This is a genomic window from Lentibacter sp. (assembly GCF_965657785.1).
Classification (GTDB): domain Bacteria; phylum Pseudomonadota; class Alphaproteobacteria; order Rhodobacterales; family Rhodobacteraceae; genus Lentibacter.
Genome location: NZ_CBFHPP010000004.1, coordinates 98,849 through 154,770, shown reverse-complemented (window position 1 = coordinate 154,770; position 55,922 = coordinate 98,849). Strand labels below are relative to the sequence as shown.

Below are 55,922 nucleotides of genomic sequence, written 5' to 3'. Positions count from 1 at the left end.
TTCTCAGGCCGCGTCCGCCCCTCCTTCGGCTGGGGCACCCTCATGACAAACGACTTCCGCGGCCTCACGAGCGGCGACGCCCTCGCGCCCTTCTCCATGGTCTGCAAAGCCGTCTCCGCCAACGGCTCCCCCACAGTCAAACTCTCCGACAACCCCCGCAAAGCCATGGGCCCAGCGGAAGAAATCGAACGCTATAAACGGGTGTTCGGAGTCGGGGATCAGGATGAAATGGAGGTTGTGGTTTAGTTTTCGTTGTTCAGTATCTGTAACAACGACGAATAGGCATACAGTCCAGGTGCTCTTCCTGAGGGCGCAATTATTGTCTGAATCAATCCTTCTTTAACAAGCTTTGGCGTGAAATTACGGAGAGTAGACTTGGGCCCCTCAGCAACTTCGACGAAGTGGTTGTTCCAAAAAACTGGATAGTTAAAAACGTAGTCAACAGCTGAGTGAAAATATTGAGACTTTAAGACCTCTCTAAATCTCTCACGTGTTTTCTCATAATGAACTTGTATTTGACCGACCGTATCTATGTTATTCGCAGCTTGGACCGACAGGCCTGTCAAAAAGAACGCACACCAGCTTGACCAATCGTTAGAAGCCGATATCTCTCTTAACCTTGCGATGTATTCATCCTTGTTCCGCTCGAAAAAGTCACTCACAAAAAAATGAGGCGCGCTCAACACCTTACATTCCCAAAGCAATAGCGGAATCAGCATTCGACCAACTCGTCCATTCCCATCTTCAAAAGGATGGAGAGCCTCAAATTCCGCATGCGCAATAGCCGTCCGGATCAAAGTATGCTGAGGGTCGTGTCTAACGAAGTTTATAAGCTCACTCATTCCATCGGGAAGATCGTTAGGTGATATCGGAATGAAATCTACTCGCCGCTGAGCTTTGTCTCCAACGTAATTTTGCTCCTCTTTGTATTGTCCCGGCCGCTGCTTTGCTCCGCGTCCAGCACTAAGAAGAGTATGGTGAGCGTTTTTGATTAAGACTTCCGATATCGGATGCCCATTGCGCATTTCTGTTTCGGCTTGCCTTAACGCACGAGCATACAATGCAACTTCCATTGTTTCGTTGCGCACAGCGCCTTCTTGTCTCTTTGCATTTTCGCTTGCTTCCAGTCTCAAAACTTCTTCCAGAGTTGAGATTGTGCCTTCCATTCTAGAAGAAACAACAGCATCGCGCTGTCGAAGCGGAGCCAAAAGCAGCTCAGAATTTTGGAGGTACTTAAGCTTTTCGTCGTAGCGCGTCAGTTGCTGCAATGCCTCCGTAAGAGGTTCAAACACAGCATTGACGTCGATTGGAAGGGGTGGGAAGCCCCCATAGTGGTATCGAACTGCCTTGGAGCAGTCATATGTTGTGTTGTTGATAACAAGTGTCTGAGCTGTAGCCATAACAAAGTTTGTATCACATTGCCTGCCAAGAACAAGGCTTGTTGCGAGAAAACTGGCGAAACAGAGAAACAAGGGGTTTTGCTGCACCCGACTTAGCGACTAAAGAGTTTGTTGCGAGCTTAATGAAGCCCCAAAGCCACAAAGCTCACTCCTCCCCACTCACCTTCCCGCGCATCGCCTTCACATCGCCGCGCACTTTCTTCGCTTTGAGCCGCCGTTTCTGGCTGCCGTAGGTCGGCTTGGTCGCGATCCGTCGTTTGGGTTTCACCAGAGCCGCCCGCACAAGTTCAATCAGCCGCTCCCGCGCGATTTCCCTATTCCGCGCCTGCGAGCGGGTGTCTTCGACCTGAAGCACAATCGCGCCTTCCTTGGTCCAGCGGCGGCCCGCGAGTTTCCTCAGCCGTGTCTTCACGGGCGCGGGCAGGTTCGGCGAGCGCTCCGCCTCAAAGCGCAGCTCAACAGCGGTGGAAACTTTATTTACATTTTGTCCGCCGGGGCCGCTTGAGCGCACAAAAACCTCGGAAATTTCCCAATCCGCGATCTCTATCTCATCTGAAATGGTTAACGGCATTTTTCTCTTCAGGCGGTGCACGGGGGGTGCACGGGTTGTGCACGCTTTTCACCCCCCTGTTTTTCAAAATTGAGTCGAAAGGTAAAAGGGCCGCTCGATCCTGTCGAACGGCCCCCGAGATTTTAGGAGGTGGGCTGGTTAGGGCGCACCAATCCGTGGTTTGTCGAACCTAGGGGCTGCCCTAAATCCGCGCCTCCCGAACTGTCCCAAGACCATTCTCCGGTTTCCCATTAGACACTAGAGCACCTCCTTTCAGTTGTTTTAAGATGCGCTCAGAGTGGCACAGGGAGCGCATATGTCAAACAAAATGTTGTGTATTTTTTGTGACGCGCCCCACGATGATGCGGAACGGGATCAAGGCCAGCAAGGCGAGCGAAAGCTTGACGCCCCAGTCCGCCACAGCAAGCGAAACCCAGAGCGGCACAGCCGGCCCGACGCCCAGAAGCGGCAGAACCTCGCCCGCCCAAGACACATCATTTGACGGTTCGATAAATGTGAGTGCGCCCGAGAAAGCGATTGTAAAGAAAATTGCGCTGTCCAGACTTGCGCCCAAAAGCGTCGAAACAAGCGGCGCGCGCCACCATTTCCCGCTTCTTAACGCATCGAACGCCGCCACATCCAGAAGCTGCGCCAGCAAGAAGGCCGCGCCCGATCCGATGGCGATCCGAAGCGTCACAAGCGGGCCGTATTCGCCCATGATCTGGGTGCCGACCAAAGAGCAGAAAACACCAAAAACAAACCCGATAACAACAACTTGCCGCGCCGCCTTGGGGCCATAAACGCGGTTCATAATATCAGTCACAAGAAAGGCCAGCGGGTAGGTAAACGCCCCCCACGTGAGCCATTGACCAAAGAGAAATTGGACCAGAATATTGGAGGCAACCACAATGGCCGCCATGGCGATAACGCCAGGAAGATACGTGCGTGTCATGTGCATTTCCGTTTTCACAAGGTTGCGGAGACTTGGCCTGACCCATTCAGACGCGCCCTCCTAACGCCCTAAACCCCTTATTTCAAGGGCTTATTTAAGCGATAGCGGACAGGTTCGCTGGCCATCAACCTCACGACAATGGCCGCAAGCCCTTCAGAAGCGTTGGCGTGGCGGCCCAGCGGCGCTCCGTTAACGTCTTGTAAAGTGACCGGGGTTATCTTGCCTTAAGACAGCACATAGAGGTGCCCCCTATCTGTCAAAACGTGTCGTAGTCCACCGGAGACATCATAGCCCGAAAGCCCGCCAACCGCGGCAATCATCGCGCCTAGCGCGACTGCAAAACACCGACGCATTGATTGGGCAAATCAGCCAGAGTGTATTCGCGCCGCGGCTTGGCGTTCGGGTCGGGGGGCGGCGGATTGAGAATATTATCAACCCATGTCTGCGCATCTGCGCAGCCGTCTCCAGCCGGTGGGCCCGCTTGGTTGACACAGCCGCGCATTCCCTTCGGGCAGTTCAGGCGCACATGGAAATGATAGTGATGCCCCCACCACGGGCGCACTTTGCGCAGCCAGCTTTTGTCGCCTTTTTCCGCATTGCACATTTGCACTTTTGCGCCCGGAAACACAAAAATACGCGAGACGCGCGGATCTTTTGCCGCCGCCTTCATAATCTCCATATGTTGCTGTGTGTAATTGTCATTGGTGTAGGCTCCATTTGCGCGGCGCAGCGAAATCGAGGAAATATTCTCCCGTTCACTTGCGCTCAGGTTGAGCCGTTTTGGCGCAAGCATCCAGATATCCGCGTCTAACCCGTTCTGGTGGCTTCGGTGCCCAGAGAGCATCGGCCCTCCGCGCGGCTGGCTCAGATCGCCCACATAGAGGCCCTTCCAACCCGGCTGGGTCGCGGCAAAGCCCGAAAGTTTCTGAACAAAATCAATCAGTTCAGGATGCCCCCAGTTGCGATTGCGCGACAGGCGCATCGCCTGCCATGTCGGCCCTGTCTCGGCGAGTTCCACACCCCCCGCAAGACAGCCCTTGGCATATCCTCCATAGGCCGCTGAGGATTGCTGTGAGCCGTCTTGCGCCACGCCAAAAAGCTGCTTGGCAAGTTTTCCGCTCATGCTCGCAGGGATCACAGAGGCGCTTTTTGTGCTGATTGTTTCAGACTTGCCCCCGCCACAGCCCGCCAACAGAGCCACCAAACACACAACAAATAACTGTTTCACTTTTAGCTCCTGTCTCCTTCGGGCTTAACCCATCGTAACAAAACCAGCCCAATTAGAAAGAGCACAATCACAGGCGAAACCCCGAGGCGCGCGCTTCCGCTCACTGCGGTCGCCAGCCCGATCAGTGTCGGCGCAAGAAAGGCCGTCGCGCGCCCCGTGAGGCCATAGAGCCCAAAACTCTCGGTCGGCGCTTCAGGCTTGGAATGACGCACCATGAGCGTGCGCGAAGCGGCCTGCAATGTGCCGCCAAGCCCGCCAATAAACACACCACAGATCAGAAACACAATGTCAGGCAGGCTGGAGCCGTCTACCAGCGGCATACCAAAAATCATTTCGCGCGACATCGAAACAACCGTGATACAAACGCCGATCAAAAGCCAGATCGCTATGATAATCACAGGCTTAGGCCCAAAGCGGCTGTCAAACTTGCCGCCAAGCCAGCTGAACAGCGCCGCCGAAATCGCACCAATCACACCAAACACCCCGATCTGGGTGATCTGCCAGTTCAGGACCAGCGCCGCATAGACGCCTCCAAAACTATAAAGGCCGTTCAGCGCGTCCCGATAAAACATCGACGCACCAAGATAGGCCGTCAGTGATTTATTGTGCCGCAGCCCCCGTATCGAGCGCATCAGCGAAGCAAGGGCCGCAGACACACTCGCCCGCGCCCTGCCCACAACAGGTTCGTCCCGCACCCAAAGGAAATAAGGGATCATGAAAACAGCAAACCAAACCGCCGTAAACGGCCCGACAAATCGGGTTCCCTCACGTGCCGAAGCATCAAAGCCAAAAGCCGGATCAAGCCCGATCAAGGTTTTGCCGTCGCCCTGCTCGACAAACAACAAGAGCATAATCGCCAGAGAAATAACGCCACCAAGGTATCCAAAAGCAAAACCAGAGCCGGAGATTTTGCCCGTGCCCTCCTCCGCGCTCAAGGAGGGAAGCTGCGAATTGATAAAGATCAGCGCCCATTCAGCTCCGACAAAGCCGATCCCGAAAAAGACCAGTCCAAGCCAGAGGTTTGACCCGTCGGGCAGCATATACCAAAGCCCCAAGGCCCCCGTGACATAGAGCATGGAGAAAGCAAAAATCCACGGGATACGCCGCCCTGTGCTGTCCGCCAAAGCGCCCAGAAAGGGCGCGCCCAGCCCGATAAACAGCCCGACAAACCCAAGGCCAAAAGACCAAAGGCTCTGCGCTTGCGCGTCGGCCGCCTGCTCGCTCAAACCCGTTCCAAGGAAGTGTTGCGCCGCAACCGTGGCAAAATACGGCCCAAAGATAAATGTCACCAGAAGCGTATGATAAGGTTGGCTGGCCCAGTCAAAAAAGTACCAGCCCCAGATCCGCTTTCGCGTCGAAATCGACTTTGCCATTGCTCTGAAGCCCCCGCCATTCTTTGCCTGATAAGACATGGATTGCGCCCATGGCGCAAGGTTCGCGTTCACGGTGCCACCTGTCACTTGTGCTTTGCATCACAAAAACCTAGGTATAGCCTGCATATCCAGAAAGGCGCGGCACATGGCTCCATTTATTCAAACATTCGGCCTGATCCTTGATGTGGCCTTCACGCTACTGCTTGTCCACGTGATCATGAGCTGGCTCATCAATTTTCAAGTGCTCAATCTCGGGCAGCCGCTGGTGGCCCAAATCTGGCAGGGCCTGAACCGCTTGTTTGAGCCTGTATTCCGCCCTGTTCGCAATATTTTGCCCAACACACATCCGCTTGATCTGGCGCCCCTCGCTGTCTTCATTATCATCATCGCCTTACGCGACTATTTCCTGCCCTCACTCTACTGAGCTTGCCTTGCCAGCCCCGCGCCGCTGTGGGACACAGGGGCAAAGAGCAGCAAGAGATACAGAGATAAATGGCTTCGGCAAATGCGCTTCTAAAGTCCGTCTTCGGCTTTGACGCCTTCCGCCCCGGGCAGGAAGAAATCGTGCGCGCCGTGGCCAGCGGCGAAAGCGTGCTCGCCATCATGCCAACAGGCGGTGGCAAGTCGCTTTGCTACCAGCTCCCCGCGCTTATGGGCGAAGGCCTGACCCTTGTGATCTCTCCTCTCATCGCCCTCATGCGCGATCAGGTTTCAGCCCTTCAGCAAGCAGGGGTTGCCGCTGGCGCGCTCACATCCGCCGCCAGCGAAGACGAGAACAACGCCGTAATAGACGCCGCCCGCGCAGGCGAGCTGAGCCTGCTTTATCTCGCGCCAGAGCGGCTGTCTTCCACTGTGACGCGCAATATCCTGCGCGATGCAGGTGTTGCGCGCATCGCGGTTGATGAGGCCCATTGCGTCAGCCAATGGGGCCATGACTTCCGCCCAGATTATCTGCGCATCGGCGAGCTTCAGCGCTATCTAAACGTGCCCCTCGCCGCCTTCACCGCCACAGCAGACAACGAGACCCAAGACGAGATCATCACCCGCCTCTTCGCAGGCACAGAGCCGCGTCGCTTCTTGCACGGGTTTGACAGGCCAAACATCAGCCTCGCCTTCGCCCCCAAGGACAAGCCGCGCCAGCAGATATTGAGCTATGCCGCCGCGCGCCGCGGCCAATGCGGGATTGTCTATTGCGCCACCCGCGCCAAAACAGAAGCCTTGGCCGCCGCCCTGCGCGATGAGGGCCACAATGCCTGCCATTATCACGGCGCCATGGACCCAGACGAGCGCCGCCGCGTCGAGCACCGCTTCAACACAGAAGATGCACTGATTGTGGTGGCCACCATTGCTTTCGGGATGGGCGTCGACAAGCCAGACATCCGCTGGGTTGCCCACGCCGACCTCCCAAAATCTGTCGAGGGCTACTACCAAGAAATCGGCCGTGCAGGCCGCGACGGTGCTCGCGCCGAAACACTCACACTCTATGGCCCCGAAGATATCCGCCTCAGGCGCGCCCAGATTGACGAAAGCCTCGCCCCCGTCGACAGGCAAGAGGCCGATCATGGCCGCCTCAACGCGCTTCTTGGCTTGGCCGAGGCGACAAGCTGTCGCCGCCAGCTGCTCCTGTCTTATTTTGACGAAGCGTCAGAGCCCTGCAACAATTGCGACCTCTGCGACAAACCGCCTGAGACATTTGACGCCACCGAGGCTGCGCGCATGGCGCTTTCCGCGATCTTGCGGAGCGAAGAGCGTTTTGGCGCGGGCCAGATTATCGACATTCTCCTCGGCAAGCTCACAGACAAGGTGCGCCAGTTTGGACATGATGGCCTCCCGACATTCGGCGTCGGAACAGCCTACCGCCCCGCACAATGGCAAGCGGTTTTGCGCCAACTCATGGGCCATGATCTCATTCGCCCAGATGCCCGCGCCCATGGCGCTCTCAAAATCACGCGCAAGGCCCACCCACTCCTAAAAGGCGAAACAACCCTCACACTGCGCAAAGATCTTGTCAGCACAGCGACAAGCGGCCCCAAAATCAAAACGCTGGTGTCAGAAGAAGACGCGCCGCTCTTTTCTGCTCTCAAAGCCAAACGCCGCGCTCTTGCCGAGGCGGCAAATCTGCCCGCATATATTGTCTTCAACGACAAAACGCTCATCGAGATGGTGAAAAATAAACCTCAGTCGCTTGATGAGTTCGCCATGATCGCGGGGGTCGGTCAGAAGAAGCTTGAGAAATACGGGCGTGATTTTTTGTCTGTGCTGGCGGAGGATACGCCCAAAGCCTCCCCAGCGCGCCGCAAGCTGGCGGGCAAGCCCGCAGGCAGCCTGTTTGATCAGCTCGTTGAGGCCCAAAATGCGCTCCAGCGCGGCAGCTGCGGGACACAAAAACCACTCAGCCTGACAAATTCCCAGCTCGCAAAGGTTGCACAAATGCGCCCACAGTCCCTAGATGCACTAGAGCGGCTGATCGGCGACAAACGCGCCGAACGATTTGGAGCGGCCTTTATTGACCTGATACATGGGGGTGTATGACTATGCTTGTTGTGATTTCGCCAGCGAAAAAACTAAACGAAACCGCTGAAACCACTCTGCCCATAACAGAACCAACATTTGCGCCCCGCGCCGAAGCCCTCGCGGCAGAGGCCGCCAAGCTCACCGCCGCAGATCTCGCCAAGCTCATGCACCTGAGCGACAGTCTGGCCAAGCTCAATTATGACCGTTTCCAGAATTGGGAGGCCTTGCCCGCCGCGCCTGCCGCGCTCATGTTCAACGGCGACACCTATTCAGGCCTTGAAGCCGCAAGCCTTGAAGAAGACGCAATGCAATGGGCGGGCGGACATCTGCGCATTCTTTCGGGGCTCTATGGTCTCTTGCGGCCGCTGGACGCCATCAAGCCCTATCGCCTTGAAATGGGCACGCGCTTTAAGACGCCACAGGGCAAAAATCTCTATGAATATTGGGGCAGCGCCATTGCGGAGCAGCTCAACACAGAAGCAGAGGCCGCAGGCGCGGAGTGTCTGGTCAACTGCGCCAGTCAGGAATACTTCGGCGCGGTCGATCTGACGGCCCTCAAGCCGCGCGTCATCACCCCTGTGTTTTATGAGGACAAGCCCCAAGGCCCCAAAATCGTGAGTTTCTACGCCAAGAAGGCGCGTGGCGCTATGGCGCGTTTTATTGTCGAAAACCGCCTCAAAGACGCCGACGCGCTGACTGCGTTTGACACGGGCGGCTACGCCTATGCGCCCGAGCTGTCTGCGCCCGACAAGCCCGCCTTTTTGCGCGCAGGCTAAGCCGCCGCCTCATCTGAGAGAACAGGTAACGCATCCTTTGGCTGATAGCCGCCAATGGCCGAGAATATTTCGGCCTTGCGCAGAGGTTTGGTCAAAAACTGGTCCATCCCCGCCGCCATAATCTCCTCCTTATCCCCGCCCATCGCATGGGCCGTCAGCGCAAGGATGGGCGTATGACAACCCGAGACAGCCTCAAGCGCCCTGATCGCGCGGGTCGCGTCTTTGCCGTCCATTTCAGGCATGGAAATATCCATAAAGATCACGTCAGGCTCAAAAGATTGGTAAAGCTCAACAGCCTCACGACCGTTGTTCGCAAACATCAGATCGATATCAAGCGCTTTGACCATTTTGCGAAACACGAGTTGGTTGGTTTTGTTGTCTTCCGCCGCAAGCACACGCATCTTGCGTTTGGTTCCGTCGGCTTCGATCACATCAGCAGCAACACTGGCCGTCTCATCCGACCGTGAAGGGGCCAAAGCCATCTTCTCGACAAGCGCGCGCGCCAGAAGAGGCTTTTGCAGCTCATGAACATCAAGCCTGCAATCGCCCTGCTTTTGATAGGCTCCAAGCTTTGCACTCAGAAAGATTACCCGGCCCGCATAGCCCGAAGCCTCAAGCGCGGGCAACAAATCATACCCGACCATCTCGCTATCGGCCAATACGACAGAAACATCCGCTCCAAGCGCTTCAAGCGCGTCTGGAACCGCCGCGCAGCACTGAACAGACAAGCCCAAACGCGCCAACTGTTGCTCCGCCAAATCCGCGATCGCAGCGACAGGCTCAAGCAAGAGCGCACGGCCCTCCATGGCCTTCCAGGTGCTTGTGTCCGCTTGCGCTTGTGTCGCCAGCTCTACTTTGAACCCGAAGTTAGAGCCGATACCCTCTTCGGATTCGACCCAGATTTCGCCGCCCATCATCCCAATCAGCTTTTGGCTGATGGCCAGCCCAAGCCCCGTTCCTTCATAGGCACGGTTGCGCGCATCATCGACTTGATTGAACTCACCAAACACATGAGACAGCTTGTCCGCCGCGATCCCGATGCCCGTGTCCTGAACGCTGATATGCAAGCGCGTGGTGCTCAAAACTTGGTCAAACACCCCGACAACGCGCACCAGAACATAGCCTTTGTTGGTAAACTTGACTGCATTGCCAATCAGGTTGGTCAACACCTGCCGCAAGCGCCCGACATCTCCGGTGAACAGGGTCGGCAAAAAGAAGTCATAATCGATAATGATCTGCACATCCTTGCCCTGCAACGCAGGCTGGAGCAGCATCACAACCTCATTGAGCGCGGCTTCAAAATCAAACGGCTCGTGCTGAAGCACCATTTTTTCCGCATCCAGCTTGGAGAAGTCGAGCACATCATTGATGATCACCAAGAGCGATTCACCCGAGTTTTTAATCGTCTTTGCAAAAAGCTCCTGCTCTTCATCAAGCTCGGTTTCCATCAACAGCTCCGCCATCCCGACGACTCCATTCATCGGCGTTCGAATTTCATGGCTCATATTGGCAAGAAACGCCGACTTGGCGCGCGCAGCCGTTTCGGCGCTGTCACGTGCGGCCTTCAGCTCGCGCTGGTAGCGCACTGTTTCGGTAATATTCAGCGCAAGGCTCACAACGTCACCGCCATGGCCCCGCTGATCGATGAGTTTAACATACTCCCCGTTCCAAAGCCGAATGGTAACCGCTTCGGGGGCAGGGCTTTGCCAACGGGCCAGCATATCGGCCCTCCATGCGGCTGGGGCCTGCCCGCCAAGATCAACAATCCCCTCGTCCGTCAACAGCTGCAAAAGCGTTACATAGCTGACCCCGGGCACAACGTCTTCAATCCCGTCAAAAGCCCAAAGATAAGCCTTATTGGCAATGATCATCTGGCTGTCCGCGTTGAAAAAGGCAAAGCCGTCATTGATCGATTCTATCGAAAGCCAGAGCCTGCGCTCGGCAATTTCTATTTTCTTATGGGCAATCGACAAATCACTTTTGACGCGCAGGTTCTCGTCTCGCACAGTCTGGACTTCGGCACGGGTTTCGACAATTTCGGCTGACAGTTTTTTGGCGTAAGCCCCGAGCTTTTGGTTGGCAGCAAAAAGCTCGGCCTGCTTTTGCTCAAGCAGCCGTTCTGCCGCAAGGCGCGCGCGCCTCTCTTGCGTGAGCTTGCCAACCAGGCTCATTGATCCTCCACCATGCCAATTCAGGTCAGGGCAGACGCTCGCACAAACAGGGTGAATATAGGTTTAAGATCAAAGATAAATTAGCACAAACCGCCCCAAGCCAAAGGCTCGAGGCGGTGCGCAGAACAGGTTTCGGTCCAAATCAGATCGCTTCAATCGCAAGGGCAATGCCCTGCCCGCCGCCGATACACATAGTGACAAGCGCGCGCTTGCCGCCCGTGCGCTCTAGCTCATAGAGCGCCTTCAGGGTGATGATGGCCCCCGTTGCGCCAACAGGGTGACCAAGCGCAATCGCGCCACCGTTCGGGTTCACTTTGGCTGCGTCAAGACCAAGCTCTTTGTTGACTGCAAGCGCCTGTGCCGCAAAGGCCTCGTTGCTTTCGATCACGTCAAAATCCGCAAGGCTCAGACCTGTGCACGCAAGCAAGTTCTGCACCGCAGGGACAGGGCCAATCCCCATGACCTCAGGGCGCACCCCCGCATGGGCATACCCCAGCACCCGCGCACGCGGCTTCAGGCCCGCCTTTTCCGCCGCATCTGCGCGCGCCAGCACAAGCGCCGCCGCACCATCGTTGATCCCAGAGGCATTGCCCGCTGTCACTGTGCCGTCTTTCTGAAAGACCGTGCGCAAGCCCGATAGCGCCTCAAGAGATGTGGCTTTAGGGTGTTCATCCACCTCAAAGGCCACCATGTCGCGCTTCACGCGGACCTCGACGGGCACAATCTGGCTGGCGAAATATCCAGCCTCAATCGCCTTGGCGGCGCGCGTCTGGCTTTCCAGCGCAAAGGCGTCCTGTGCCGCGCGGCTGATGTCGTGCTCGGCGGCGACATTCTCGGCTGTGACGCCCATATGCCCTGTTCCAAAGGGGCAGTTCAACGCCCCGAGCATCATATCCAAAGTCTTGATATCGCCCATTTTCTGGCCCCAACGCTGGGCAGGCACAATATAGGGCGAGCGGCTCATGCACTCCACGCCGCCCGCGACGGCAAAGGCCGCATCCTCAAGCATAAGCGACTGCACCGCCGAGACGATCGCCTGCGCGCCAGAGCCGCAAAGACGGTTCACATTCATCGCGGGTGTGCTGTCAGGAATGCCCGCATCCATCGCCGCAATGCGGCTGACATACATATCGCGCGGCTCCGTGTTGATGACGTGGCCGTAAACCGCATGGCCGATCTGCCCGCCCTCCACGCCCGAGCGCTCAAGCGCGGCGCGGGTGACGGTTGCGCCAAGTTCGGCTGGGGTGACGCCTGCGAGCGCCCCGCCAAATGTGCCAATCGCCGTGCGTGCGCCGTCTAAAATTACGATATCCGTCATGAGACCTCCGCTATATATCTTGCCTAAACTTAGCCAAACCATAGGCCGCAATCCGCGAGAATGAAAAGTCGAACGGAGCGTCAAACCCCTCATTTTCGGCTGTGTGGCACAGTATAGGGCAACCTATAGGGCAGTCTGTATGGACAGACCGAAGGCATAGCTTGCGCTCAGGCCACAGGCAAAAGTGGCGTGCGCCCGTCTTCTTCGAGCACAAACACATCCGCCCCCTCAATCGCAACAACGGTCAGCGCCCGCCCAAAGCCGGCACCACTGTCAATATTGACGCGGTTGCCCCTGTGCTCTGGGGCCGCAACGGCAGTATGGCCATGCACAACAAGCCGCTCAAACGGGTCTTCATGTGTCAGAAAGGCATCGCGTATCCAGATCAGATCATCCTCGGTTTGCCACGCCATTGGCAAACGCGGCTGAAGACCCGCATGGACAAAGAGGCACTCACCCGCCTCCAGATAGAGCGGCAGCCCCGCCAGAAAAGCGCGGTGCGCCTCCGGAACAGCCTCAAGCGCCGCCGCACGCAGCGCCGCCTCAGGCAGCCCGCAATCAACACCATAAGAGGCCAGCGTATCGCGCCCGCCAAGCTCGGGGCTGAGCCAGGTGTAGCTTGAGCGCATCTTTGGATGGGTCGTCACGCCCGTGCGCAAAAACTGCTCAAAGAGGCGGTCATGATTGCCCATCAGAACTGTCCAGTTGCGGCCCTCTGCGACCCCACTCATCAGCGTTTCGATCACAGCGCGGCTGTCTGGGCCACGGTCCACGAGATCACCCAAAGAAATAACCCGCGCATCCTGTCCACCGTCCAGCTCGATCAGCGTGAGAGCATCCAGTAAAAGCTCGTGCTGGCCGTGAATATCACCAATGGCATAAATCGTGTCACTCATATGCTTTAGCTAAGCCTGCGTCTCTTCAATGGCAATGATCTTTCACAAAATCACCTTTACATATTCCGTCAACGGAATGTATTAGACGCATAAAAGGACGCGCCATGACCAAATTTCCGAAAGCGCTTCAGCGCTACCTGCCCATTCTGACATGGTCACGAGAGTATAACCGTGACACATTTCTAAGCGACGCGGTTGCGGCGGTGATTGTCACGATCATGCTCATCCCGCAGTCTCTGGCCTATGCGCTGCTCGCGGGCCTGCCCGCCGAAATGGGGCTTTATGCCTCCATCTTACCGCTGGTGGCCTATGCCATCTTCGGGACAAGCCGCGCACTGGCAGTCGGGCCTGTCGCTGTGGTGTCACTGATGACAGCCGCCGCAATCGGCAACCTTGGCCTGACAGACGCGGCCTCCGTGGCCCTCGCGGCGGGAACGCTGGCCTTCATGTCTGGCGCTTTGCTGACGCTCATGGGGGTGATGCGACTCGGGTTTCTTGCAAATTTTCTAAGCCACCCCGTGATTGCAGGGTTTATCACAGCCTCGGGGCTGTTGATTGCCACAAGCCAGCTCAAACACATCTTTGGCATTGAAGCCCATGGCCATACGCTGCCGCAAATCCTTGGCGCGCTGAGCGCGCATCTGGGAGAAATCAACCTTGTCACGCTGGTGATTGGGGTCAGTGCAACTGCATTTCTGTTCTGGGTCCGCAAAGGCCTTAAACCCCTGTTGCTCCGCCTCGGGCTGCGACCACGGCTGGCTGACATCGGCGCAAAGGCAGGGCCTGTTGCGGCTGTGGCCGTGACAACTCTCGCGGTTTGGGGCTTCGGACTTCAGGACATGGGCGTCAAAATTGTCGGTGATGTCCCGCAAGGCCTGCCGCCCTTAACGATACCGTCTTTCAGCCCGTCGCTCTGGAGTGACTTATTTGTGTCGGCGGTTTTGATTTCGGTGATCGGCTTCGTCGAATCTGTCTCGGTGGCGCAGACCCTGGCGGCCAAGAAGCGCCAACGCATCGAACCCGACCAAGAGCTGATCGGCCTCGGAACGTCCAACATCGCCGCCGCGATTTCAGGCGGATACCCTGTCACTGGCGGCTTTGCACGCTCGGTTGTGAACTTTGATGCAGGATCGGAAACACCCGCCGCAGGGGCTTTCACAGCGATCGGGATCCTGCTTGCGGCGCTTTTTCTCACGCCGCTGTTGCACTTCCTACCCAAAGCCACGCTCGCCGCCACGATCATTGTTGCGGTGCTGAGCCTTGTTGATTTCAGTGTCCTAAAACGGGCCTGGGGATATTCCAAAGTCGATTTCGCCGCTGTTGCGGCGACCATTTTGCTGACCCTCGGATTTGGCGTTGAAATCGGGGTCTCCGCAGGTGTCCTGATTGCCATCGGGCTGCACCTTTATGCCACCTCGCGCCCCCATGTGGCCGAAGTCGGCCTTGTGCCTGGCACCCAGCATTTTCGCAACATACACCGCCATGCTGTCCAAACCCTGCCCCATCTGGTGAGCCTGCGGGTGGATGAGAGCCTCTATTTTGCCAATGCGCGTTTTTTAGAAGATTATGTCAGCGCGCGGGTGGTCTGTGATGCGCCTTTGAGCGATGTGGTCCTGATGTTTTCGGCGGTGAACGAAGTCGATCTTTCGGCGCTGGAAAGTCTTGAGGCGCTGAACCTCAAACTGAAAGATATGGGCATCAAACTGCATCTGAGCGAGGTGAAAGGCCCTGTCATGGACCGTCTGAAACGGAGCCATTTTCTGGCCGACCTGACGGGGGATATTTATCTGTCACAATATGACGCTTGGGTGGCGCTGAAAGGCTGAGCGGGCTTCGCATTTTCGCTGCGCGAAAATCCGACCCGCCGGGGGGCCAGCCCCCCGGCCCCCCGAGATATTTTTAGAAAGAAAAAGACAGGCGAGAGAGCATAAAAAAGGCCCGCGCAGATGGCGGGCCTTTGATCACTGTGTTGCGCAGGCTTAGGCCACGTCAAATTCGAGGGGTTTGACCTGTTGGAACATCCCTGTCGCTTTGAGCTTCTGGAGCACGGCCTCTTCGGGCTGTGCATCAAGATAGAGCAGTGCAATCGCCTCACCGCCCGCCGCCGAGCGGCCGAGTGTAAAGTTGGCGATATTGACGCCACTCTCGCCCATGGTCTGGCCCAATGTGCCAATGATGCCAGGGATATCGTCATTGGTTGTGTAGAGCATATGGCGGCCCACTTCGGCGTCGATGTTGATCCCTTTGATCTGGATAAAGCGCGGCTTGCCGTCAGAGAAGACTGTGCCGCCAATGGAGCGCTCGCGCTTGTCTGTGACCACGGTCACTTTGACATAGCCGTCAAACACGCCTGACTTGTCCTGACTTGTCGTCGAGATTTTGACGCCGCGCTCTTTGGCGATCACCGGTGCGGAGACCATGTTCACATCGGGCGTCACGGTTTTCATGATCCCTGCCACGACGGCACAGTTGAGCGCTTCGAGGTTCATTTCGGAGGCGGCGCCGTCATAGAGGATATTGATCGCTTTGATCGGCTCGTCTGTGAGCTGGCCGATGAAGTTTCCGAGATGACCCGAGAGGGAAATCCACGGCCCCATGACCTTGGCTTCTTCGGCTGTCACGCTGGGCATATTGAGCGCGTTTTCGACAGCCCCTGTGAGCAGGTAGTTTGACATCTGCTCGGCCACTTGCAGCGCCACGTTCTCTTGGGCTTCGGTTGTGGCTGCGCCCAAGTGGGGCGTGCAAACCACATTGGGCAGGCCAAAGAGCGGGTTTTCTGTGGCGGGTTCCTGAGAGAAGACATCAAAGGCGGCGCCCGCAACATGGCCCGATTTGAGCGCATCGGCGAGGGCCTCTTCGTCCACAAGGCCGCCGCGCGCGCAGTTGACGATCCGCACGCCTTTCTTGGTTTTGGCAAGGTTTTCGCGGCTCAGGATGTTCTTGGTCTGCTCGGTAAAGGGCACATGAAGCGTGATGAAATCCGCCCGCGCCAGAAGCTCGTCGAGCTCGACTTTTTCGACCTGCATCTTCTCGGCTTTTTCCACAGAGAGGAACGGATCATAGGCCACAACCTTCATTTTGAGGCCGCGGGCACGGTCGCAGACGATCCCGCCGATGTTGCCTGCGCCGATGACGCCAAGGGTTTTGTTTGTCAGCTCAACGCCCATGAACTTGGACTTCTCCCATTTGCCCGCATGGGTCGAGGCGCTGGCCTCAGGGATCTGGCGCGCAACGGCGAACATCATGGCGATCGCGTGCTCTGCTGTTGTGATCATATTGCCGAAGGGTGTATTCATGACGATCACACCCTTCTTGGAGGCGGCGTCTTTGTCGATATTGTCGGTGCCGATGCCTGCGCGGGCGATCACCTTGAGCTTGTTGGCAGCAGCCAGGATCGTCGGTGTGACCTTGGTCGCCGAGCGGATCGCAAGGCCGTCATAATCACCAATCGCGGCGGCGAGCGCCTCTTTGTCTTTGCCAAGCTCGGGGCGGAAATCCACCTCGATGCCACGGTCGCGGAAAATCTGAACAGCGGTTTCGCTGAGTTTGTCGGAGACGAGAACTTTGGGAGCCATGGTGAGCATCCTTTATTTGAATATCAGGGAAAGGAGGCGCGCAGCTTCTGCGCACCTCGGGAATTATGCGTTGATTTCGGCTTCAAAGGCCCAAGCCAGCCACGGCAGAAGCGCTTTGATATCTGCCGTCTCGACCGTGCCGCCACACCAGATGCGCAGGCCTGCGGGCGCGTCGCGATAAGCACCAATGTCATAAGCGACATTCTCGGCCTCAAGGCGCTTGGCCACGGCTTTGGCAAAGGCAGCGCCATCGGTGATCCGCGCGTCTGTGAACTTGAGACAGACCGATGTGTTGGAGCGCGTGGCAGGATCCACCGCGAGGTTTTCGATCCAGTCGTTGGCGGCACAGAAGTCAAACACCGCCTGCGCATTGGCATCGGCCCGCGCGATCAGGCCCTTCAGCCCGCCGACAGAGCGCGCCCAGTCAAGCGCATAGAGATAGTCTTCAACCGCCAACATCGAGGGCGTATTAATCGTCTCGCCGCGGAAAATACCATCAATCAGCTTGCCGCCTTTGGTGAGGCGGAAAATCTTTGGCATCGGCCAAGGCGGCGTATAGGTTTCGAGCCGCTCCACAGCGCGGGGGCTGAGAATCAGAATGCCGTGGGCCGCTTCGCCGCCGAGCACTTTCTGCCAGCTGAAGGTGGTGACATCGAGCTTGTCCCAAGGCAGGTCTTGCGCGAAGGCGGCTGAAGTTGCGTCACAAATCGTCAGGCCCGCGCGGCGCGCAGGGATAGCCTCGCCCGAAGGCATCCGCACACCCGCCGTGGTGCCGTTCCAGGTGAAGACAACGTCAGTGTCATAATCCAGCGCCGCCATATCGACGATCTCGCCGTAATCAGCTGTCTTGACGGTCGCGTCGAGCTTGAGCTGCTTCACAACATCCGTGACCCAGCCTGCGCCGAAGCTTTCCCATGCGACCATGGTCACAGGGCGTGCGCCCAAGAGGCTCCACATCGCCATTTCCACAGCGCCCGTATCGGAGGCGGGGACAATCCCGATGTGATACTCGGCAGGAACGCCGAGCAGCTCGCGTGTTTCTTCAATCGCGGCTTTGAGCTTGTCTTTGCCCACAGCGGCACGATGCGAGCGGCCCAAAGGCGCGCTGTCTAGCTGTTGCAAATTGAATGAGGGGTATTTGGCGCATGGGCCAGAAGAGAAACGCGGGTTCGTCGGCCGCGCGGCCGGTTTTGAAATATCAATCATGATACCCTTCCAGATATAAGCCCCTCGTTAGGGAGGGGTGTCCTGCCATCCGAGCTAAAGCGCGCAGCCCCCTTTCGCAAGCGCAGAAATGACGCTATCACGCCGCTTGAAGCCCAAAATGCGACATGAACGACTACGATCGGAAACTTAGCCATGTATACCGTTACCCTTCTCAGCTCTCCCAAGGTGCCCTGCCTTGAGGCCTCTCTCCTTGGCGCTCTTCAGACGGCCTGGGGCGGCGGCGATGCGCGCTGGCTGGCGCAGGGCGAGGCGGCAGAGTTTGAGATCGGCCAAATGCCCGCAAACCAATGGGCTGTCTGGGCTGATGTTCAGGCTCTGGGTGTCGATTTGATCGTGCAGCCGACAAAAGGCCGCCAAAAGAAGATGCTGCTCGCGGATATGGACAGCACTATGATCAACGAAGAGTGCATCGACGAGCTGGCCGAAGTGGCGGGCGTTGGCGCTTATGTCAAAGAGATTACAGCCAAGGCTATGAACGGCGAGCTTGATTTTGAAGGCGCGCTCACCGAGCGGGTGGCGCTGCTTGCCGGGCTGGACGAGGCGATCATCGCCAAGGTCTTGGCCGAGCGGATCAGCCTGATGGCGGGCGGCCCTCAGCTGCTTGCCACCATGAAGGCAAACGGCGCTTATGCCGCGCTCGTCTCGGGCGGGTTTACGGCCTTCACAAGCGCGATAGCCGCCAAGCTCGGCTTTGACGAAAACCGCGCCAACACATTGCTGACCGAGGGCGGCAAGCTCACAGGCAAGGTTGGGCTGCCTATTCTGGGCCGCGAGGCCAAAGTGCAGGCGCTGGAAGAGATCACCGCGCGCCTCGGGCTAACAGAGCAAGATGTGCTCGCCGTGGGCGACGGGGCCAATGACCTTGGAATGCTGACCCGCGCAGGCAGCGGCGTGGCGCTCCACGCCAAGCCGAGCGTCGCTGCCGAATGCGACATCAGGATCAACCACGGGGACCTGACCGCGCTGCTCTATGTGCAGGGCTATGCGCGGGAGGCCTTTGCGCAGGTCTGAGGGCTTGCAGAGAGATCGGATTTTTCCTTCGGAAAAAATCCGACCCGTGGGGGAGCTTTGCTCCCCCGATTCATAAGCCTTGGGGCTTATGAATCCCCCCCTCAGGATATTTTGAGAAAGAAAAAGGCCAAGCGGGTTGCGCAGGCAAACGGCTTGGATCGCACCATAAAAAAACGGGGCAGCGCCATGCTGCCCCGTCTCGTTTCATGTCCCTTTTGGGCTTAGGCTTTCCAGCCAACCGCCGCAGGGTCGATCTCAAAACCGATGTGGTGCTCACCACCGCCAAGACCATCCTTGGTGTGGTTGTAAAGCGAGCGCCAATACGGCTGGATCGTCACAGCGTCGCCCTGCAACATCTTCTCGCCTTTTTCCATCAGGCCTTTACGCTTTTCAACATCAGGTGTCGCCAGCGCTTCGGTCAGAAGCGCGTCAAACTCTGGGTTGGCATAGCCGAACTCGTTCCAGGCTTCGCCCGAACGGTAGGCAAGCGCCCAGATTTGCACGCCAAGCGGGCGCGCGTTCCAGTTTGTCGAGCTGAACGGATATTTGACCCAGTCGTTCCAGAACGTCGAACCAGGCAGAACCGTGCGCTTCACGTTAAAGCCCGCATCGCGCAGCTGGGCGGCTACAGCGTCGGTTGTGTTTTTGCGCCAAGCATCGTCAATCGAGAGAATTTCCATCTCGAAATCACCCATACCTGCTTCGTCCAGAAGCGCTTTTGCGCCCGCTGGATCATGCTTTGGCATACCGATGTCGACATACTCAGGGTGCGCAGGGGCAACATGGTGGTTTGCCGCAACAGCGCCACGGCCTTCATATCCCAGCTCAAGCAGCACGTTATTGTCCACAGCCATCGCAATCGCCTGACGGACGCGCTTGTCCGCGTAGGGCTTCTTGCCATCGATTTCAGCAAGCTGGTTGGGGCGGATAACGATTGTCGCCGAGGTCACAACTTCGTGCTGGTTCCAGCCGTCCATGCTGCCCAGAATGTCGATAAAATCGCCATCTACAGAATACAGCATATCGATTTCGTCGGCTTCTGCCGCCGCAACCCAAGCTGAAGGGTCAACGCCATAGTCGATATACTCAACCCGCTCAGCCCATGCGCCGTTGCCTTTGTTCCACCAGTGGTCATCATTGCGCACAAGAACGCCCTTCACACCGACTTCAAGGCTTTCGGGCAGGTATGGCCCTGTGCCGACCGCGTTTGTGGTCATATCGTCGAAATTGATGTCCTTGTGGTAGACTGCGGCAGGGTAGTCGGCCATGCCAGCAATAATCGAGATGTCAGGCGCAGGCAGGTTCAGCTTCACAGTGTGGCTGTCAACAACTTCAATCGCGCCGTCAAGCGCCTTGCCAGTGTCGGCATCAATCAGCGTTGCCATACGGCCCGCCATCGAGTTGCCTTCCACGGCTTTGTCACACCAGTCGGCGATCACACGAGCCACATCTGCGGATGTGAAGTCTTCGCCGTTGTTCCACTTAACGCCTTTGCGCACGTTCAGCGTATAGGTTGTCGCGTCGTCGCTGACATCCCAGCTTTCCAGAAGGTAAGGTGAGAACGAGCCGTCGTTGTTCCATTTGACAAGATATTCGAGCCAGCCGCGCGAGAAGTTCGCGATTTGTGACCAGTCATAAGAGCGCGGGTCTTTGAGCGCGCGGACTTCTTGCTGGATGCGAACTGTGCCGCCTTCTTTCATTGCACCTGCCGCGCTAGCGGGAGCGGCCATGCCGAGCATCCCGTAGGCTGTTGCCGCTGTGGCACCAAAGGTGCTGGCCATAGCGAGAAACTCGCGGCGGCTGACGTCATCTGTTCCAACTTTAGCAGCCTGGTCCGTGATCGTTTTGGACATCGGCTTGCCGGTGCGTGTGAAAAATTCCATATTTTTCCTCCCTGAGAGAGCGTTATCGCTCTTCATTTCATTTTGCTGTTTGCGCAGCAGTCTTGATTGCCCGAAGGCACCGTAGGGGAGCCTAGCAGGGAATCCCCATTGGGCAACCCTTTCCTTTTCACAATTTCACGCGCAATTTTTATAACATCGCGTCTCACTCTGGCGCACTCTGGCGCAGAGGCTAGGCGTCAGACCGCTCCCCAGTCGGGTGCGATACGCCGCCCGCTCCGCTGGAATTCCCCTCAAAGCCTTGACCTTTTCGCCCCCAGACATGACATCAAACGCAACAACAAAAGGAAAGCCCATGCCAGAAGCCAACACCACAGCGCTCGACTTTCTCAAGACACGCCGCTCGCGCCCCGCCAAGACACTTGTCGCCCCTGGCCCCTCCAGAACAGAGCTGGAGGCACTCCTGACGCTCGCAGCGCGCACCCCTGATCACGGCAAACTTGAGCCATGGCGCTTTGTGGTGATTGAAGGCGAGGCCATGGCGGCCCTCTCCGGCGCGGCGGGCCAAATCGCAGAGCAGCTTGGCTATGACGCCGAAAAAACGGCAAAAGCACGCAGCCAGTTTGATCAGGGCATTTGCGCCGTCGCGGTGATTGAAAGCCCCGTTCTGTCGGAAAAAATACCTGCCATTGAGCAAACATATTCGGCGGGTGCTGTCTGTCTTGCCCTGCTCAATGCCGCGCTTGCCTCGGGCTGGGGGGCCAACTGGCTTTCAGGCGCGATCAGCCATGAGCGGCTGTTTGCCGAGAGCGCTATGGGCCTTACCCCGCATGAGCGCATCGCAGGCTTTATTCATATCGCAACAGAAACACACACACCGCCCGACCGCCCCCGCCCCGACATCAAGGCCAAGACAACATGGCTCTAGGCGTCATTCTCCGCGCCTTTGCGCTGGCCCTCGGGCAGATGACAGACAGGCGCTTTTTGCGGGTGCTGCTGCTCGGCGTCGGGCTGACACTGGCGCTGCTGGTGGCGGCTTACGCGGGCTGGCTCTGGCTTGTGCAGGCGCTTGTCGGCCCCGAAGTTTACCTGCCCTTTCTGGGCAAGGTGAGCTGGCTCGCCGATCTTGTGTCTGGCGCGTCGCTGCTGTTGATGCTGATCTTGTCCACATTTCTCATGGTGCCTGTCGCCTCGGCGATCACCTCTTTGTTTTTGGAGGACGTGGCACAGGCCGTCGAAGCGCGGCATTACCCCCAGCGCGCGGCCGCCCAACCCCTCGGCTTTCTGGACAGCTTGCGCGACACCCTCGGCTTTCTCGGTGTGCTGATTGCGGCAAACCTCTTGGCTGTCCTGCTCTATCTGGTCTTCATGCCATTTGCCCTGTTGATTTTCTGGGGCCTCAACGGGTTTTTGCTCGGGCGGGAATATTTCACCCTTGCCGCAGCGCGCCATGTCGGGCGACCCGAAGCCAAAAGGCTGCGCCGCAAACACTTTTTCACCATATGGCTTGCCGGAATTCTGATGGCGGCCCCCCTCAGCATTCCACTGGTGAACCTGTTTATCCCGATCTTAGGCGCGGCGACATTTACCCATCTGTTTCACTCGCTTCCGACTCCAAGGGCGCCATACGCTGATACATATCAAGATCGCGCACTGTGATCGTGCCAGAGACAACGATATAAAAGATCACAGCCCAAAGCGCGGCTGCAATCGCTGTGGTGATCCAGGCTTTTTTCTTTAGGCCATGCTCATGGGGCGCGCCGGCTTGGGTTCCATAGACAATTTCGCCCACGTCGCCCTGCGTTTTGAGGCGAAAGGGAATGACTGTGAGAAACGTCACAAACCACAAAACAGCATAAAGCACGATGGCCGAAGTAATACCCATGAGAGGCTATCCTTATGAAAAAAGCATTCTTTGCGCAGGGTCTTTGCGCAGTCTGTTAGACTTGTTCCAGCTCGACAAGACAGCCGTTGAAATCTTTGGGGTGCAGAAAGAGCACAGGCTTGCCATGGGCGCCGATCTTTGGCTCGCCCGTGCCCAGAACACGCGCTCCTGTTGACTTGAGATGATCCCGCGCCGCGATGATATCATCCACCTCATAACAGACATGGTGAATGCCGCCTGAGGGGTTTTTCTCCAGAAAGCCGTTGATCGGGCTATCCTCACCCAGAGGGTAAAGCAGCTCGATCTTGGTGTTTGGCAGCTCGATAAAGACAACCGTCACGCCATGGTCAGGCTCATCCTGTGGCGCGCCGACTTTAGCGCCCAGCGCGTTGGCATATTGCGCAGATGCGGCCTCAAGGTCAGGCACAGCGATAGCAACGTGATTAAGACGTCCGATCATTTGATCCTCCAGAACAGGTTTCTGGCCCTTATCGCCTGCGCCGCGTCGCATCGCAAGGAGCGCAAAGTCGCAGGCTCCCAAGTCAGGCCCAAAAGCAGGCGTCCAGTTAACCAACTGTTAGCCGTGTTTGTCTAGGTTGAGATTCGAAAACACTTTTGCTGCATAAGGAGCTGCCCGATGGACGATTTGACCCCACTTGCCCTCACCACATCTCCCACCTCCTCGCGCCCCCTTCTGGGGCTGACTGTGCTTGCAGTGGAAGATAGCCTCTATGCCTGTGAGGCGCTGCGCCTCCTTTGCCTGCGCAGCGGGGCGCGCATCCGCAGGGCCGACTGCATCGCCTCCGCCAAACGCCACCTCAAAGTATATCGCCCCTCGGTGATTCTGGTTGATGTCGGCCTGCCTGACGGGTCAGGCCTTGATCTCATTCATGAGCTATCGACCCTGTCTCCCCGTATCAACATCATCCTCGGCCTGTCGGGCGATGACGGCATGAAAGCAAAAGCCATGGCCGCGGGGGCAGACGGGTTTCTCGCCAAGCCGATCGAGAGCATTGCCCAGTTTCAGGAGGCCATTCTCGCCCATTTGCCACAGGACAGCCGCCCCCTCGGCCTGCGCGTCATCAAAGACGAACGTGTCACCCCGGACCCGATCGCCTATACGGATGATCTGTCTCATGTCGCGCAACTGATCAACGAGGGCTATGATGACCGCCAGATTGGCTATGTCGCGCAATTCGTGACCGGCCTCGCCAAAAGCGCGCGCGACGAGGCGCTCACCCATGCGGGCGAAGCGCTTGCCAAGGCCCACGCCTTACACCTTCCGACCCACCAGCCCATCGCCACCCTTGCGGGCCTTGTGCAACAACGCCTCGATCGACCCGTCGCGATTTGAGAGCACAGAGGCCGCCAAACCTTCCCCAAAATGGAGCAAGAATCGCCCCACCCACGGCCCAAAGCCGCCACAATCGCGGGGCAATGTAACGTCATCGGCAGATGCCCTTGCATGGAGATGACTATGGAAACGGTCTTTCAAAAGTTTGTCAGCGAAGAAAAAGGCGCTGTCACGGTCGACTGGGTTGTTCTGGGTTTGGGCGTTCTGTCACTCTGTGCTGCGGTTTTTGGCACAGTTCAAGCAGGCTCAGCTCAAGCGAGCACAACAAATTTGACGGACGGAACAGGCGTCTACCTGCAAGCGAGCGCACCACTTGATAACGTATGACCCCGACAGCCGATCCTGGGGCGCTAACCCTAGCCAATGAGCCTTGGGTCTGCGCCCAACTCCAGCCCCGGAAAAACACTGCGCTCGATCAGGCTTTTCTCAAGCCCGAAGAGGTCGCGCATCAGCCAGCCCGAAAAGGCGCGCACATCGCGCGTCGGCATCAGATCGCGCCGCTGATAGAGCGCCGCTTCGTCCAGGCCAGGCCACTCTGACCAGACCCGCCCGCCCCGCAAAGCGCCACCAGACAAAACCATCAGCCCCCCCGTGCCGTGATCAGAGCCGCCATTGCCGTTGAGCCGCGCCGTGCGGCCAAATTCGGTCATGGCCACAACAGCGGTTTTGCCCCAAATATCCGCCCCAAGGCTGCCCTGCAAACTCAAGATCACCTCGGCCAACCGGTTGAGCGGTTGCGCCAGCGTGCGCGACTGGTTGGCGTGGGTGTCCCAGCCATTGAGCGAAAACGCCGCAATCCGCGCAGGCCCCACAAGCTTTGAGGCCGCAAATTCAGCAATCTGGAGATGCCCCCCGCCCTTCGCCGCCGCGCGGGCGCTGTCGCTCATGGCGCTCATCACGCTTTCGCCAAGCGCGCCTTCCTCGCCCGCCATCATGGCGGCGCCCTCTCCAGAGAGGGCCACCGCCTCGCCAAAAGCCGCCTCAAACAGCGGATCGCCCTGCATCAGCCTCTCGGCCAGTCGCAGGCCCTGCGGCGTCAGCCCGTATAGCCCCGCATCCGGCGACCAATTGGCAACAGGCGCAGCCCCCTTCATCAAAAGCATATCGCCGCTCCCCACCGCATAGGCCGTCTCGCTGTGCACCGCAGGATAGCTTTGCAACAGACGGTTGAGCCAGCCGTCGCGCAGAGTGCCATCAAGATCCGCGCCCCCCGCCTCCAGCAAATCCTGCCCGTCAAAATGGCTGCGCTTGTCGCGATAGGGCGTCGAAACGGCATGGGCAAAGCCCAGATCGCCCGCCGCCCAGAGCGGCATCAGCCCCGCCAAAGCAGGGTTGAGCGCGAAAAACCCGTCAAGGTCTTGGCCCTAGCCGATCTGCGCTTGATCGGCACGGCCCTTCAGCCTGCCAAAATCACGGTCGCCATAGGGGCGCAGCGCGTCCAGCCCGTCCATCCCGCCGCGCAAAATGATGACAACCAAGCGGTTCTCCCATGTGCCACTGGCAAAGGTCACTGGCGTGAGCAAAGGGCTGGCCGCCGCCGTGCAGCCTAGCCCCATGAGAAAAGCACGCCGATTGAGAGGGGACATCTGCATCGGTTACATCCTTTGAAACGCGGGCGAGGCCAGCACAAGCCCGACCCCTGTGCGCCTGTCTTCGGCGGCATTGGCAGCAAAGCGGAGCGCCTCGGGCACATTGCGCCCAAGCGCCGCGCTCACAAACTCTCGCGGATCAGGCAGCTCGGCCAAAAGCCCCTGCGGCGCGCTCATCGCCCAATCGACCCGCGCGGCAAAACGCTGTGGCGTGATCCACTCGCCGTCGTCTTCGGGCCAACCGTCGGGGCCAAGCGGCTCCTCCCAGGTCTGCCCCATGAGGCGCATCGGGACTGTGAAGGCCAAGCGGATCGCTTTCCAGTCATTCACCGCAAGCGCCTCATTGGGAACCGACAGCGCCCGCAGCGCCGAGCCGATAAAATCCACGGGCTGTTTTACATTCACAAAATCGGGCGCCCAAGCGGCAGGGTGAGAGAGCATCGCATGGGTCATCTCGCCCAGATGCCCGCCTGTTTCAAGATAGCGCGCCTCCATAACCGCCACGAGCGCAGGGTCAGGCCGGTCGGAGACAAAATGCACCGCCATCTTTTGCGCCAGATGCCGCGCTGTGGCAGGGTGGCGGGCCAGATCCTCAAGGGCGGCGTGAACATCAGCCAAAGCCGTTGCGCCGCCGCCATAGCTCTTGCCCAAAACCGTCTCGGCCCCGGGCTGGGCAAAGTCATCCCGAAATCCGAAGACCCCGTCCTGACTGTATGTCAGCCCCGTGAGCAGCTCGGCAAGCTCGGTCACATCCCTTTGAGAATATGGCCCACCAACGCCCAGCGTGTGAAGCTCAAGTATCTCGCGGGCGAGATTTTCGTTCAGCCCGTTGTTTTTCTTTTGGCCCGCGACACTGTCGGGGCCGACGGAGGCCTTCTGGTCAAGATAATGCAGCATCACCGGCTGCGCCGTGACTGCCTTGAGCATATCGGCGAAAGACCCCGCGACATAGGGGCGAATCGCACTTTCGACATAGGGCGATGTCGCGCGTTTCATCACGCTGACCTTGCCCCGCGCGGTAAAGTGATCACCCCAGAAAAAAGCGAGCCGCTCGCGCAGGCCGTCTTGCGTATGCGCACGGCGGCGCAACGCCTGCCAGAGCCAGCGCTGCTGGGCCTTGCGCGCGCGGCGCTTTTCCACGCCGATGTCCTGTGTCGCCTTCTCGGCGGCCTGCGAGCCGCGATCGGCGCGGCGGATTTCCCAAAGCGCAGTCACCCGCGCGATCCGCGCCGCAAACTCCTCAAAAGGCTCGATTTTATATGTCTGGGCCGCATGATCCCTACCAGTGAGGCGGCGCATCATGTCGTCAATATCGCGCGGCCCGCGCAACCGCGGCGACAGGCCTGTGCCAAAGCGTATCTCGGCTATTTCACGCGTAAAACTCAAAGCACTCACTCCACACACAGGCGCAGAGTAGCATTTATTTCTGTGAGGGGGAGAGAATTATGCAGTGCATTTAACAGTCAGCAAGCTTGCGCCAGCCTCTGTCGAATTTCGCTTTGCAAAATCCGACCGGCCGGGGGCTTTGCCCCCGGACCCCCAGGATATTTTTAGAAAGAAAAAGGGCTTACTCTTGCACAATGGTGCGCAGGTTCAGCTCCATCAGCTGTTCTGAAAGAGGCTCGCTTGGCGCGTTCATCATCAGGTCTTCGGCGCGCTGGTTCATCGGGAACATGATGACTTCGCGGATGTTCTGCTCTTCGGCCAGAAGCATGACCATACGGTCGATCCCTGCGGCGCAGCCGCCGTGGGGCGGGGCGCCATATTGGAAGGCATTGACCATACCGCCAAAGCGCTTTTCGACTTCGTCCTTGCCATAGCCCGCAATCTCGAAGGCCTTGAACATGATCTCTGGTTTGTGGTTTCGGATTGCGCCGGAGACCAGCTCGTAGCCGTTGCAGGCGAGGTCATATTGGTAGCCAAGCACCTCAAGCGGATCGCCCATGAGCGCGTCCATGCCGCCTTGGGGCATGGAGAACGGGTTGTGCTCGAAGTCGATCTTGCCGCTTTCTGCGTCTTTCTCATAGATCGGGAAATCCACGATCCAGCAGAAGGCGAAGCGGTCTTTGTCTGTCAGGCCAAGCTCTTCGCCGATCACGTTGCGGGCGCGCCCTGCGACGGCCTCGAACTGTTTGGGCTTGCCGCCAAGGAAGAAGGCCGCATCGCCGACGCCAAGGCCGAGCTGTTGGCGGATCGCTTCGGTGCGCTCGGGGCCGATGTTTTTGGCCAGCGGGCCTGCCGCTTCCATGCCGTCGCCTTGGTCACGCCAGAAGATATAGCCCATCCCCGGCAGGCCTTCTTTTTGAGCAAATGCGTTCATCCGGTCACAGAACTTGCGGCTGCCGCCTGTCGGGGCGGGGATGGCGCGGATCTCTGTGCCGTCTTGCTCCAGAAGCTTGGCAAAGATCGCAAAGCCCGAGCCGCGGAAGTGCTCGGAGGTATCCTGCATCTTGATCGGGTTGCGCAGGTCGGGCTTGTCCGAACCATACCATTTCGCCGCATCGCGGTAGCTGATCTGCGGCCATTCGCTGTCGACTTTCTTACCGCCACCAAACTCTTCAAACACGCCCTGCATCACCGGCTGGATCGTGTCAAAGACGTCTTGCTGCTCAACAAAGCTCATCTCAAGATCAAGCTGGTAGAAGTCTGTCGGCGAGCGGTCGGCGCGCGGGTCTTCGTCGCGAAAGCACGGCGCGATCTGGAAGTATTTGTCAAAGCCCGAGACCATGATCAGCTGTTTGAACTGCTGCGGCGCTTGCGGCAGGGCATAGAATTTGCCGGGGTGCAGGCGGCTTGGCACGAGAAAGTCGCGCGCGCCTTCGGGGCTGGAAGCCGTGATGATCGGCGTCTGGTATTCGCGAAAGCCCTTGTCCCACATACGGCGGCGAATGCTTGAGACCATGTCAGAGCGCAGGTGCATATTGGCCTGCATCTTGTCGCGGCGCAGATCAAGATAGCGATAGCGCAGGCGCGTTTCCTCGGGGTATTCCTGATCGCCAAAGACCATCAAAGGAAGCTCGGCCGCCGCGCCAAGCACTTCCATATCGCGCACAAAAACCTCGATCTCGCCGGTGGGCAGCTTGGGGTTCACAAGGCTCGCGTCGCGCGCCTTCACTTCGCCGTCAATGCGCACACACCACTCAGAGCGCAGCTTTTCCACGGCCGCAAAAGCAGGGCTGTCAGGATCGCAGATCAGCTGGGTCATCCCGTAAGTGTCGCGCAAGTCGATAAAGAGCACGCCGCCGTGATCGCGGATACGATGAACCCAGCCCGAGAGGCGAACGGTTTCGCCGACATTGGCGTGGGTCAGATCAGCGCAAGTCTGGCTGCGATAGGCGTGCATGGGTCATTCCTTTTCAGGGCATCTGGTGTGCATATAAAGCTCGCGCCGATACACATGGCCCAAGGGCAAAAGTCAAGCCATGTGGCACGGAAGACTCTGTTGCCACGGCGTTTTCACGTCGTTTCTATTCAAGCGCGGCGCGATATGCCATTTTCGCACAAAATAACGAGCGGTTTCCCGATCATGCAACGCCTCGCCTATCCTGTTTGCGCCCTGATGTTTTCAGGGCTGTGTCTTGCGCTGTTTTTCAACACCCCATCGCCAGACCTGAGCGCGCTCTATCTGGCAGGCTATGCCGTCGCCAATGGGCTGCCCGATACGCTCTATGCGCTTGGCCCCGAAGGGCTTGGCGGCGCGCCCGCCGCTGAGCAACACGCCCTGATCGCCGAGATCGGGCTGCGCACCACAGACCCTGTTGCGCCCTTTGTCTATCCGCCGCTTTGGGCGTGGCTTGTGGCGCCGTTCACAGAGCTTCTGACGCTGAAGGCCTTTCAAAACGGCGTCTTGGTTTTACACGTCGCAATGCTCAGCGTGTCTGTCGGGCTGGCGTGGAAAGTTGTGCGCCCGCCGCATATGACGCTGGCGCAGTTTGTCTGTGTCGGCTTTGCTTTTCTGGCCGTCTCGGCCCCCGCCATAGACGCCATTGCCCAAAACACACCGCAGATCGCCACGCTCTTTCTGGTGCTTCTGGCCTTTGAGCGCTACCGCGCCAGCAGCTTTGCCATGGCAGGGATGATCCTCGCTGTCGCTGCGGCCTTCAAGCTTTCACCGCTGTTTCTGGTGCTGATTTTCATTCTAGAGCGCAACGCGCGGGCGACAGGCGCCTTTGCTCTAACAGGCGCTGCCCTTGCGGCTATGAGCGTGGCGCTGGCGGGCTGGCCGCTTCACGCGCGCTTTCTGGGCCTGCTCGCAGACATCGACGCCGTGATCCTTTTTGACAAAAGCAACTACGCCCCCGAAGTTGTGCTCTATCAGCTGAAAGCCCTCCTGACAGGCAGCACCCTCAGCCAACAGCCCCCAAGCCTGCCCGAGCCGTTCTGGCTCAGCACTGTCATGGCCGCGCTCATGCTGGCGGCGCTGGCAGCGCTGATCTTGATGCGGCCCCGCCTTGTGCCTGGCACGGCTGTGCCAGTCTTGTTGCTGGGGTTTGGGCTTGCCACGGCGCTGTTTGGGCCTGTGTCTTGGGCGCTCTACTTTACGCTGCCGCTGTTGCTGCTGCCGACGCTGTTTCACATTATGTCGCGTAAGGCGGCATGGCGCTGGATTATTGCAATCGGAGCCTTACAAAGCCTGCCTTTGACTCAGCTCTATGCCCAGATCAGCGACAGCCTCTATGTCACCTCGCTGATGGGCGTGCTCTGCTACATGGGCCTTCTTGTGGTTCTGGTGGGCCTCGTCTTTCGCGCGGTTCGCTTTCAGCCCGACGTGCCACTGCCCTTCCGCTAAGCCGCGCTGCGCCAAAGCGCCTCACCGATAAAGCGTTTTGCAAAAAAGCTCTCTCACAGCCTTTTTGCGAAGCGCTTTGGGCTTGCACCCACGGCCCCCATGGCTATAACCCACGACAATTTGCGCGCACCTGCCTGCGCGCCATTCTGCTGCAAAAATGATGGGAGCCCCAGATGCCGAAGAGAGACGATATCAAATCGATCATGATCATCGGAGCGGGCCCCATTATCATCGGGCAAGCCTGCGAATTTGACTACTCGGGCACACAGGCCTGCAAAGCGCTCAAGGAAGAGGGCTACCGCGTCATTCTGGTAAACTCGAACCCCGCCACGATCATGACAGACCCCGAGCTTGCCGACGCCACCTATATCGAGCCGATCACCCCCGAGGTCGTCGCCAAGATTATCGAAAAAGAGCGCCCCGATGCGCTCCTGCCCACAATGGGCGGCCAGACAGGCCTCAACACCTCGCTTGCGCTTGAGGAAATGGGCGTGCTTGAGAAATTCGGCGTCGAGATGATCGGCGCGACCCGCGACGCGATTGAGATGGCCGAAGACCGCAAGCTCTTCCGCGAAGCGATGGACCGCCTCGGGATCGAAAACCCGAAGGCCACAATCATCACCGCACCCAAGAAAGACAACGGCAGCGCCGATCTTGACGCTGGCGTGCAGCTCGCGCTTGCCGACCTCGAAGAGATCGGCCTCCCCGCCATCATCCGCCCCGCCTTCACCATGGGCGGCACAGGCGGCGGCGTAGCCTATAACCGCGAAGATTATATTCACTTCTGCCGCACAGGCATGGACGCCTCGCCCGTCAACCAGATCCTCGTGGATGAGTCGCTTCTGGGCTGGAAAGAATTTGAAATGGAAGTGGTCCGCGACAAAGCCGACAACGCCATTATCGTCTGCTCGATTGAAAACATTGATCCGATGGGCGTCCACACAGGCGACAGTATCACAGTGGCCCCGGCCCTGACGCTGACCGACAAAGAATATCAGGTCATGCGCAACCACTCGATCGCTGTTCTGCGCGAGATCGGTGTCGAGACAGGCGGCTCAAACGTGCAATGGGCCGTAAACCCTGCCGATGGCCGCATGGTTGTGATCGAGATGAACCCGCGCGTCAGCCGCTCTTCGGCGCTGGCCTCCAAGGCCACGGGCTTCCCGATTGCCAAGATCGCGGCCAAGCTGGCTGTCGGCTATACGCTTGACGAGCTTGACAACGACATCACCAAAGTGACCCCCGCGAGCTTTGAGCCAAGCATCGACTATGTTGTGACAAAAATCCCGAAGTTCGCCTTCGAGAAGTTCCCCGGCTCCGAGCCTTACCTCACCACCGCGATGAAATCTGTCGGCGAGGTCATGGCGATTGGCCGCACGATCCACGAATCCATGCAAAAGGCGCTCGCCTCCATGGAATCAGGCCTCACAGGCTTTGACGAGGTGGTGATCGAAGGCGCGCCCGAAAAGGCCGCGCTCACCAAAGCGATCAGCCAGCAAACGCCAGACCGTATGCGCACCATTGCCCAAGCCATGCGCCACGGCCTCTCCAACGACGAAATCCACGGCGTCACCATGTTTGATCCGTGGTTCCTTGATCGCATCCGCGAAATCGTCGAGGCCGAAGAGATTGTCCGCGCCAACGGCCTCCCGACCGATGAAAAAGGTCTGCGGGATCTCAAGATGCTCGGCTTCACAGACGCCCGCCTCGGCACCCTCACAGGCCAGAGCGAAAACGACGTGCGCCGCGCCCGTATCGCCAAAGGCGTCAAGGCCGTCTTCAAGCGGATCGACACCTGCGCTGCCGAATTCGAGGCCCAAACGCCCTATATGTATTCCACATATGAAGCGCCGATGATGGGCGACGTCGAATGCGAAGCGCGCCCGTCTGAGCGCAAAAAAGTCGTGATCCTCGGCGGCGGTCCAAACCGCATTGGCCAAGGGATCGAGTTTGACTATTGCTGCTGCCACGCCTGCTTTGCGCTCGCGGATGTCGGCTATGAGACCATCATGGTCAACTGCAACCCGGAGACCGTTTCAACAGATTATGACACCTCCGACCGCCTCTATTTTGAGCCATTAACCTTTGAGCACGTGATGGAAATCCTGCGCGTCGAGCAAGAAAACGGCACGCTCCACGGCGTCATCGTCCAGTTCGGCGGCCAGACCCCGCTCAAGATCGCCCAAGCGCTCCACGACGAAGGCATCCCGATCCTCGGGACAACCCCCGACGCGATTGACCTCGCCGAAGATCGAGAGCGTTTTCAAGAGCTTGTCAATAAACTCGGCCTCAAACAGCCGAAAAACGGCATCGCCTCTACAGACGCGCAGGCACTCGCCATTGCCGAAGAAATCGGCTTCCCGCTGGTCATTCGCCCCTCCTATGTTCTTGGTGGCCGCGCCATGGAAATCGTGCGCGATATGGCCCAGCTTGAGCGCTATATCTCCGAGGCCGTCGTCGTCTCGGGCGACAGCCCCGTGCTGCTGGATAGCTACCTCTCCGGCGCCATCGAGCTTGATGTTGATGCGCTTTGTGATGGCAAAAAAGTGCATATCGCAGGCGTGATGGAGCATATCGAAGAAGCCGGCGTGCACTCGGGCGACAGCGCCTCAAGCCTGCCGCCCCATTCGCTCCCTGCCGAGATCATCACAGAGATCGAAAAGCAAACCGTGCAACTCGCCCTCGCCCTTGAAGTGCGCGGCCTCTGCAATATCCAGTTCGCGGTCAAAGACGGCGAGATCTACCTCATCGAGGTCAATCCGCGCGCCAGCCGCACCGTGCCTTTCGTGGCCAAAGCAACGGACTCAGCCATCGCCTCTATCGCCGCGCGCCTCATGGCGGGCGAAACGCTCGATGACTTCAAACACCGTGGCCCCTACCCCAAAGATGCCAAGCCTGGCTCGATCAAAAACACCGACCCGATGACACTGGCAGACCCGAATATGCCTTGGTTCTCGGTCAAAGAAGTGGTGCTCCCCTTCGCGCGCTTCCCGGGCGTTGATACAATCCTCGGACCAGAAATGCGCTCGACAGGTGAGGTTATGGGCTGGGATCGCTCCTTCCCCCTCGCCTTCCTCAAGGCGCAGATGGGTGCAGGCACAGTGCTTCCTTTTGAAGGCCGCGTCTTCTTCTCGATCAAGGATTCAGACAAGACCAAACAGCTCGTGGAAACCGCACAGACCCTTGTCGACCTCGGCTTTGCCATTGTCGCAACAGGCGGCACAGCCAGCTTCCTTGAGGAGCATGGCATCACCTGTGAAGTGGTCAAGAAGGTCTATGAGGGCCGCCCCAATGTGGTCGATATGCTCAAAAACGGCGAGATCCAGCTCCTGATGAACACAACAGAAGGCGCTGCCGCCGTCGAAGACAGCCGCGAAATCCGCTCCGTCGCGCTCTATGATCGCATTCCCTATTTCACCACAGCCTCAGGCGCGCATTCAGCCGCCCTCGCCATGAAAGCCCGCAGCGAAGGCGACCTCGGAGTGACGAGCCTTCAGGGCTAGGACCATGTCGAGTGATTACAATCCCCCCTCTGATCCGCTGGACATCCTCCATGCGGATCACGAACTGATTGCTGTCAACAAGCCCTCGGGCCTGCTCTCCGTTCCGGGCAAGGGCGAGCATCTCGCTGATTGCCTGATCGCCCGTGTGCAAGCCGCCTTTCCGGGCGCGCTTCTTGTGCATCGACTGGATCGGGACACATCGGGCGTGATGATTTTTGCGGCCACGCCCCATGCGCAGCGACATTTGGGGCTTCAGTTTGAAAAGCGCCAGACGAAGAAAGCCTATATCGCGCGGGTCTATGGGCGGCTCGCGCCCAAGGACGGCACGGTTGATTTGCCGCTGATTGTCGACTGGCCAAATAGGCCTTTGCAGATGGTTTGTCACGAGACAGGCAAACAGGCCCAGACCGACTGGAAAGTGCTGAAAGCCACGGATGAAGAGAGCCGCGTGCGCCTCTTTCCCAAGACGGGCCGCAGCCACCAGCTCCGCGTCCATATGCTCGCCCTCGGCCATCCGATCCTTGGCGACCCCTTCTATTCGGAAAACCCCGAGGCCCACCCCCGCCTGATGCTCCACGCCGAAGACCTGCGCCTGCGTCACCCCGACGGCGGCAAAGGCATGAGATTTTTTGCCAAAGCCCCGTTTTAGACCTCTGCACTTGATGCAAGCCAGCCAGCCGCTGACGCTTGTGTCGCTTGAACGAAAGACCAAGCCTCCGCTTTGCGCAGGGACCGGAGTTTGCAAAGTTGCGGGGCATTGGTCCCGTCCGCGACACTGGCCCAGTAGGAGGCGTCGGAAACCTATCAGACGAACCGAACCACTCTTAACTTGATTTTAGCAAGTCTATGCATATATATAAAATTAAAGGTTCCCCTCCGATGATAAGAACCCAAGGGGTTCTCCGCAAGGTAGTCGGAGGGGTCAATTCATCAATAGTAATGTCGGCTACCTTTCATGAAGATGTCGAACTCACTTCGAATCTGATGCGCAATTGTTTTGTGCGATCTGTCGTCACCTTGCTCCCATTTGCGATAAATTGCCCAGTTAAAGTAGTCGGCAATTTGCAGGCCATAATGCGCTCGGGAAGAGTGATGCATAACCCTGTACGGAGTGCCTGCTGGAAGCATACTTACCAGAAGAATCTTTACCGCCTTTTCGATAGCATTGCGCTTTTTCGCAACAGGTATTCTGTCGGTTATAACTACAACTTCACCAACCCCGTGCGGGGCCTTTTCGACAGCATACTTAAGTAGGTAGCTTAACATTTTGGGGTAGAATTTTTCTGGTGGCTGTAAAGCTGGGCCAGTTTTACGCTTTTCAATGACGACTGAATCTACTGAGTCATGCGGAACCGAACTAGCAAGCATCGAGAAAACCTTGCCTCGAACGAACTTGTTATCATCAGCGCAATGAAAATATTCCATTTCGATACGCGGATCTAGCCGGTGCTCGATGAGGTCGTACTTATACGTGTCAAGCACTGTATGAAGTGTAAATGGGCGGTATAGGCTGACACAAGTAAGAGTAAAATACTTCGAACCCGTCGGAGAGAAGTCGAAATTCCCACCTTCATCAAGAAATATGTACAGGGTAGGTAGCACGCACGAAGACAATTCATCAGTCATCAATAAATCAATACCAGTTTAACCTTTTTGCAAATGTTCACACGTAAAGACGAATTTGAAGGGAAGATAACTTATGGAGGTTGCGGAGTAAATACGCTCGGAAACCGACCGCTTCGGACGAACAACAGCCACCTGATACGTCCCGTCAGGTTCGCTTCACCCCGTCTCAGATTTGCGTGCAAGCGAGCACTTTACGTCAGGTAAAAGCCCTGGAGCGCACGCTGCGTTAACCGGATTCTGTTAACAGATTTTAACGATTGGGGGGTGCACGCATGGTGCACGGGTTGTGCACGCATATCACCCCCCCGTTTTTGGGCCACCAGCGCGCCGTTAACCCGACCGCGCGCTGGTCTGTTTTATGCGTTAAGCCTCGTTCGACCAGCCCGAAACAGCCTTCACTTCGAGGAAGTCATCCAGCCCCCATTTGCCGCCTTCGCGGCCATTGCCCGACTGCTTCATGCCGCCAAAAGGCGAGCCCGCCGCACGGCCCTGACCGTTCATCTCGACCATGCCAGAACGCAGCTTTCGCGCCATGCGGTTGAGCCGCGCGCCGTCTTGAGTCTGCACATAGTTTGTCAGGCCATAAACCGTATCATTGGCCATCTGAACAGCCTCCTCCTCGGTGTCAAACGCCATGATCGACAGCACCGGCCCGAAGATTTCTTCGCGCGCGATGGTCATGTCAGGGGTCACATCCGCAAAGACAGTGGGGCGCACATAGAAGCCCTTGTTCAGCCCTTCGGGGCGCCCGACACCGCCCGCAACAAGCCGCGCGCCTTCGTCGATTCCGGTCTGGATGAGATCTTGGATCTTGCCCCATTGCACCGCATTGACCACAGGGCCAATGTGGCGGCCAGCTTCACTTGCGGGGCCCACAGACACCTTATTTGCAACGTCCGCAGCCGTTTCAACGGCTTGGTCATAGATATCACGCTGCACAAGCATACGGCTCGGCGCATTACAGCTCTGGCCGGTGTTGTTCATCATATGCAGAACGCCACGCTTGACGGCCTTTTCGTCGGCGTCGGCAAAGACCAGATTTGCGCCCTTACCACCCAGCTCAAGCGAGACGCGCTTGAGCGTATCAGCCGCTGATTTAGAGATCAGCTTGCCCGCGCGCGAGGAGCCTGTGAAGCTCACCATGTCCACATCTTCATGCGCCGTTAGCTGGCTTCCAACGCCAACGCCGTCGCCGTTCACGAGGTTGAACACACCAGCAGGGAAGCCCGCTTCGTCCATCATCTCGGCAAAAAGCATCGCATCCAGCGGCGTCTCTTCGGAGGGCTTGAGCACCATGGTGCAACCCGCAATCGCCGCCGCACCAACCTTGAGCGTGACTTGGTTCATCGGCCAGTTCCAAGGCGTAATCAGCGCCGCAACGCCAACGGCTTCGTGAATAATCCGGTCGTTCGGCGCGTGATCGCCCAGCGGCGCCTCAAACTCAAAGCTCTTCGCCGCCCGAATAAAGTTTGACAAATGCCACGTGCCCGCACCCACCTGTGAGGACTTCGCCATATCCACAGGCGCGCCCATTTCTTGCGCAATCATCTCGCCCATTTCATCGCCACGGCGCTTGTAAACTTCGAGCAGCGTCTCAACCAGCGCGATCCGCTCTTCAACGGGTGTTGCCATCCACGCCGGCAGCGCCGCTTTGGCCGCGGCCACAGCTGCGTCTGTGTCTGCCTGTCCGCCCAATGAAATAACGGCAAAAGCCTCTTCCGTGGACGGGTCAATAACCTGATAGTCTTTGCCAGCCTGAGGGGCTACCCATTGGCCGCCGATGTAAAAGTCGCGTTTCTCGATCATGATCATTCTCCCAAGAATTTGGGGCACTTTGTCACCCCATTGCATTTGCTGCAAGTCGCCCCTTTCACTCGGACGCAACGTGAATATATACATTCTGAAATTAGAATTTAATGACCCCCTCAAACAAAAGGAGCCACGCTATGGGCCTTCGCATTAATGACATCGTCCCTAACTTCACAGCCCAAACAGACAAGGGCGAAATCAAGTTTCACGACTGGATCGGCGACAGCTGGGCGATTCTCTTCTCGCACCCAAAAGACTTCACTCCCGTCTGCACAACAGAATTCGGCGCTGTCTCACAGCTTGCTGACGAATGGGACAAACGCGGCTGCAAGGTCATCGGCCTGTCCGTGGACAGCGTAGAAGAGCACCACGGTTGGAAAAAAGACATCGAAAGCTATGCCAGCGCCAAAGCGGGCTTCCCGATCATTGCAGATGAAGACCTCGCAGTGTCCAAAGCCTTTGATATGCTGCCAGCCGACGCTTACCTCCCTGATGGCAGCACAGCCGCCGACAGCGCATCTGTGCGCTCGGTTTTCATCATCGGGCCAGACAAACAGCTCAAGCTGTCTATGACATATCCAATGAATGTGGGCCGCAACTTCGCCGAAGTTCTGCGCGCCCTCGATGGCCTTCAAATGGCCAACGGCAACGGCGTTGCAACCCCTGCCAACTGGACAGCCGGGCAGGATGTGATCATCCCGACAAGCGTTTCGGATCAGGACGCCACTGCAAAGTTTGGCGAATTCACAACCGTCTTCCCCTACCTGCGCACAACAAAAGCGCCGTCCTAAGTCAAAGTCTGCGCGCCGTAACACTTGCGGCGCGCAGATGACTGCCGATTCAGTCTTTATGTGCGCGCGCGTTTGAGGCAGGGTGCCTGCGATTATTCCCTGACGTGAAGTGAGGCTTCAATGCGCGCGCTCCTGACCATTTGTTTATGTTTTTTTGCCAGTGTTTCTCTTGCCGAAGAGGCCCCTGTCGGCCAGAATCTTGATATAGAGCTGAATGCCGCGAGCCAGACAAACGACGGCTGCCAGCTCTCTTTTGTATTGATCAACGGCCATACCGAAGACATTCAGCAAGCAGTTTTTGAAACTGTGCTGTTTGACACCAGCGGCGCCGTTATACGGCTCACCCTGTTTGACATGGGCGAGCTGCCCGCCGCGCGCCCGCGTGTGCGCCAGTTTGTTCTGCCCCAGACCCAGTGCAGCGATATGGGCCAAATCCTGTTCAACGGCACCACAAGCTGCACAGCAGACACCCTCGCCAAGACGGCTTGTATGGACGGGTTAAACCTGCGCAGCCGCACAGATATTAAGGTTCTGGGATGACTGGCCTGTTCGCCTCACTCACCCGCGTGGCCGAACTTGGCGGGCCTGTCGTGATGATCCTGATGGGGGTTTCGGTGCTGACGCTTGCGCTTGTCCTCTACAAGCTCTGGCAGTTCCATGCCTCGTCTGTCGGCAAGCACAGCGCCCTCCGTCGCGCCATCGCGGCTTGGGACAACGGCCAGTTGAGTGAAGCCGAGAGCGCTCTGAAGCAGTCCCGTAGCTACCTTGCACCGCTCATTGCCTCAGGCTTTGCCGCTGCCCCACGCGAACGCCTTGCCGCAGAGGCCGAAGCGCATTTTGCAAAGCTTGAGAGCGGTTTTCGCGCCTTGGACAGTGTCGCCCAGCTTGCGCCGCTTCTGGGGCTGTTTGGCACGGTGCTTGGAATGATTGATGCTTTTCAATCGCTCCAGTCCGCAGGCAGCCAAGTCGACCCGTCTCTCTTGGCAGGGGGCATCTGGGTCGCCCTCCTCACCACAGCTGTGGGCCTTGCCGTCGCGATGCCAACAGCGATGATTCTCAGCTGGTTTGAAGCGCGAATGGATGGCGAGCGCGTCTTTGCAGACACCGCGATCCAGACGATCTGTGCGCCGCGTGAGCCTAAGGCCGATGCTTAGAGCGGCCCGCAGACGCAGACGCCTTTCAATGACCTCGCTCATTGATGTGATCTTCCTTCTGTTGCTTTTCTTTATGCTCTCCTCGACCTTCTCTCGCTATGCCGAGGTCGAGCTTGTCGCCGCTGGAAACGCTGGGAGCGCCGCCAATACGCCGCCGCTCTTTGTTCAACTGGGGCCAGATATCCTGACTGTGAACGGGGTCGTGCAGGGCCTTGAGGCGCTCAGCCTGCCTGACGGCGAGCAGCGGTTACTTGTTGCGCTCAAACCCAATGTGACAGCCCAGAGACTGACCGACCTGCTTGTGGCCCTGCGCCGCTTTGACGGGCTGTCTGTTACTGTCCTGACGTCGGGGTGAGACATGAAAACATCACTTCGAAAGTCCAAGACCACAAGCCGCCGCGAGCCGACAATTGCATTGATCAACATTGTGTTTCTGATGCTGATTTTCTTTCTGATTGCAGGCACGCTTGCTGCGCCGCTTGAGGGCGACTTAAAGCTGGTTGATACTGCTGGCCTTGAAGGAGCAGCCCCTCCAGATGCGCTGGTCTTGAACGCAGAGGGGCAGCTCAGCTTTCGCGCAGAAAACATAACTCCAGACGCATATATCGCAGGTGCAAGCCAAGCCGAGCGCGCCACTGTGCGCCTTGTGCCTGACCGCGCGGTGTCAGCGGCGGTCCTTGTTGAGACCGCCTCAGCCCTCAAGGCCGCAGGCGCAGGCGCCATCCTTCTTGTCACTGAGAAGGCCTTGCCATGATTGCTTCGTCGTCCATCGCAAAAGGAGCCGCCTTGCTGGCAGCCCTTGCGCTTCACGCGGCTCTCTTATGGCAATATACTCCAACCACGACCAAAGCAGAGACCGAGGGGGCCAGCGGAGCGCGCGAGACCCGCCTAGGCGACAGCTTTGAGGACATGACAACAGGGGTGCTTGCGCCTATGCCTGCGCAGAGCGCAGAAGCGGTCTCTGCCGCGCCGCTCCCTGCACAGGCCGTGACACCCAAAACAGCCCAAAGCGCCCCAACAGTGGCGGCCCTGCCCGCACAAACCCCAAGCGCGAGCGAAGCGCAGCCTGCCGCCGCACAAGCCGTGACGCAGTCTCCCCGCCCTGTCCAAAGGCCAAAGGCTCTGGAGAAAAAATCCGAGGCCAAAGAGGTGCCGAAACAAAAGGCAAAACCCCTGCCCAAAAAAGGCGGGCAACAAGAGAGCCGCAAAGGCGCGCAAGACGGCACGCAAAAAGCAGCCAAAGCTCCCAAATCAACAGGCACAGCCAAGACCAAAGCCGCTGGAAACGCAGCAGCCAAGACCTACGCGGGAAAAGTAATGCGCAAAATTTCGCGCGTGCCAAAGCCCCGCGTTGCAAGCAAAGGCTCGGCCACTGTGCGCTTTACGATTGCGGCGGGAGGCGGCCTTGCCTCGGTTTCTATTGTAAAGAGTTCAGGCTCTGCTGCGTTGGATCGGGCTGCGCTCAAAGTGATTTCGCGCGCGGCACCGTTTCCCAAGCCCCCCGAAGGCGCTGACCGCAGCTTCACACTCAAAATTCGCGGTAAATAGCGCTCAATAAAAGGGCCACACCAGAGTAATGCGGCCCAGTTGAAAGCGTCATGGGTGACGGGCTGTCTCACTCCGCCCGATCCCTGTTGTGCCATTAGCCCCCGCAATGACGGCAGCCCCGCAACCAAATAAAACAAGTGTAAATGTGCCTATAAACTCTGCGAGCATTTTCTTCATAAGTCGTCCCCTCCCAAAAAATAACCAGTTACGCGGGCAACTCTGCACCAAATGGCTCATTAAACAACGGGGAAAATTTTAACTTTATCGCCTGTCGCCTTCAGGCGCGCAGAAAACACACAACATTTTCGACTTGCTCAACACGTTGCAAGCCATGGCTCGCAAGTGTGGCAACCATCTCGTCAATCGCTTGTTGCCCCGCCGCATATTGGTGCGGGTGCAGCTCGATAATGGCAAGGTCGATCTGCGTGAAGATGTCGCTTTCTTTGGCAACAAGGTCTGTCTCGGCACCCTCGATATCACACACAAGCGCGAATTTTTCGCCGCCCATAGGCTTTGCAACCGCGCGCAATGTAGTGGCCGAAACCGTAACGCTGCTCTTACCGCCCTCCGCACTGACGCGCCCCACATGGGCGTTGCGCCCGACCGCAAAGCTGACCGTTTCGGCCCCCGAATAATCAATCGCAGCTTCAACAACCTTGACCTTGTCAGGGCTGGCATTCCTGCTCGCGTTAAGTGTGACAAGCTGGGCCAAATCGTGGCGTGCTTCAACAACAATATGGCGCGCATCTGGGCCAATCTGATTGCGGATGACCGCCGAGATCACCCCCATACAGCCACCCAACTCAACAACATTGGTTCCGACAGGCATATATTTAGAAATCAGATAGGCCTCGGAGGCTTCATAAGGCCGCCCCTTTTCAAGAACATAACGCAAATCTCCATCGGCATCGCGCGGCACAGTCACCGTCACTCCGTTCACGTCAAAAACCTCACGGGTTTTCCCTTGGAGGTCTTTCAGCCAGAGCCAAATGCGTCGGTTCAATCGTGCCATGGGGTATCCTTAAATCCGTGTCCGTCATCTTGCGCCGCGCTCAACACACCGCGAAGAATTGCATATTGCTTTACACGCTTTCTGCGTGAAATCCAGCAGAGAGGCGACGCGAGCTGAAGCAGTGCTTTGACGAGCGCCCATCCATAGCCTCCAAGCTTACTGTTTTTTCGCGCGACGTAAGCGCCAGAGCGGCCCATGTGCCAGCCTTTGAACGCAACCGTATTCAGCGAACTGGGCGTTGAAGCACCGCCAATATGATGAACCTCAGCTTTGCGAACAAACATCAAAGGGCCGCAGGACTGGCGCAGGCGAAAACAGAGGTCTTCATCCTCATGATACAAGAAAATATCAGGGTCAAATCCACCAACCGCTTCAAAATCGGCCCGTCTCACAAATAGGGCTGCACCAGAGAGACCGGTGACCTCACAGTCGTCTTCTGGCAAAGCGCCCGCCCGCTTGAACCAACTTGCCTTAACTCGGCTGCGCTTGCGCAATCTGGCCTTGCCAGACAGCCCGCGAATGACGGGGTTAAAGGCTGACGCCAAAGGATGGCGCGTGGAGGCCTCTAACAGAGCGTTCAACGTCTGAGGCGTCAGGGACGCATCAGGATTGAGAAACAGAAGATAATCAGTTTCGGCCTTTTGCGCTCCGATATTACAACCGGTCCCAAATCCAGCGTTTATGCCGCTTTGCACAAGTTGCGCGCCAAAGTCGTGAGCGATTCCGGCTATTTCAGTCTCATCAGATTGTGAATTGTTGACGATGACAACAGGGGTCTTGGGCGGGATAGAGCCCAGCATTTGAGGCAGCACAGCGCCGCTTTGATAGGCGACAGAAATAATGGTTACAGCTTCCAAAATATGTCTTCTCCGCCCTCAATTTGCAGACCATATCAAATAAAAGAAGCCCCCACCATATGGCGGGAGCTTCCAAATTCAGGCCAACAAAGACTTACTCGTCCTCGTCTTTGCCCTTAGGCGCTTCTGGCGCGATTTCTTCGCCAGTGGTCTGATCAACCACTTTCATGGAAAGACGCACTTTGCCGCGATCATCAAAGCCCAAGAGCTTCACTTTCACGTCTTGGCCCTCTTTCAGAACGTCTGAAGGATGGTTCAAGCGGCGGCTTTCGATCTGGCTCACGTGGACGAGGCCGTCACGCTTGCCAAAGAAGTTTACGAAGGCGCCGAAGTCGACGATCTTCACAACTTTACCGTCATAGACCTGGCCTTCTTCCGGCTCTGCCACAATCGAGTGGATCATGTCGTAGGCTTTCTTGATCGCTTCGCCATTCGGGCTCGCAATCTTGATAATGCCTTCGTCATTAATGTCGACTTTCGCGCCAGAGACTTCAACGATCTCACGAATGACTTTGCCGCCCGAGCCGATCACTTCGCGGATTTTATCCGTTGGGATCTGCATGGTCTCGATGCGTGGAGCGTGGATTGAGAAATCCTGTGCGCCATCAATCGACTTGTTCATCTCTTCGAGAATATGGAGACGGCCCGCTTTCGCTTGGTCGAGGGCTTTTTCCATGATTTCTTGCGTGATGCCTGCGACTTTAATGTCCATCTGAAGCGAGGTGATGCCGTCGGCCGTCCCTGCAACTTTGAAGTCCATATCACCGAGGTGATCTTCATCGCCGAGGATGTCTGTCAGAACAGCATAGGAGCCGTCATCTTCAAGGATCAGACCCATCGCAACACCAGCAACCGCAGACTTGAGCGGCACACCCGCATCCATCATCGAAAGTGAGCCACCGCAAACAGACGCCATGGACGACGAACCGTTTGATTCTGTGATCTCTGACACCAGACGGATGGTGTAAGGGAAGTCAGTTGCAGCAGGCAAAACAGCCTGAAGCGCGCGCCATGCCAGCTTGCCGTGGCCGATTTCGCGGCGTCCGGGAGGGCCCACGCGACCCGCTTCACCGACCGAATAGGGAGGGAAGTTGTAGTGCAGCAGGAAGTTCGATTTGAAGTTGCCGTGCAACGCGTCGATGAACTGTTCGTCATCTCCGGTGCCGAGCGTTGTGACAACGAGGCCCTGTGTTTCGCCACGTGTGAACAATGCCGAACCGTGTGTGCGCGGCAGAAGGCCTGTTTCGCATACAATCGGACGCACAGTATCAAGCGCGCGACCGTCGATCCGCTTGCCTGTTTTCACAACATCGCCCCGCAAGATGCCAGCTTCGAGCTTCTTGAGAGCCGAACCGAGGTTCGCATCTTCAAGCTGCTCTTCTGTCAACGCATCCATGATCGTGGTGCGGGCCGCAGCAACTGCCGTTGTGCGCTCTTGCTTGTCTGTCAAAGCAAAGGCTGCGCGCATGGCTGTTTCGCCTGCCGCTTTTACCGCTTCATATAGCTCCGTGTATTCTGGGGGCTGGAAGTCAAACGGCTCTTTAGCCGCCGATTCTGCCAGATCAATGATCAAGTCGATCACTGGCTGAATGCTGTCGTGCGCAAATTTCACCGCACCGAGCATTTCTGCTTCGGTCAGCTCATAGGCTTCAGATTCAACCATCATCACGGCGTCTTTTGTGCCCGCAACAACAAGGTCAAGGCGCTGCTCAGGATTCTGGCGCAGGTCTTGCATATCATCAACTGTTGGGTTGAGCACATATTCGCCATCAACATAGCCAACACGGGCTGCAGCCACTGGGCCCATGAACGGCGCACCAGAAATAGTCAGAGCAGCCGAGGCCGCAATCATCGCAACCATGTCAGGGTCGTTGACAAGATCGTGGCTCAGCACGGTGCACATGACCAGAACTTCGTTTTTGAAACCAGGCACAAACAGCGGGCGGATCGGACGGTCGATCAGGCGGGCTGTCAGTGTTTCTTTTTCGGTCGGACGCGCTTCGCGCTTGAAAAAGCCGCCAGGCACTTTGCCGGCCGCATAGTATTTCTCTTGGTAGTGAACCGTCAGCGGGAAAAAGTCTTGGCCCGGCTTCGGCTTCTTGGCGAATGTCACGTTGGCCATGACAGATGTTTCGCCGAGGGTCGCGATGACAGAGCCATCCGCTTGACGGGCAACTTTGCCCGTTTCGAGTGTGAGCGTTTCTTCGCCCCACTCCATGGTCTTCTTCGTAATGTTAAACATTTTCGTTTCCTGTGTCGGAGCGCTCACGGGCGTATCCCGTGTCTCCAGATTGAATGGCGGCCCCATTGCCGCCGGCCCTTTTCTATCCTGATTGAAGCGCTAGGGCCGTGGCGCAACCTCTCAGATAAGGCGCGGCATACAGGAGTTCTGCAAGATTTGAAAGCTTTATAAGCCTACCCCCGAACGGGTGCCCTCAGGCGGAGCAGATTGACGCCAGCCAGCACCGAAAGGATGATACTCCCGCCCCATAAGGCCGCCTGCCCGGGGAACTCCCCGATCACCCACCAGACAAGCACAGGCCCCAAGAGTGCCTCCAGCAACAAGATCAAACTCACTTCCGCCGCACCAATATATTGTGGGCCCGTAGTCAGCAGACCAAAGCCAAGTGGAACGACACCCGCGCCAAGCAAAGCCATATAGACCCAGCTCTCCTGAGGCACAGACAGACTTGGCGCAAACAGCCCCGCAACTAAGGCGGTCAGCAAACCCGACAGGCCCATCGCAGGGACCATGCTGATATCCTTCTGCGCGCGGGCAATCGAAAACGTCAGCGCCAGCGATACAGCGCCGCCAAATGCGGCCATGTCTCCAAGAAGGTCGCCCCCTTCTCCCACACTGCCCGCAGCAATCACAAATACACCCAGCAAAGCCCCGCCAATCCCGACCCAGGTCAGCCGATCCACACGCTCCTTGAGGACAACAATAGAGATCAGCGCCGCAATGACGGGCGACGTTGCGGAAATCAGAAGCACATTTGCCGCTTGGGTCTTTTCCACAGCGTATAAAAAACAGAACGTGCCCAGCGCAAAAATAGCGGCCAACGCCCAACCACTGCGCCCGACCCGCACCACCTCTCGCATCGGCTTTCGTTGTAAAAAAACGCCCCAAACCAGCAGAATAACCACGCCACTCAGAAGGCCGCGCCAAAAAAGCTTGGTCAGCGTATCTGCCTCAATCAAGCGCACCAACAGCACATCAGGCGAAATCACTAATACGCCAGCCAGCGTGATCAAAAGGCCTTTCGTGGCCAAGCTCACGACGCAGGACCAAACAATTTGGTGAGAAAATCCCGAAACCATGGATCAACCGCGATCTGCGCCTCATCGGCGAGTGCGTCTTGCTCCGCCCGGCTTTGCACGCCTTTGCGCTGCGTATGGGCTGCCGTCCAAGGCGCATCTTGCCAATCCTGAAACATCTGCTTCGTCACCTCTGGATGAAACTGAAACCCGTAGGTTTTCTCTCCAAAGCGAAACGCCTGATTGGGAAAGCCAGCACTGCGCGCCAGAAGTGTTGCCCCATCAGGCAGGCCAAACCCGTGAAAATGCGCCTGCGGCACACGCAAGCCCTCAGGCATGAACGCAGGATCCAACGTCTCAAGCTCGTAATACCCAAATTCGCAAGGCTCTCCGTCAAGCGGGCCGACCTCTGCCCCGAGAATATGTGCAATCATCTGCGCGCCCTGACACATTCCAAGCACAGGCAAACCTGCGGCCATACAGCGCTCAAGCCACCGGATTTCATCTTGTAAAAACGGCATATCAGGAATGTCCGTGATGCAGTATTTGCCGCCATAAATCACAGTGCCCGCAACATCCGCGTCAAATGCTGGAAGAGTATCGCCAGAATAAAGATGAAAGTGCTGAACATCATAGCCCAGCTGCTCAAGCTGGTCGGCCGCTCGGTCTTTACGATGGCTGTCGCCGTGATGAATAAGAATGACTTTTTGCGCCATGAACTGGACCCTTTGTTGCAAGTTTTCCAGCCCCTGTTCCCCGGTGCAAGTGGGGTCTCTCGACGGGGCCATATTGCAGGAGTTACGCCGTGAGACAAGTGAATCCCACCACAGCTGCAACACAGTGTTTTAAAACCAGCTGTGGATTTTATTGGCAAAATTGTCGAGACTTGTGCCAGTTGGTATGAGCGTGCTTATGATATCCCGTTTTAGTCTATTGATCCTGTGTGTTTTCCTGTCCGTCGTGGCCTCGCAACAGCGCGCCCATGCGCAAGACAAACCCCGCATTCTTGCAATCGGCGACAGCCTCATGGCGTGGCATCGCAACGAAAGCAAATCCATTGCCGACTCCCTTGAAGCAAGTCTTGGCGAACCTGTTCTCAACAGATCCATTTCAGGCGCACGGATCATTTATGGCCTGCCTGTCACCGGCGCATTGGGTCTGCGTATTTCCAGTCAGTTTCGTGACCGCGAGCAATATGATTGGGTGATTATCACTGGCGGCGGCAATGACCTGATGTTCGGGTGTGGCTGTGCGCGCTGCGAGCGGCGTATGAACAGAATGATCACGGCTGAGGCGGATAAAGGCGATGTTGTCAGCCTCGTGCAGCACATCCGCAAGACGGGCGCGCGGGTCATCTATGTGGGATATTTACGCAGTCCCGAAATGGAGTCGCCGATTGAAAACTGCAAAGATGAAGGCGACACATTTGAAGCAAGGCTCGCAACGCTTGCAAAGCAGGACGAGGGCGTCTTTTTTCACTCAATCGCAGAGCTTGTGCCCGCAGGCGACCGCAGCTTTCACGGGCTGGACATGATCCACCCCTCTCAAAAAGCCAGCACCGTCATTGGACAACAACTTGCCAACCTGATCAGACGCGTAGACCGCTCACGCTAAGACATTTGGCAGGCACAGGCGGCATAAAAAACGCGCCCCAAAGGAGCGCGTTTACAATTTTTGACTTGGCGCCTGTCTTAGCGGCGAATGCCAAGGCGCTTGATGAGGTCCTGATAGCGGGCCTCTTCTTTGCCACGCAGAAAGTCGAGCAGCTTACGGCGCTGTGCAACCATCTTAAGAAGACCACGGCGGCCGTGGTTGTCTTTTTTGTGGGTCTTGAAATGCTCTGTGAGCGTCGTGATACGCGATGTCAGGATAGCAACCTGAACTTCGGGTGAGCCTGTATCGCCTTCTTTGGTGGCGAACTCTTTCATGACGCGTGCTTTTTCTTCAACAGTAATCGACATCGGGATCTCCTTTAGAGTTAAGGGTTCGGGCACGAGCCGGGATGTCGTCCAGCAAGGTCCATAGGATTCGCACTGCTGCAAAACAGCACTGCAAGAGCGCCGTATAGGCATAATTTGTGGCGTTGGAAAGCTTTTTGTGCCCACCCGTCGCGAGCCGGCATCAAGCCACCCCTGTGAGAAAAGCGCCTCAGATCACAGGAAGCACTTCACCAGCCCCAAAAAACAGAGCCGCGTCGCTTTGGGCCATAATCAGAACATCACTCACGCTCAATGCCAAATCAGATTGAACCGCTGCAATCATCTCTCCATTCATCAGAATATGGCTCACGTCTGGGTCAATTCCGTCACGGGCAATTGTTATATCGGGCTCAACCTCACCATTGTTTTGACCGTCAAAAACAATGATCAGCCTGTCTTCCAGTGGATCAAAATCGTGGATGTGAGCCTCTTCGCCTTGGGCGATCCAGTCTCCAATCACAATATCGTCACGCCCGATACCAGAGGTGACAATATCATACCCCCCAGCAATGAGCCGGTCGTCCCCGTCGCCGCCGTTTACATAGTCTAATTCAGCAGCGCCTTCTTCACGGCCATCAATTAAGTCGTTTCCCCAGCCACCAAAAAGCGTGTCCTGCCCCGCGCCACCAATCAACGTATCGTCGCCAAGGCCGCCATGCAGAGCATCCGCGCCCTCCTCGCCAAACAAAATATCCTGACCAGCACTGCCCTGAAGCATATCGTCGCCCGCGCCGCCCATCAGCACATCGTCGCCATTATGCCCATAGAGGGCGTCCGCATCATCGCCGCCCATCAGACTGTCTTGACCATCTTCGCCATGAAGCGTGTCTTGCCCAGCACCGCCGATCAAAATGTCGTCACCGGTCCACCCGTGTAGATCGTCGCGGCCAGACCCGCCATCAAGCGTATCCGCGCCACCATAACCGTTCATCTGGTCGGCACCCTCGGAGCCTTCAAGCGCCTCACTTTCAGATGTTCCAGATGTGATCAGATGTTCAATCGTGGTATCCTGCGGGGCATTTGGCAGAGAAGCTTCGTCGTCTTCGTCCCCAGCATCAAAGCCAATAAAGACAGTTGCGCCAACAAGCGCCATGCCCATCACTCCAGCAAGAAACAGCATAACCAAACTCCACAACTTACCGGCCGTATTAGGCCAGAGCTGCTGCCTTGGGTCAAAGCTATTCGTGCCAAGTGGTTAACGGGTTCTTTGCACGTCCTCGACAAGTTGATGTGCCCACCCGCCGATCACAGGAATGAACTCAATCTGCGAGGCCCACCATACGAGCGTCGAAACCAAAAGTGTCGCGCCGATCACAGACCCAAGACCAAAGGCCAAACCGCGCATGAACTGAAACGAGAGCAACCGCCAGGTCGAGCTATGCACGCGCACAAAGCGATGTGTGTTGAGCCGCTCAAGCTCCTGCGTGAGACGCTCGATCGCGTGTTTCATCTCGGCTTCGGACTGCTCCCTCATAATTCCCCCTTAGAACCAGCGCACAGGCTGCTCTGTATAAGCGATATATAGCGGATGCTTGGGGTGACCCGCCTTTGTCAGCCCGAGGTGAAAAACAGGCAAACCCCTGTCGCGCAACAACGCTTCCATAGCCTGACCGCGCTGCAAGTGTTCGCCATGCGCGCCCCATGCGGCAATGATCTGATCGGCCCAGTCACAACTCTGCGCAATCGTCGCGTCATTTTCAGCACCAACCGGCTCTTCTGCTGCGCGCATATTCTTGGGGTCTGTATCGCGCCAAGCAAAAATATTGGTCACCCGAAAACCGCCAAAGCCAAGCGCCCGCGCCCGCCGCTCACAGCGCTCAACGGTCGGGTCGTTCTGCACTTCGGTCGCGGTGGAGGGGTTGAGCATGATAAAAAGCGCCTTGCGCCCCTCTGGCTCCCAAATGCGCGTGAGAAGATAGCGATAGCGTTCGCAGTCCGAGTAGACAGCCGTAGACGGCGCATCGCCCTTGGTGTGCGTCCGCGTGATCATGTGCGCCAGTCAAAGAAGCCTTTGCCAGCTTGCGCAAGCAGCTTTGCCGCCATCTCGCGGCCAAGCGCGGGACCATCTTCGACAGGAGCGCTCTGATCATCGTTGATCGCCTCGCTCCCGTCAGGGCGTAATACTTCGCCACGCAGGCGCAACGTGCCGCCGTCAAGGTCCGCCAGCCCCGCCAAAGGCGTCTCGCAAGAGCCATCCAAGGCCGCCAAAAAGGCGCGCTCCGCCGCGAGCCGCTGGCCTGTCTCTCTGTGATGAATCGCCGCCAGCATATCCGCCACGCGGCTGTCATCGCCCCGCCGTTCGATCCCGATTGCGCCCTGCGCCACAGCAGGAAGCATATCCGTGACCTCCACAGGCGTCGCAGGCACCTGCCCGATCATGCCAAGCCGCGTCAGCCCTGCCATAGCAAGAAATGTTGCATCCGCAACGCCCTCTTCCAGCTTCTTCAGGCGCGTCTGCACATTGCCGCGAAACTCGGCAAGCGCAAGGTCGGGCCGCGTCACAGCCAGTTGCGCTCGGCGCCGCAAAGAAGAGCTGCCCATGACCGCGCCTGCAGGCACCTCGGCCAGCGACGTATACTTAAGACACACAAACGCATCGCGCACATCTTCCCGTGGCAGATAGGTGTCAAGCAACAGCCCCGCTGGCTGAAGCGTCGGCATATCCTTCATCGAGTGAACAGCAATATCAATGCTGCCGTCCAAAAGCTGCTCTTCAATCTCTTTGGTAAACAGCCCTTTGCCACCAAGCTCTTTCAAAGGTTTGTCCTTGGCAATCAGTGCCGCATCATCGCCCGTAGTCTTGATCACGACAATCTCAAAGGCCTCATGCGGCAAATCAAAGGCATCAGCCAAGCGTTTGCGAGTCTCGTAAGCCTGCGCCAACGCGAGCGGAGAGCCGCGCGTGCCGATCTTGAGGGGTGCGGCGGGGGTGGGAAGTTGTTTTACCATACCCCCTGTTAGACGCGGCGCATTGTCCTTTCAAGCGGCTCTTGCTTGACATCGCGCCGCAGCCAAGGGACGAGAGACGGACCGAAGAGGAGAGTCACATGGCCCAGCAAAAGAAAATCCTGCGCGCATTGGCGGGCGAAACGCTTGAAACACCGCCGATCTGGATGATGCGCCAAGCAGGTCGCTATCTCCCCGAATACCGCGCCACGCGCGCCGAGGCCGGTGATTTCCTCTCGCTGTGTTACAATTCCGAGCTGGCTTGCGAAGTCACACTTCAGCCGATCCGCCGCTATGGCTTTGATGCCTCGATTCTCTTCGCCGATATCTTGCTGGTGCCCCAAGCCCTTGGCGCCGACCTCTGGTTTGTCACTGGCGAAGGCCCACGCCTCTCCACAATCACTGACAAAGCAGGCTTTGATGCGCTGAAGCCCGCCGATGCAATTCACGAGCACCTCGCGCCCATTTATGAAACCGTGAAGCTCCTCAGCCGCGAGCTGCCCGAAGAGACAACGCTCATAGGCTTCGCGGGCGCGCCCTGGACGGTGGCAACCTATATGATCGCTGGCCGCGGCACGCCGGATCAAGGCCCAGCACACGCCCTCAAAGACGGCAACCGCGAGGTATTTGAAGCGCTCCTGAAGCGGATCACCGACGCAACCATCCTCTACCTCTCTGAGCAGATCAAAGCAGGCGCGGAAGTCGTTAAAATATTTGACAGCTGGGCAGGCTCTCTCAAAGGAGACGACTTTATCAACTACGCGGTAAAGCCCGCCGCCGAGATCACGGCTGCGTTAAAAGCCTTGCATCCCGACACACCCGTGATCGCCTTCCCCCGTGGAGCAGGCGAGCGCTATGTCGGCCTTCATGAGGCGATCGGCGCCGACTGTATCGCGCTTGATGATGGCGTCACAGCCGAGTGGGCCGCCGCCAACGTGCAAACGGGCGGCTGCGTGCAGGGCAATCTGAAATCCTCACATATGGTCACAGGCGGCGACGATCTTGTGCGCGAAACCCGCAAAATCGTTGATGCGCTGAAAAATGGCCCACATATCTTCAACCTCGGTCACGGGATCACACCTGACGCCGACCCCGAAAATGTGCAGCTTATGATTGATACGGTGCGCGGCCTCTAACCCTCGCCGCAAAAGAAAAAGGGCCAGCTCTATGCTGGCCCGTCTGGTTTATTTCACTTCACCCGTCGGCCTTGGCGTCGCCGCAGTCTCGGCAGGCAGGACCGGATAGACCACCTCAGGCATATCGCCTGTCAGACTGCCGAGGAAAGCAACGATCTTATCGGCCTCATCCTCCGTCAGATCCTCACCCAGCTGGCTTTCCCCCATCACCTGCACGGCAACTTTCAAGTCCCATACAATACCCGAATGAAAGTAAGGCGCAGTTTGGTCGATGTTGCGCAGCGGCGAGGCCCGAAAGACATATTCATCATCGGCTGTCTCTGTGACGGCAAAGCGCCCCTTATCGCCCTCAGGCAGAATATCCGCCCCCGGCTTTTCGATCAGACCGAAGGGATAATAGCCGTTGCCGCCAAGGTTGACCCCGCTATGGCAGGAGGCACAACCCTTGTCGATGAACAAACCAAGGCCTGCTGTTTCCATCTCGTCCAAAGCCGCATCATCCCCATTGAGCCACGCATCAAAGGGCGCAGGCGTGATCAGTGTGGCCTCATAGGCCTCAATCGCCTTTGCGAAGTTGTCAAAGCTCACAGGCTCCGCTTCGTCAGGGAAAGACGCCTCAAACCACTCCACATATTGCGGCATAGAGTTGAGCGTCGCGACCACGTTATCAGGCGTATTGGCCATCTCGACTCCCGCTTGAACCGGCCCTTTGGCCTGCTCGGCAAGATCAGGCGCGCGCCCGTCCCAGAACTGGGCTTCGTTAAAGACCGAGTTCAGCACAGTGGGCGAGTTGCGCGGGCCTTTCTGCCAGCCGTGCCCAATAGAGGTGGGCATATTGTCGTCACCGCCTGTGGCAAGGTTGTGACACGAGTTGCAGGAAAAAACACCCGACGCCGACATACGCGGGTCAAAAAACAGCGCTTTGCCAAGATCAATCTTCTCAGGCGTGACAGGGTTGGCATTCAACGCAGGAATCGTGGAAGGCAGGGGGGCAAAAAGCTCCAGCGCCTCATTGCGCAAATCATTGGCAAAGGCGACACTTCCAGAAGCGAGCGCCAACGCAGTGGTGGATGTCAAAAAGAAATGTCTCATGCTTGTTAGGCCTCCACAGAGTAAAAGCAGGGTCAAGTTTGAGCGCGTTTCCTTCAATATCTAAAGTATTCGATTCGCCGAATGTTAGAATTGATCCAAGTCAAATCCACTTCGCCAAGGGCGGCAAACTCATCAAAACCGCGTTGGCGTCATGCCCCGTTTCAAGGCCAAATTTCGTGCCCCGATCATAAACGAGATTATACTCCGCATAGAGGCCGCGGTGCACAAGCTGCGCATCCTTGTCGGCCGCGCCCCAAGGCTGCGCCATGCGCTTTTCGGTCAAAGGCACAAACGCAGGCAAAAAAGCACGGCCAATATCTTGGATCATGGCAAAGTCAGCGGCCCAATCGCCCGTGTTGTGATCATCCAGAAAAATGCCGCCAACGCCCCGCGCCCGCTTGCGATGGGGAATATAGAAATACTCGTCCGCCCAAGCCTTCAGGCGTGGATAATGCTCTACGCCATGCCTGTCACAATGCTCTTTCTGAACCGCGTGAAAATGTGCCGTATCCTCAGCATATTCGATACAGGGGTTAAGGTCGGACCCACCACCAAACCACCAGCCATGCGGCGTCCAGAACATCCGCGTATTCATATGGACAGCGGGACTATGCGGGTTCTGCATATGAGCCACAAGACTGATCCCACTGGCCCAAAAACGCGGATCTTCTGCCATACCCGCAAGGCCCTTGCGCGCAGCCATGGCCGCCTGAGCGCGGCTGCCGAGCGTGCCAAAAACTGTCGAAATATTCACCCCGACCTTCTCAAACACGCGCCCGCCGCGCATCACACTCATAAGGCCCCCACCCGCATCAGAGCCGTCATCCGACTGGCGCGTGGTTTCACTCACCTCAAAACGCCCCGCCGGCTGATCGCCACCAAAAGCGTCTTCAATGCCTTCAAAGCTGGCGACAATATCGTCACGCAGGCTGCGAAACCATGCGCTCGCCTGGGCTTTCTCGTCTTGCATATCACTCATGCTCTTCTCCTCAGTGCGCAGGCGCTGTCACAGGGTCAAGCAACGTGCGCCCGCCATCTACCGTGAGCACCTGCCCTGTCATAAACCCGGCCCCATCAGAGGCCAAAAACTGCGCCACTTCAGCAAGCTCGGTCGGGCTGGCGATCCGCCCCATGGGTGTGCCGTTCTCGATCACAGAGCGAAAATCAGGGTTGTCTTTCAGGTGCTCTTGCAAACTTGCGCTCATAACCGACCCCATCGCAACCGCATTGACCCTGATCCGCTCGGGCGCCAGCGCCACAGCGAGCGAGCGTGTCATCTGCTCCAAAGCTGCGTTAGAAATAGACAGCGCCATAAGCTCAGGATGCGCCCGCCGCGCCAGAATGGACGACAGGTTGATGATCGACCCGGCAGGCCTGTCATTGTCATCGTCATGGGCCTGCTTGATCATCCGTTTCGCAATCAGCTGACTGAGGCGCAAAGAGGCCATCAGGTTTTGCTCCAGTGACATTTGCACAGCGTCATCATCCGGATTGAGCGGATCAGACGTCACAACCTGCCGCGAGGCATTGACCAGAATATCAACGCGGTCAAACGCATCAATCGTCGCGGACAGAAGGTTTGCCAGCGTCAGCTTCTCGCGCAAATCGCCAGCAAAGGCGCGGATTTGGCTGTCCTCGTCTTGAACACCAACTTCTTTTGTCAGCGCCTCATCATCCATATCGGCAAACATAACGTTTGCACCCTTGTCGACAAAATGTCGCGCAATCGCGAGGCCAACGCCATTCGCCGCCCCCGTAACAATCGCCGTTTTTCCACTGATCGAAAGCGACATCTCTCGCTCCTTCGTTCGAATCTTTGCCAAATCTGGCGGCAGTGTTAGCGCAAAAACCTAGCGCTTGCGAGATGGCTTAGCCGCATGAAGAATTTTGAAGCGGCTGTTGCCGCCGTCCAGTTCCTCAACAAAGCCAAAGCGCGCGCGCAAGGCCTCCTCATAAGGCAAGTGACGGTTCGCCACCATATAGAGGTGCCCAACACCCTTGAGCGCCGCCGCCGCCGAGGCAATAAAGGCCTGCCCAAGCTCGGGCACGCCCTTACGTCCGGTGTGAAATGGCGGGTTCATCACAACACTGTCCAAGGAAGCCCGCGGCTGCCAGCGGGTCGCATCCGCCCAGTGAAACTGAACGCGCGCATCAGCCGTATTTGCCTTTGCACACTCAAGCGCCGCATGACTGGATTCAACCATATGCAAAACCTCGACCGTCTGGCGCGTCAGGATAGCGCGAGACAAATAACCCCAGCCCGCCCCAAGGTCGGCAACTTCCTTGCCGAGTTTTTCAGGCAGAACAGCCTCCAAAAGCCGCGAGCCCTCATCCGCCTTGTCCGCAGAAAAGACACCGGGAACCGTGAAAAAACCGTCCGCATTCTGGTCGCCGAGGCCCGCCTCAAGCCAGTCTTGCGCAGCCTCCTCCCCCAGCTCGCAACTGAAAATCTTGCCATGCGCCTTACTGTAGGCCGCGCCACAGGTGCCACGCTTGCGCAGCTCTTTAAAATGGCTGTCCACACCGTCGGTCTTCACGCCGTCCACGATAAATGTGCCCCCCGTCATCTTGGCGGCGCGGGCAAACATCACCCGCCCCTCAAGCCGCCCCCGCGGCACAAAGACAAGCGCGCCCGCCGCCGCTTCGGGCAATTCCGTCGCCAGAGCATAGCCCTGCGCTTCATAGGCACTGGCCGATATAACGTCGTCGCAAACAAGCAAGAGCCGCTCTTGCGGCAAGCCCGCAAGGCTCTGCCCCGCAGC

Annotated in this window: 54 protein-coding genes (1 of these 54 cut by a window edge); 21 read left to right on the top strand and 33 right to left on the bottom strand. The window is 57.7% G+C overall.

What is annotated here, in order from left to right; all coding sequences use genetic code 11:
* A protein-coding gene (gene pncB, locus ACTF58_RS04255; RefSeq protein WP_438990719.1) for a nicotinate phosphoribosyltransferase crosses the window boundary here: on the top strand, positions 1 to 246 show its final stretch. The gene continues 1,047 nt to the left of window position 1, outside the view; 246 of the gene's 1,293 nt are visible here — the last part of the coding sequence; the start codon falls outside the window, past its left edge; the stop codon is at positions 244 to 246.
* On the opposite strand, the gene ACTF58_RS04250 is transcribed toward pncB, so the two are convergent.
* The 5 genes from ACTF58_RS04250 to ACTF58_RS04230 all read right to left on the bottom strand — a co-directional run bounded on the left by ACTF58_RS04250 (position 243) and on the right by ACTF58_RS04230 (position 5,542).
* On the bottom strand, positions 243 to 1,400 hold the full coding sequence (locus tag ACTF58_RS04250) for a Fic family protein (protein ID WP_438990718.1): 1,158 nt from the start codon (positions 1,398 to 1,400) through the stop codon (positions 243 to 245). The genes pncB and ACTF58_RS04250 overlap by 4 nt on opposite strands.
* Positions 1,401 to 1,545: 145 nt before the next feature.
* On the bottom strand, positions 1,546 to 1,971 hold the full coding sequence (gene arfB, locus ACTF58_RS04245) for an alternative ribosome rescue aminoacyl-tRNA hydrolase ArfB (protein WP_438990717.1): 426 nt from the start codon (positions 1,969 to 1,971) through the stop codon (positions 1,546 to 1,548).
* Positions 1,972 to 2,269: 298 nt separating this feature from the next.
* Positions 2,270 to 2,902 (bottom strand): queuosine precursor transporter, encoded by a 633-nt coding sequence (locus ACTF58_RS04240; RefSeq protein WP_438990716.1) that lies wholly within the window; start codon positions 2,900 to 2,902, stop codon positions 2,270 to 2,272.
* A gap of 325 nt (positions 2,903 to 3,227) precedes the next feature.
* Positions 3,228 to 4,025 (bottom strand): penicillin-insensitive murein endopeptidase, encoded by a 798-nt coding sequence (gene mepA / locus ACTF58_RS04235; RefSeq protein ID WP_438990754.1) that lies wholly within the window; start codon positions 4,023 to 4,025, stop codon positions 3,228 to 3,230.
* A 107-nt stretch (positions 4,026 to 4,132) separates the two neighbouring features.
* Positions 4,133 to 5,542, bottom strand: a complete 1,410-nt coding sequence (locus tag ACTF58_RS04230; protein WP_438990715.1) for an MFS transporter — start codon at positions 5,540 to 5,542, stop codon at positions 4,133 to 4,135.
* A gap of 106 nt (positions 5,543 to 5,648) precedes the next feature.
* On the opposite strand from ACTF58_RS04230, the gene ACTF58_RS04225 reads away from it, so the two are divergent.
* The 3 genes from ACTF58_RS04225 (at position 5,649) to yaaA (ending at position 8,793) form a co-directional block, all read left to right on the top strand.
* A complete protein-coding gene (locus ACTF58_RS04225) occupies positions 5,649 to 5,927 on the top strand; it encodes a YggT family protein (protein ID WP_438990714.1) in 279 nt (92 codons plus the stop codon).
* A 68-nt stretch (positions 5,928 to 5,995) separates the two neighbouring features.
* Positions 5,996 to 8,035: a DNA helicase RecQ gene (gene recQ / locus ACTF58_RS04220; RefSeq protein ID WP_438990713.1), complete on the top strand. Its 2,040-nt coding sequence runs from the start codon at positions 5,996 to 5,998 to the stop codon at positions 8,033 to 8,035.
* A 2-nt stretch (positions 8,036 to 8,037) separates the two neighbouring features.
* A complete protein-coding gene (yaaA, locus tag ACTF58_RS04215) occupies positions 8,038 to 8,793 on the top strand; it encodes a peroxide stress protein YaaA (protein WP_438990753.1) in 756 nt (251 codons plus the stop codon).
* Here the strand turns inward: yaaA and ACTF58_RS04210 are convergent.
* From ACTF58_RS04210 to ACTF58_RS04200, 3 genes are all read right to left on the bottom strand, one after another.
* Positions 8,790 to 10,964, bottom strand: a complete 2,175-nt coding sequence (locus ACTF58_RS04210; RefSeq protein ID WP_438990712.1) for a response regulator — start codon at positions 10,962 to 10,964, stop codon at positions 8,790 to 8,792. The genes yaaA and ACTF58_RS04210 overlap by 4 nt on opposite strands.
* Before the next feature lie 142 nt (positions 10,965 to 11,106).
* Positions 11,107 to 12,282: an acetyl-CoA C-acyltransferase family protein gene (locus ACTF58_RS04205; protein ID WP_438990711.1), complete on the bottom strand. Its 1,176-nt coding sequence runs from the start codon at positions 12,280 to 12,282 to the stop codon at positions 11,107 to 11,109.
* Positions 12,283 to 12,449: 167 nt separating this feature from the next.
* Positions 12,450 to 13,178, bottom strand: a complete 729-nt coding sequence (locus tag ACTF58_RS04200) for a metallophosphoesterase (RefSeq protein WP_438990710.1) — start codon at positions 13,176 to 13,178, stop codon at positions 12,450 to 12,452.
* 104 nt (positions 13,179 to 13,282) lie between these two features.
* Here ACTF58_RS04200 and ACTF58_RS04195 point away from each other — a divergent pair, with 104 nt between their 5' ends.
* Positions 13,283 to 15,004, top strand: a complete 1,722-nt coding sequence (locus ACTF58_RS04195) for a SulP family inorganic anion transporter (RefSeq protein WP_438990709.1) — start codon at positions 13,283 to 13,285, stop codon at positions 15,002 to 15,004.
* Between the two features lie 153 nt (positions 15,005 to 15,157).
* On the opposite strand, the gene serA is transcribed toward ACTF58_RS04195, so the two are convergent.
* Complete coding sequence (gene serA, locus ACTF58_RS04190) at positions 15,158 to 16,753, bottom strand: phosphoglycerate dehydrogenase (RefSeq protein ID WP_438990708.1); 1,596 nt, start codon at positions 16,751 to 16,753, stop codon at positions 15,158 to 15,160.
* Between the two features lie 63 nt (positions 16,754 to 16,816).
* On the bottom strand, positions 16,817 to 17,956 hold the full coding sequence (locus ACTF58_RS04185; RefSeq protein WP_438990752.1) for a phosphoserine transaminase: 1,140 nt from the start codon (positions 17,954 to 17,956) through the stop codon (positions 16,817 to 16,819).
* A 156-nt stretch (positions 17,957 to 18,112) separates the two neighbouring features.
* Here ACTF58_RS04185 and serB point away from each other — a divergent pair, with 156 nt between their 5' ends.
* Positions 18,113 to 18,991, top strand: a complete 879-nt coding sequence (gene serB, locus ACTF58_RS04180; protein ID WP_438990707.1) for a phosphoserine phosphatase SerB — start codon at positions 18,113 to 18,115, stop codon at positions 18,989 to 18,991.
* Between the two features lie 221 nt (positions 18,992 to 19,212).
* Here the strand turns inward: serB and ACTF58_RS04175 are convergent, their stop codons facing one another.
* Positions 19,213 to 20,874, bottom strand: a complete 1,662-nt coding sequence (locus ACTF58_RS04175) for an ABC transporter substrate-binding protein (RefSeq protein WP_438990706.1) — start codon at positions 20,872 to 20,874, stop codon at positions 19,213 to 19,215.
* A 313-nt stretch (positions 20,875 to 21,187) separates the two neighbouring features.
* Between ACTF58_RS04175 and ACTF58_RS04170 the strand changes: the two genes are divergently transcribed.
* Entirely contained in the window at positions 21,188 to 21,760 is a 573-nt protein-coding gene (locus ACTF58_RS04170) for a nitroreductase family protein (RefSeq protein WP_438990705.1), read from the top strand.
* Positions 21,751 to 22,491 carry an EI24 domain-containing protein gene (locus ACTF58_RS04165; RefSeq protein WP_438990704.1) on the top strand — a complete coding sequence of 247 codons (741 nt, stop codon included), beginning with the start codon at positions 21,751 to 21,753 and terminating at the stop codon, positions 22,489 to 22,491. The genes ACTF58_RS04170 and ACTF58_RS04165 overlap by 10 nt, the downstream gene beginning before the upstream one ends.
* On the opposite strand, the gene ACTF58_RS04160 is transcribed toward ACTF58_RS04165, so the two are convergent.
* Together ACTF58_RS04160 and mce are read right to left on the bottom strand one after the other, a co-directional pair.
* Complete coding sequence (locus tag ACTF58_RS04160; protein ID WP_438990703.1) at positions 22,418 to 22,717, bottom strand: DUF1467 family protein; 300 nt, start codon at positions 22,715 to 22,717, stop codon at positions 22,418 to 22,420. The genes ACTF58_RS04165 and ACTF58_RS04160 overlap by 74 nt on opposite strands.
* A gap of 55 nt (positions 22,718 to 22,772) precedes the next feature.
* Positions 22,773 to 23,177, bottom strand: coding sequence for a methylmalonyl-CoA epimerase (gene mce, locus ACTF58_RS04155; protein WP_298676913.1), 405 nt, complete (start codon positions 23,175 to 23,177; stop codon positions 22,773 to 22,775).
* Positions 23,178 to 23,354: 177 nt separating this feature from the next.
* Here mce and ACTF58_RS04150 point away from each other — a divergent pair, with 177 nt between their 5' ends.
* Both ACTF58_RS04150 and ACTF58_RS04145 read left to right on the top strand, forming a co-directional pair.
* Complete coding sequence (locus ACTF58_RS04150; protein ID WP_438990702.1) at positions 23,355 to 24,071, top strand: response regulator; 717 nt, start codon at positions 23,355 to 23,357, stop codon at positions 24,069 to 24,071.
* A 123-nt stretch (positions 24,072 to 24,194) separates the two neighbouring features.
* The gene (locus ACTF58_RS04145; protein WP_438990701.1) at positions 24,195 to 24,398 is read left to right on the top strand and encodes a hypothetical protein; all 204 of its coding nucleotides are present in this window, start codon (positions 24,195 to 24,197) and stop codon (positions 24,396 to 24,398) included.
* A gap of 29 nt (positions 24,399 to 24,427) precedes the next feature.
* Here the strand turns inward: ACTF58_RS04145 and ACTF58_RS04140 are convergent, their stop codons facing one another.
* The 4 genes from ACTF58_RS04140 to aspS all read right to left on the bottom strand — a co-directional run bounded on the left by ACTF58_RS04140 (position 24,428) and on the right by aspS (position 29,003).
* Positions 24,428 to 25,384, bottom strand: coding sequence for a DUF1501 domain-containing protein (locus tag ACTF58_RS04140; RefSeq protein WP_438990700.1), 957 nt, complete (start codon positions 25,382 to 25,384; stop codon positions 24,428 to 24,430).
* A gap of 51 nt (positions 25,385 to 25,435) precedes the next feature.
* On the bottom strand, positions 25,436 to 25,663 hold the full coding sequence (locus tag ACTF58_RS04135; RefSeq protein WP_438990699.1) for a hypothetical protein: 228 nt from the start codon (positions 25,661 to 25,663) through the stop codon (positions 25,436 to 25,438).
* A gap of 3 nt (positions 25,664 to 25,666) precedes the next feature.
* Positions 25,667 to 27,055 carry a DUF1800 domain-containing protein gene (locus ACTF58_RS04130; RefSeq protein WP_438990698.1) on the bottom strand — a complete coding sequence of 463 codons (1,389 nt, stop codon included), beginning with the start codon at positions 27,053 to 27,055 and terminating at the stop codon, positions 25,667 to 25,669.
* Between the two features lie 172 nt (positions 27,056 to 27,227).
* Positions 27,228 to 29,003, bottom strand: a complete 1,776-nt coding sequence (gene aspS / locus ACTF58_RS04125) for an aspartate--tRNA ligase (protein WP_438990697.1) — start codon at positions 29,001 to 29,003, stop codon at positions 27,228 to 27,230.
* A 144-nt stretch (positions 29,004 to 29,147) separates the two neighbouring features.
* Between aspS and ACTF58_RS04120 the strand changes: the two genes are divergently transcribed.
* The 3 genes from ACTF58_RS04120 to ACTF58_RS04110 all read left to right on the top strand — a co-directional run bounded on the left by ACTF58_RS04120 (position 29,148) and on the right by ACTF58_RS04110 (position 34,601).
* Positions 29,148 to 30,449 carry a glycosyltransferase family 87 protein gene (locus ACTF58_RS04120; protein ID WP_438990696.1) on the top strand — a complete coding sequence of 434 codons (1,302 nt, stop codon included), beginning with the start codon at positions 29,148 to 29,150 and terminating at the stop codon, positions 30,447 to 30,449.
* Between the two features lie 173 nt (positions 30,450 to 30,622).
* Positions 30,623 to 33,952: a carbamoyl-phosphate synthase large subunit gene (gene carB, locus ACTF58_RS04115; RefSeq protein ID WP_438990695.1), complete on the top strand. Its 3,330-nt coding sequence runs from the start codon at positions 30,623 to 30,625 to the stop codon at positions 33,950 to 33,952.
* A 4-nt stretch (positions 33,953 to 33,956) separates the two neighbouring features.
* Positions 33,957 to 34,601 carry an RluA family pseudouridine synthase gene (locus ACTF58_RS04110; protein WP_438990694.1) on the top strand — a complete coding sequence of 215 codons (645 nt, stop codon included), beginning with the start codon at positions 33,957 to 33,959 and terminating at the stop codon, positions 34,599 to 34,601.
* A 281-nt stretch (positions 34,602 to 34,882) separates the two neighbouring features.
* Here ACTF58_RS04110 and ACTF58_RS04105 read toward each other — a convergent pair whose 3' ends face one another.
* Both ACTF58_RS04105 and ACTF58_RS04100 read right to left on the bottom strand, forming a co-directional pair.
* On the bottom strand, positions 34,883 to 35,578 hold the full coding sequence (locus ACTF58_RS04105) for a DUF3800 domain-containing protein (protein WP_438990693.1): 696 nt from the start codon (positions 35,576 to 35,578) through the stop codon (positions 34,883 to 34,885).
* Positions 35,579 to 35,941: 363 nt separating this feature from the next.
* A complete protein-coding gene (locus ACTF58_RS04100; protein ID WP_438990692.1) occupies positions 35,942 to 37,384 on the bottom strand; it encodes an aldehyde dehydrogenase family protein in 1,443 nt (480 codons plus the stop codon).
* Positions 37,385 to 37,524: 140 nt separating this feature from the next.
* Here ACTF58_RS04100 and ACTF58_RS04095 point away from each other — a divergent pair, with 140 nt between their 5' ends.
* The 6 genes from ACTF58_RS04095 (at position 37,525) to ACTF58_RS04070 (ending at position 40,880) form a co-directional block, all read left to right on the top strand.
* Positions 37,525 to 38,178, top strand: coding sequence for a peroxiredoxin (locus tag ACTF58_RS04095; protein ID WP_438981415.1), 654 nt, complete (start codon positions 37,525 to 37,527; stop codon positions 38,176 to 38,178).
* A gap of 120 nt (positions 38,179 to 38,298) precedes the next feature.
* Positions 38,299 to 38,718, top strand: a complete 420-nt coding sequence (locus ACTF58_RS04090) for a hypothetical protein (RefSeq protein ID WP_438990691.1) — start codon at positions 38,299 to 38,301, stop codon at positions 38,716 to 38,718.
* Positions 38,715 to 39,332, top strand: a complete 618-nt coding sequence (locus ACTF58_RS04085) for a MotA/TolQ/ExbB proton channel family protein (RefSeq protein WP_438990690.1) — start codon at positions 38,715 to 38,717, stop codon at positions 39,330 to 39,332. The genes ACTF58_RS04090 and ACTF58_RS04085 overlap by 4 nt, the downstream gene beginning before the upstream one ends.
* Positions 39,325 to 39,687: a biopolymer transporter ExbD gene (locus tag ACTF58_RS04080; RefSeq protein ID WP_438990689.1), complete on the top strand. Its 363-nt coding sequence runs from the start codon at positions 39,325 to 39,327 to the stop codon at positions 39,685 to 39,687. The genes ACTF58_RS04085 and ACTF58_RS04080 overlap by 8 nt, the downstream gene beginning before the upstream one ends.
* Positions 39,688 to 39,690: 3 nt before the next feature.
* Complete coding sequence (locus tag ACTF58_RS04075; protein ID WP_438990688.1) at positions 39,691 to 40,086, top strand: ExbD/TolR family protein; 396 nt, start codon at positions 39,691 to 39,693, stop codon at positions 40,084 to 40,086.
* A 32-nt stretch (positions 40,087 to 40,118) separates the two neighbouring features.
* A complete protein-coding gene (locus ACTF58_RS04070) occupies positions 40,119 to 40,880 on the top strand; it encodes a TonB family protein (RefSeq protein ID WP_438990687.1) in 762 nt (253 codons plus the stop codon).
* Positions 40,881 to 41,157: 277 nt separating this feature from the next.
* Here ACTF58_RS04070 and ACTF58_RS04065 read toward each other — a convergent pair whose 3' ends face one another.
* The 5 genes from ACTF58_RS04065 to ACTF58_RS04045 all read right to left on the bottom strand — a co-directional run bounded on the left by ACTF58_RS04065 (position 41,158) and on the right by ACTF58_RS04045 (position 46,723).
* A complete protein-coding gene (locus ACTF58_RS04065) occupies positions 41,158 to 41,892 on the bottom strand; it encodes an FkbM family methyltransferase (protein WP_438990686.1) in 735 nt (244 codons plus the stop codon).
* Complete coding sequence (locus ACTF58_RS04060; protein ID WP_438990685.1) at positions 41,880 to 42,749, bottom strand: glycosyltransferase family 2 protein; 870 nt, start codon at positions 42,747 to 42,749, stop codon at positions 41,880 to 41,882. Before ACTF58_RS04060 ends, ACTF58_RS04065 begins: the two co-directional genes overlap by 13 nt.
* A 94-nt stretch (positions 42,750 to 42,843) precedes the next feature.
* A complete protein-coding gene (pnp, locus tag ACTF58_RS04055; RefSeq protein ID WP_438990684.1) occupies positions 42,844 to 44,991 on the bottom strand; it encodes a polyribonucleotide nucleotidyltransferase in 2,148 nt (715 codons plus the stop codon).
* A 173-nt stretch (positions 44,992 to 45,164) separates the two neighbouring features.
* Positions 45,165 to 46,028 carry a DMT family transporter gene (locus ACTF58_RS04050; RefSeq protein WP_438990683.1) on the bottom strand — a complete coding sequence of 288 codons (864 nt, stop codon included), beginning with the start codon at positions 46,026 to 46,028 and terminating at the stop codon, positions 45,165 to 45,167.
* Positions 46,025 to 46,723 (bottom strand): type 1 glutamine amidotransferase, encoded by a 699-nt coding sequence (locus ACTF58_RS04045; protein WP_438990682.1) that lies wholly within the window; start codon positions 46,721 to 46,723, stop codon positions 46,025 to 46,027. The genes ACTF58_RS04050 and ACTF58_RS04045 overlap by 4 nt, the downstream gene beginning before the upstream one ends.
* 196 nt (positions 46,724 to 46,919) lie before the next feature.
* Between ACTF58_RS04045 and ACTF58_RS04040 the strand changes: the two genes are divergently transcribed.
* Entirely contained in the window at positions 46,920 to 47,621 is a 702-nt protein-coding gene (locus ACTF58_RS04040) for an SGNH/GDSL hydrolase family protein (protein ID WP_438990681.1), read from the top strand.
* A 77-nt stretch (positions 47,622 to 47,698) separates the two neighbouring features.
* Here ACTF58_RS04040 and rpsO read toward each other — a convergent pair whose 3' ends face one another.
* The 5 genes from rpsO to hemC form a co-directional block, all read right to left on the bottom strand.
* Positions 47,699 to 47,968, bottom strand: coding sequence for a 30S ribosomal protein S15 (rpsO, locus tag ACTF58_RS04035; protein WP_298801643.1), 270 nt, complete (start codon positions 47,966 to 47,968; stop codon positions 47,699 to 47,701).
* A 187-nt stretch (positions 47,969 to 48,155) separates the two neighbouring features.
* Complete coding sequence (locus tag ACTF58_RS04030; protein WP_438990680.1) at positions 48,156 to 49,106, bottom strand: calcium-binding protein; 951 nt, start codon at positions 49,104 to 49,106, stop codon at positions 48,156 to 48,158.
* Positions 49,107 to 49,181: 75 nt separating this feature from the next.
* Positions 49,182 to 49,460 (bottom strand): DUF5665 domain-containing protein, encoded by a 279-nt coding sequence (locus ACTF58_RS04025; protein ID WP_438990679.1) that lies wholly within the window; start codon positions 49,458 to 49,460, stop codon positions 49,182 to 49,184.
* 9 nt (positions 49,461 to 49,469) lie between these two features.
* Positions 49,470 to 49,976 (bottom strand): DUF1643 domain-containing protein, encoded by a 507-nt coding sequence (locus tag ACTF58_RS04020; protein WP_438990678.1) that lies wholly within the window; start codon positions 49,974 to 49,976, stop codon positions 49,470 to 49,472.
* Complete coding sequence (gene hemC, locus ACTF58_RS04015) at positions 49,973 to 50,935, bottom strand: hydroxymethylbilane synthase (RefSeq protein WP_438990677.1); 963 nt, start codon at positions 50,933 to 50,935, stop codon at positions 49,973 to 49,975. Before hemC ends, ACTF58_RS04020 begins: the two co-directional genes overlap by 4 nt.
* A 98-nt stretch (positions 50,936 to 51,033) precedes the next feature.
* Here hemC and hemE point away from each other — a divergent pair, with 98 nt between their 5' ends.
* Positions 51,034 to 52,068 carry a uroporphyrinogen decarboxylase gene (gene hemE, locus ACTF58_RS04010; RefSeq protein WP_438990676.1) on the top strand — a complete coding sequence of 345 codons (1,035 nt, stop codon included), beginning with the start codon at positions 51,034 to 51,036 and terminating at the stop codon, positions 52,066 to 52,068.
* A gap of 48 nt (positions 52,069 to 52,116) precedes the next feature.
* Here hemE and ACTF58_RS04005 read toward each other — a convergent pair whose 3' ends face one another.
* The 4 genes from ACTF58_RS04005 to ACTF58_RS03990 all read right to left on the bottom strand — a co-directional run.
* Entirely contained in the window at positions 52,117 to 53,160 is a 1,044-nt protein-coding gene (locus ACTF58_RS04005; RefSeq protein ID WP_438990675.1) for a cytochrome-c peroxidase, read from the bottom strand.
* Between the two features lie 100 nt (positions 53,161 to 53,260).
* Complete coding sequence (hemF, locus tag ACTF58_RS04000) at positions 53,261 to 54,139, bottom strand: oxygen-dependent coproporphyrinogen oxidase (protein WP_438990674.1); 879 nt, start codon at positions 54,137 to 54,139, stop codon at positions 53,261 to 53,263.
* Positions 54,140 to 54,149: 10 nt separating this feature from the next.
* Positions 54,150 to 54,953, bottom strand: a complete 804-nt coding sequence (locus ACTF58_RS03995; RefSeq protein WP_438990673.1) for an SDR family NAD(P)-dependent oxidoreductase — start codon at positions 54,951 to 54,953, stop codon at positions 54,150 to 54,152.
* A 57-nt stretch (positions 54,954 to 55,010) separates the two neighbouring features.
* Positions 55,011 to 55,922: class I SAM-dependent methyltransferase (locus ACTF58_RS03990; RefSeq protein WP_438990672.1), on the bottom strand; the 912-nt coding region annotated here is incomplete at its 5' end.

Excerpts from the sequence above, each read along its gene's own strand:
- ACTF58_RS04250 (WP_438990718.1), bottom strand. The coding sequence starts at position 1,400 with ATGGCTACAGCTCAGACACTTGTTATCAACAACACAACATATGACTGC.
- arfB (WP_438990717.1), bottom strand. The coding sequence starts at position 1,971 with ATGCCGTTAACCATTTCAGATGAGATAGAGATCGCGGATTGGGAAATT.
- ACTF58_RS04240 (WP_438990716.1), bottom strand. The coding sequence starts at position 2,902 with ATGACACGCACGTATCTTCCTGGCGTTATCGCCATGGCGGCCATTGTG.
- mepA (WP_438990754.1), bottom strand. The coding sequence starts at position 4,025 with ATGAGCGGAAAACTTGCCAAGCAGCTTTTTGGCGTGGCGCAAGACGGC.
- ACTF58_RS04230 (WP_438990715.1), bottom strand. The coding sequence starts at position 5,542 with ATGTCTTATCAGGCAAAGAATGGCGGGGGCTTCAGAGCAATGGCAAAG.
- ACTF58_RS04225 (WP_438990714.1), top strand. The coding sequence starts at position 5,649 with ATGGCTCCATTTATTCAAACATTCGGCCTGATCCTTGATGTGGCCTTC.
- recQ (WP_438990713.1), top strand. The coding sequence starts at position 5,996 with ATGGCTTCGGCAAATGCGCTTCTAAAGTCCGTCTTCGGCTTTGACGCC.
- yaaA (WP_438990753.1), top strand. The coding sequence starts at position 8,038 with ATGCTTGTTGTGATTTCGCCAGCGAAAAAACTAAACGAAACCGCTGAA.
- ACTF58_RS04210 (WP_438990712.1), bottom strand. The coding sequence starts at position 10,964 with ATGAGCCTGGTTGGCAAGCTCACGCAAGAGAGGCGCGCGCGCCTTGCG.
- ACTF58_RS04205 (WP_438990711.1), bottom strand. The coding sequence starts at position 12,282 with ATGACGGATATCGTAATTTTAGACGGCGCACGCACGGCGATTGGCACA.
- ACTF58_RS04200 (WP_438990710.1), bottom strand. The coding sequence starts at position 13,178 with ATGAGTGACACGATTTATGCCATTGGTGATATTCACGGCCAGCACGAG.
- ACTF58_RS04195 (WP_438990709.1), top strand. The coding sequence starts at position 13,283 with ATGACCAAATTTCCGAAAGCGCTTCAGCGCTACCTGCCCATTCTGACA.
- serA (WP_438990708.1), bottom strand. The coding sequence starts at position 16,753 with ATGGCTCCCAAAGTTCTCGTCTCCGACAAACTCAGCGAAACCGCTGTT.
- serB (WP_438990707.1), top strand. The coding sequence starts at position 18,113 with ATGTATACCGTTACCCTTCTCAGCTCTCCCAAGGTGCCCTGCCTTGAG.
- ACTF58_RS04175 (WP_438990706.1), bottom strand. The coding sequence starts at position 20,874 with ATGGAATTTTTCACACGCACCGGCAAGCCGATGTCCAAAACGATCACG.
- ACTF58_RS04170 (WP_438990705.1), top strand. The coding sequence starts at position 21,188 with ATGCCAGAAGCCAACACCACAGCGCTCGACTTTCTCAAGACACGCCGC.
- ACTF58_RS04165 (WP_438990704.1), top strand. The coding sequence starts at position 21,751 with ATGGCTCTAGGCGTCATTCTCCGCGCCTTTGCGCTGGCCCTCGGGCAG.
- ACTF58_RS04160 (WP_438990703.1), bottom strand. The coding sequence starts at position 22,717 with ATGGGTATTACTTCGGCCATCGTGCTTTATGCTGTTTTGTGGTTTGTG.
- mce (WP_298676913.1), bottom strand. The coding sequence starts at position 23,177 with ATGATCGGACGTCTTAATCACGTTGCTATCGCTGTGCCTGACCTTGAG.
- ACTF58_RS04150 (WP_438990702.1), top strand. The coding sequence starts at position 23,355 with ATGGACGATTTGACCCCACTTGCCCTCACCACATCTCCCACCTCCTCG.
- ACTF58_RS04145 (WP_438990701.1), top strand. The coding sequence starts at position 24,195 with ATGGAAACGGTCTTTCAAAAGTTTGTCAGCGAAGAAAAAGGCGCTGTC.
- ACTF58_RS04140 (WP_438990700.1), bottom strand. The coding sequence starts at position 25,384 with ATGCCGCTCTGGGCGGCGGGCGATCTGGGCTTTGCCCATGCCGTTTCG.
- ACTF58_RS04135 (WP_438990699.1), bottom strand. The coding sequence starts at position 25,663 with ATGCAGATGTCCCCTCTCAATCGGCGTGCTTTTCTCATGGGGCTAGGC.
- aspS (WP_438990697.1), bottom strand. The coding sequence starts at position 29,003 with ATGCACGCCTATCGCAGCCAGACTTGCGCTGATCTGACCCACGCCAAT.
- ACTF58_RS04120 (WP_438990696.1), top strand. The coding sequence starts at position 29,148 with ATGCCATTTTCGCACAAAATAACGAGCGGTTTCCCGATCATGCAACGC.
- carB (WP_438990695.1), top strand. The coding sequence starts at position 30,623 with ATGCCGAAGAGAGACGATATCAAATCGATCATGATCATCGGAGCGGGC.
- ACTF58_RS04110 (WP_438990694.1), top strand. The coding sequence starts at position 33,957 with ATGTCGAGTGATTACAATCCCCCCTCTGATCCGCTGGACATCCTCCAT.
- ACTF58_RS04105 (WP_438990693.1), bottom strand. The coding sequence starts at position 35,578 with ATGACTGATGAATTGTCTTCGTGCGTGCTACCTACCCTGTACATATTT.
- ACTF58_RS04100 (WP_438990692.1), bottom strand. The coding sequence starts at position 37,384 with ATGATCGAGAAACGCGACTTTTACATCGGCGGCCAATGGGTAGCCCCT.
- ACTF58_RS04095 (WP_438981415.1), top strand. The coding sequence starts at position 37,525 with ATGGGCCTTCGCATTAATGACATCGTCCCTAACTTCACAGCCCAAACA.
- ACTF58_RS04090 (WP_438990691.1), top strand. The coding sequence starts at position 38,299 with ATGCGCGCGCTCCTGACCATTTGTTTATGTTTTTTTGCCAGTGTTTCT.
- ACTF58_RS04085 (WP_438990690.1), top strand. The coding sequence starts at position 38,715 with ATGACTGGCCTGTTCGCCTCACTCACCCGCGTGGCCGAACTTGGCGGG.
- ACTF58_RS04080 (WP_438990689.1), top strand. The coding sequence starts at position 39,325 with ATGCTTAGAGCGGCCCGCAGACGCAGACGCCTTTCAATGACCTCGCTC.
- ACTF58_RS04075 (WP_438990688.1), top strand. The coding sequence starts at position 39,691 with ATGAAAACATCACTTCGAAAGTCCAAGACCACAAGCCGCCGCGAGCCG.
- ACTF58_RS04065 (WP_438990686.1), bottom strand. The coding sequence starts at position 41,892 with ATGGCACGATTGAACCGACGCATTTGGCTCTGGCTGAAAGACCTCCAA.
- pnp (WP_438990684.1), bottom strand. The coding sequence starts at position 44,991 with ATGTTTAACATTACGAAGAAGACCATGGAGTGGGGCGAAGAAACGCTC.
- ACTF58_RS04045 (WP_438990682.1), bottom strand. The coding sequence starts at position 46,723 with ATGGCGCAAAAAGTCATTCTTATTCATCACGGCGACAGCCATCGTAAA.
- ACTF58_RS04040 (WP_438990681.1), top strand. The coding sequence starts at position 46,920 with ATGATATCCCGTTTTAGTCTATTGATCCTGTGTGTTTTCCTGTCCGTC.
- rpsO (WP_298801643.1), bottom strand. The coding sequence starts at position 47,968 with ATGTCGATTACTGTTGAAGAAAAAGCACGCGTCATGAAAGAGTTCGCC.
- ACTF58_RS04030 (WP_438990680.1), bottom strand. The coding sequence starts at position 49,106 with ATGCTGTTTCTTGCTGGAGTGATGGGCATGGCGCTTGTTGGCGCAACT.
- ACTF58_RS04025 (WP_438990679.1), bottom strand. The coding sequence starts at position 49,460 with ATGAGGGAGCAGTCCGAAGCCGAGATGAAACACGCGATCGAGCGTCTC.
- ACTF58_RS04020 (WP_438990678.1), bottom strand. The coding sequence starts at position 49,976 with ATGATCACGCGGACGCACACCAAGGGCGATGCGCCGTCTACGGCTGTC.
- hemC (WP_438990677.1), bottom strand. The coding sequence starts at position 50,935 with ATGGTAAAACAACTTCCCACCCCCGCCGCACCCCTCAAGATCGGCACG.
- hemE (WP_438990676.1), top strand. The coding sequence starts at position 51,034 with ATGGCCCAGCAAAAGAAAATCCTGCGCGCATTGGCGGGCGAAACGCTT.
- ACTF58_RS04005 (WP_438990675.1), bottom strand. The coding sequence starts at position 53,160 with ATGAGACATTTCTTTTTGACATCCACCACTGCGTTGGCGCTCGCTTCT.
- hemF (WP_438990674.1), bottom strand. The coding sequence starts at position 54,139 with ATGAGTGATATGCAAGACGAGAAAGCCCAGGCGAGCGCATGGTTTCGC.
- ACTF58_RS03995 (WP_438990673.1), bottom strand. The coding sequence starts at position 54,953 with ATGTCGCTTTCGATCAGTGGAAAAACGGCGATTGTTACGGGGGCGGCG.